Genomic DNA, 57,671 nt, shown 5'->3' on the forward strand with positions numbered 1-57,671 from the left:
TTCGGTTTGACGATCACTTGTTTTAAGGGATCCGTCCGTAATGGACGGGTCCCTTTTTGCATTTGGCGCCGAGATGCGCAACGCTGCCGGGCTGTCCACAGGCTATTGGATTGTCGGTGCATGAAAAATGCCGACATCCCGCCTCGGGGAGGAGGCGGGAACGCACCGAGTAGACGGAGGGGTGCGGAGCGCGGTCGCGTCTCGACTGACGACGTTGCCCATCGACGTGATTATTGTAGCGCATGGGTGGTTCTTGGTTTATCGTGCGAGCGCTTGTGTTGTGCCGTTGCCTGCGGCAACGGTGTGCTACACTCTTGCACTGCTGAGTGGGCCAGACGGTCGCGCGATGTGCTGCTTGCAGCACGCGTGAGGAAAGTCCGGGCTCCAGAGGGCGGGATGCCGGCTAACGGCCGGGCGGAGTGATCCGACGGAAAGCGCCGCAGAAAAGAAGACTCCCACCTGCGTCGCAAGGCGTAAAGGGAAAAGCTGAAACGGTGGTGTAAGAGACCACCAGCGTCGTGGCAACATGGCGGCTTGGCAAGCCCCATCCGGAGCAAGCGCGAATAGGAACGCTATGGGCCGGCCCGGTCCGCGTTCGGGTAGCGTGCGTGGAGCTGCACGGTAACGTGCAGACAAGATAAATGACCGTTCACGACAGAACCCGGCTTACAGGCCCACTCAGCACTTTGTTGACGCTGCGAACCCGTCAGCGCGGCAATCTGCCTTTCAAGCCTTCGGGCATGACCATAAGGTCAATGCCCTCGTCTTTCAAGGCACCTTGCTCGCGCTGACGGGTTCTCGCCTTCGACGGCGTCAGCTGGCCGATTTGGTGCTCATTCGTCGGTCGCCGCCATAAGGCGTGCTCCCTCCTCTTTCGGGCCAAATCGACTCAGCTGACGCCGTCTCGCTGTTTTTGCCTGGTCATCGGCGTTGCCGTTCTATTTACTGGGGTTATTGGTACGGCCTTTGCCGTATTATTGAGGCTGTTTGTTGCCGCGCTTTATTTTGTTGAGGGGCTTTGTTGGACAGCTATTTTACTCTGCAATCGAATATTGAGGCTTCGGGCGAGTTTGTGGACCGCAAGAGCCGGTTTATTGCCCAGCTGGTCCATATTGAGTCCGAGGACGAGGCGAATGCCTTTATCGAGATGGTTCGCAAGCGTCATTACGACGCTCGACACAATGTTCCCGCGTGGATTTTGGTCGATGGGCGTGAGCGCCAGAGCGATGATGGTGAGCCGAGCCGTACGAGCGGCATGCCGACGCTCGAGGTGTTGCGCGGTGCGGAGCTCAAAAATGTTTGCTGCGTAGTGACGCGCTATTTTGGCGGCACGCTGTTGGGGCCGGGCGGCCTGGTTCGCGCCTATACTGCGGCGACGCAAGCGGCGGTGGCCGCGGCTCAGGAGGCCGGGCAGATCGTCGAGATGACGAGTGTCGTGCCTGTTGACGTGCATGTGGCCTATCCGCAGTATGAGCAGGTGCTTCGCTTGGCCCAGGATTCCGGTGCCAAGGTTTCGGATACCGAGTACGCGGATGCCGTGACACTTCATTTGGTGTTTAAGGCGGGGGAGCAGGAGTCGTTTTGCGCTAAGATGCGCGAGCTTATGGCGGGGCGCGAGGAGATTGAGGTCAGCACTCCCGAATTTGCCGAGTTCTAACGGCGACGGCCGGCGTGCTTTTGGACGGATCCCAAGCACACCGACCGTCGTTTTATGTCGCTGCCGTTTACTCGGCGAGCTGCTTTAGTACATCACAGGCGATTTCGACGGCATCGTCGATGCAACCGGGACAGCTGCGGAGCGGACCTTTGTCCGATCCGATGCCCTTGAGCGTGCCGCAGACGGTCGTCGTGTTCTTCTCGCCAAAGCGCTTGGCAATCTCGCGCGACAGCTTGTAGGTCTGGCCCTTGGTCTTGGGGTTCTCCATACCGTCGCTCATCACAAAGCCCATGATCGCCACGGCGCCCGAGATGGCGCCGCAGGTCTCGGTCATGCCGCCCATGCCGGCGCCAAAGCCCTCGGTGAGGGTAAAGGCGATCTGGGGGTCGAGCCCCACAGCGGGCGCGAGCGTGCAAGCGACAGCCTGGGCGCAGTTAAAGCCGCGGGCGTGGTACTCGGCAGCCTGAGCCTGGCAGGCGGCAGTGTTGAGCTGGGCCGTATCGATTTGCTTCATCGTTGTCTCCTTGGTTACGGTGTACCCGCCTATGGTACCCGTGACGGGGTATGTAATCATCGAGAGCTTCATGTATGCCTCGTTTTTATCTATCGAGCAAATGCCCAAGGCTTGAGATAAATACCTCTGATTAATTTGTCCCTTAACCTACCTTGGGGATGGGTTGAGAGGGGTGCAGGGTAGCGGTATCGTGAACCGAATAAAACGTAACCCAGGCAAGGGAGCTAGATATGAGCGAGCAGACCATCGGAACTACATGTGTTCAGGGCGGCTATCACCCGGGAGATGCCGAGCCGCGCCAGGTGCCCATCTACCAGTCCACCACGTGGAAATACGACACGTCCGAGCACATGGGCAAGCTGTTTGACCTGGAGGAGTCGGGCTACTTCTACAGCCGTCTGCAGAATCCCACGTGCGATCTGGTCGCCGCCAAGATCTGCGAGATGGAGGGCGGCACCGCTGCGATGCTCACGAGTTCGGGCATGGCCGCGAACTTCCTCGCGATCTTTAACGTGGCCGGTGCCGGTGATCACGTGGTCGCGAGCTCTGCTATCTACGGCGGTACGTATAACCTGCTCGCCCACACCATGGGCCGCATGGGCGTGACCTGCACGTTCGTCGCCCCCGACTGCACCGATGAGGAGCTGGAGGCAGCCTTTGAGCCCAATACCAAGCTCGTCTTTGGCGAGACGATTGCCAACCCCGCCCTTGCCGTGCTCGATATTGAGCGCTTTGCCAAGGCCGCGCATGACCACGGCGTGCCGCTGATGGTCGACAACACCTTCCCGACGCCCGTGATGTGCCGTCCCTTTGAGTGGGGCGCCGACATCGTCACGCACTCTACCACCAAGTACATGGATGGGCATGCGGCCTACCTGGGCGGCGTGATCGTTGACCACGGCCAGTTTGACTGGATGGCCCATGCAGACAAGTTCCCGGGTCTCACCACGCCCGACGAGAGCTATCACGGCGTGACCTATGCCGAGAAGTTCGGTCGCGAGGGTGCCTTCATTACCAAGGCAACCGCTCAGCTCATGCGCGACCTCGGCCCCATGCAGAACCCGCAGGCGGCGTTTTTCCTGAATAGCTCGCTCGAGAGCCTGCATGTGCGTATGCCGCGTCATTGTGAGAACGGCCTGGCCGTTGCTAAGTTCCTGCAGAGCCATCCCAAGGTGCGCTTTGTGAGCTATCCGGGCCTGGAGGGCGATAAGTACTATGACCTGGCTCAGAAGTACATGCCCAACGGTACCTGCGGCGTCGTGAGCTTTGGCTTTAACGGTGGTCGCGCGGCGGCCGAGACCTTTATGAAGAGCCTTAAACTCGCCCAGATCGCCACGCATGTGGCCGATGCTCGCACCTGCTGCCTGCATCCCGCTAACGCCACGCATCGCCAGATGAACGATGAGGAGCTCATCGCCTGTGGCATCTCCGCCGACATGGTGCGCCTGTCGTGCGGCCTCGAGGACACGGCCGACCTGATTGCCGACCTTGAGCAGGCTCTCGAGCAGTGCTAGGCTAGCGTTCGCATAAGTCGCCGATGCCGACAGAGGGCTTCGGCGACCTTTACGTTCCGATTCCGTAGGCGGGACCCCAATCGCGGCTGTTTGCAGGCGATTGGGGCCCCGTTTTTGTGTTGGGCCACTCGAAAGGATGGATATGGAGAAAACCGCAGAGCAGCTGCGCCGCGAGCACATTGCCCTAGAGGGCGACACCCATGGCAAGAACAAATGGGCGATTCTGTTTACCGTGCTCATCATGACGTTTATGGCGTGTCTGGATTCGACCGTCGTGACCGTGGCACTGCCGGTGATGCAAAAGGAGCTGGGCGTGGGCCTCGACCGCATCCAGCTGGTGAGCTCGGTGTATCTGCTTGCGACATGCGTGGCTATGCTGCCGTTTGGCCGTCTGGGCGACGTGCGCGGCAAGGTGGGCGTATTCCAACTGGGCGTCATCGTCTTTACGGTCGGCTCGCTGCTGTGCGGCCTTTCGGCCTCGCTCGAGGTTCTTATCCTGGCACGTATTGTTCAGGGCGTTGGTTGCGCGGCGGCCATGGCTAACAACATGGGTATCATCACCGAGTCGTTTCCGGCGCGCGAGCGCGGTCGTGCCATGGGTATCCTCGCGACTTTCGTGGCCCTCGGCATGATGTGTGGCCCCGTGCTGGGCGGCATGCTGGTGGCAAGCTTTCCCTGGGAGAGCATCTTCCTCATCAACCTGCCCATTGGCGTCATCTCGTTTATCGTGGGGCTTTACACGCTGCCGCATGTTAAGCCGGAGGCCGGTGAGCGCCCCATGTCGCTGGCGGAGGCCGCGCGTCGCTGCTTTGCGAGTTCGGCTTTTACGATTAACTTGGCATGCATGCTTATTGTGTTTATCGGCATCGGTGCATCTGAGTTTGTGCTGCCGTTCTATTTCCAGGATGCTCATGGCTTTAGCTCCGATATTTCCGGACTGCTCTTTTTGGCGCTGCCGATGGTAAATGCCTTTATCGGGCCGCTTTCGGGTACGGTTTCGGACCGTGTTGGCTGCGAGGGTCCCACGGCGGTCGGCCTGGGTGTGTACGTGTGCGGTCTCTTTGCGGTAAGTACGCTCGACGAGCACTCTTCCATCCCCGTGATCGTGTGCTGCGTCGCGTTTATGTCGTGCGGCACGTCGATTTTCCAGAGCCCCAATAACTCCCTGTACATGGGCTCGGCTCCGCGCGAAGCGCTCGGTTTTGCTGGCAGCTTGGGCAGTTTGGCGCGCTACGCCGGCATGGCACTCGGTATTACGGTGGCGTCGAATATCCTGTATGGGCAGATGAGTGTGGCGATGGGCGAGGCCGTGACCAGTTTCGTTGCAGGCCGTCCGGATGTGTTCTTATTCGGCTTTCGCTCGGTGTTCTACGTGCTCATGGCTGTGGCCGCTGTGGGCTTTGCGCTCGCCATGGTGCGTTTGGTGAAGATGTGCGCCCGCCATTAGCGTGTTGGGAGGCTGTCTGCCACGATTCGCGCCGTCCCAAAAAGACTGGTTTGTGGTGCGATGTGGCTTGTGGGACGGGCGGGGGTCGGTCCGTGGTAGACTATCGAACAACGTTTATTAATCGCGCGGTATCGTTGCCGCGAGAAGGGGTTGCGCCATGCAGGAGCTTGAGGATCGTATTCGCCATGACGGCATCGTAAAGGCCGGTAACGTCCTTAAGGTTGATGCCTTCCTCAACCACCAGTGCGACGTTGAGCTGTTCGACCATATGGGCGCCGAGTGGGCCCGTCTGTTCAAGGATGTCGAGATCAACAAGATCCTGACGATCGAGGCCTCGGGCATTGGCATGGCTTGCATTGCCGCTCAGCACTTTGGCGGCGTGCCGGTGGTCTTTGCCAAGAAGGCACAGTCCATCAACCTCGACGGCGAGCAGTACGCTACGACCATCTACTCCTTTACCAAGCAGAAGGAGTACCCCGTCATCGTGGGCAAGCGCTTCCTTTCCGAGGGCGATAAGGTCCTGATTATCGACGACTTCCTGGCCAACGGCTGTGCGCTCGAGGGTCTTATCAAGATCTGCGAGGCTGCGGGTGCCGAGGTGTCCGGCATTGGCATTGCGGTGGAGAAGGGCTTCCAGGGCGGTGGCGATAAGCTCCGCGAGCGCGGCTTCCGCGTTGAGAGCCTGGCCCGTATCGCCGATATGGACTGCGATAACGGCGAGATCACCTTCGCCTAAGCGCGCGACACAAGCGATTGGTATGCGATGTGACAAAGGGACTGTCCCTTTGTCACATTTTTTGTATGAGGGGAGGTGTTGATATGGACGAGAACAAGATGGGATGGCGCGAGTATACGCGCTATGCCGAGATGTCGGCCGAGGAGCTGGCGCGTGATTGCGAGGTCCAGGTGTTTCGCGCGACGGGTCCGGGCGGCCAGGGCGTGAACACGACGGACTCGGCGGTGCGCATGAAGCATATCCCTTCGGGGATTACCGTGACGGCGCGCGAGAGCCGCAGCCAGTTCCAGAATCGCGCGAGCTGCCTGCGCAAACTACGCGCCGAGCTCGAGCGTCGCGGGCGTCCACCGCGCCGACGCGTAAAGACCAAGGTGCCCCAGCGCTCCCGCCAGCGTAGACTCAACGACAAGCACTTCAACGCCATCAAAAAGGCCAACCGCCGCAAGCCGAGCAGTGACGAGTAGTCGATTGCCCCGCTGGCCTTGCTAGCGGGTAGGGTGCCAAACTTGGAGGGCGCTGCCGAGGACGTCGACCTCGATGCGCGAGGCGTCAACGGGCTCGCCGTCGGCCTGGATGGGGTAGTCGGGCTCCTCAAAAGTTAGCTCGGCATGGCGGCAGCGGCGCATGCGAACCGGTGGCAACTTGGTATGGTGGCCGTCCTTGGCCGAAAGGAACATAGGCAGGGCTACCGCGCGAGGGACGGGGCCGCAGGCGTAGCAGACGTCGAGCATGCCGTCGCAGGGGTCGGCATCGGGGCAGATGCGATAGCCCGAGCCATAGGTAGGACCAAGCTGAATCGCCATGATGATCGCCCTCACGCGCTCGGCGGGCGCGCCGTCAAAGCTGACTGTCATGGGGTAGTTGCGGTAGCGCAGGCCAAACTGCTCAAGTCCCGAAAGGGTGTAGAGCGGCGCGCCCGTCAAGCCGGTCTTTTTGCGCAGCTCAGTGGTGCCCAGGCCGATGGCGGCATCGATGCCGACCGAAAGCGTCTGGTCGTAGTACTCAACGGTAGCCTCGCCGCTGCCGCTCGCAGGGCTCCACGAGCGAATGCGCCCGATGTCCTGACGCTGCAGCTCGCAGGTGAGCAGCGCGCCATAATCCTTGCCGGAGAAATCGTTGATGCCGAGCGTCTGGGCAAAATCATTGCCGGAGCCCACGGGCAGGACGGCAAGAGCGGGGCGGACGTCCTCCTTTTGCGTCATAAGCCCGTTGACGACCTCGTGAATCACGCCGTCGCCGCCGAGTGCGATAACGGTGCGATAGCCCTGAGCCTGTGCGGCCAGCTCCTTGGCGTGTCCCATACGCTCGGTCAACACCAGGTCAAACTGGGATGCGCGTGCAGTCATGTCCAAAAAGCGTTGCAGGCGCTCGGCAACTTCGCGTGCCGCACCCGACTGGGCGGCTGGGTTGGCGATGATGAGCGTGCGACCAAAATCAGTTGCGTGCATGGGGCGACTCCCGGCGTGTGACATGACAGTGCGGTCGCGCTCAGGTCGAATTAGCCCCGATTGTGGCTGCACGGCGATAATTACATCTACTCTATCAGGTCGTTGTGGCGCTCGATAGCATCCGCTACCGTACCTCCCTCATCCACAATAAGCGAGCGGCGCTTGGGTGAGATGATGCGCTGGGCGGGGTACACGCCGCGGTGTCCGCCGGTTAGGTAGCTGATAAAGGCCACGATGACAAAGAACCCGGCGGCCGTGCCGTGGAACAGGTCGATGGCCATCATGCAGGTGGTGATGGGCACGTTGAGGCCGGCGCAGAACACGCCGAGCATGCCGAGAGCCGCCATAAAGCTCGGGTCGAGTCCAGCGAGGCAGCCAATCCATCCGCCGAGCGCCGCACCGATGCCAAACAGGGGCGTGACCTCGCCGCCTTGGAAGCCCGCGCCCAGGGTAAGCGCTGTGACGACCAACTTGATGGCTGCGTCCGCCAGGGTGGTGTTGCCTGCAAATCCGGCGCCGGAAAGCCACGTGGAAAGGCCGGCGTAGTCCCAGGCGTCAAGGAGGGCATAGGCGGCCAAAACCACGAGTGCGCCCACGAGTGCGCGAGTAAGGTAATTGGTGATAAAGCGACCGTAAAGGCTTTTGACGGTTCGAACCGACCAGGCAAAGAGGCGTGCCGTCAGACCGAAGATAATTGCGCTGATAACAACGATGACAACCGTCCGCGGTGTCATGTTGGGAACGCTGGCGATGACATTCGCCTCGTACTCGGTTCCCAAGGCAAGTGACGTAAAGTAGCCGGTAAACGAGGCGACCAGGCAGTAGATGCCCGCGGTGTAGTCGATCTTGCCGATAAAGCACATCTCCATGCCAAAGAAAGCTCCAGCAAGGGGCGAGCCGAATACGGCGCCAAAGGCCGACGAGATGCCGGCGAGCATGAGGTCGTGGTGGTCATGTTTTTTGAGGTGGGCGAGGTTCGAGATGTTGCTGGCGATGGTGCCGCCAATCTGCACCGCGGCCCCCTCGCGACCGGCAGATCCGCCCGTTAGGTGCGTGAGCGTGGAGCAGACGAAGGTGAGAACGGCCATGCGCATATGGATGAGGCGTGTGCCCAGAGCGGAGTCGATGACCAGGTTGTTACCGCGTTTGGCGGCAAGGCCGTGGTTTTTGTACACCCATGCGGTGGCAACGCCCACAACGGGAAGCAAGGCGTAGACCCATGCATGGTGCTCGCGATAGTCGGTCGCGATATTCAGCGAGGTCAAAAACGCCCAGGCGGCAACGCCCATGGCGAGCGAGACGATGACGACGAGTGCGAGCAACTTGGCGCTCGCGAGTAGGTTGCGGGCGTTGCGGCGCGTGTCGGCAGCCAAGAGATGCTCGGAGCGGGTGAGCTGATGCCTGCCGGCCATGATGACGTCGTTAAGGGAGAAAAAGCCGCCGTCGTCGAGCGACTGGGAATGATCCTGCGCCTCGTTAGCGCTTTCGGGTTTGTCGGTAAAAGCCATACGTTCCTCTTCTTGATTGCAACACGAGCATTATAGAACGTGCCAAACGTGACAAACCGGCTGGTTGGTTTTGGTTCTGTTTCGCCGTCCGTTACCGACAGGTGTATTCGTGGGCACGGGCCGTGTCGCCGTCGTGCGGCGGGGGATTATACTGAGATAAACATAAAGAATCGGCGCCCGTGATGTGCGCCGTTGCATGCTAGAGGTGTATATGGCAGAGAAACTCATTCCGTTGGAGGACGCACAGGCGATCGTCTTGTCGCACGTGAATCGCACCGAAGTTGTCGAGATTCCCGTGTGGCAGGCTGCCGGTCTTCCCTTGGCAGAGGACGCGGTGGCCGATATCGACATCTCGCCGTTTGCTAACAGCGCTATGGACGGATATGCCGTGCGCTCGGCGGATTTGGCGCAGGGATCTGGCGAGGCGCCGGTGACGCTCGACGTTATCGGACACGAGGCCGCGGGCCATGTGTTTGAGGGCACAATTGGCGCGGGCGAGACGGTCCGCATCATGACGGGCGCACCGGTACCCGAAGGTGCCGATGCCGTGGTGAAGTATGAGATCGTCGATGTGCTCGTCGGTGACGGCAACGAGGGTTCGCGTGTGAGGTTCTCGGCGCCTGCCAAGGTAGGGGAGAACGTTCGCTCTGCCGCCGAGGAGGCCCATGCCGGCGATGTTGTGATGCACGCCGGCGAGGTCGTGGCTCCGGCGGGCGCCGGCTTGTTGGCGAGCGCCGGGTATGCGAGCGTGAAGGTCCATGCCGCTCCGCGCGTGGGCATTATCTCGCTGGGCACGGAGCTGGTCGCGCCGAGCGAGCTGCCGGCACGCGGGCAGATTCGCGATTCCAATTCCTCGGCGTTAATGGCCGAGGTGCTCGATGCTGGGGCCGACCCAGTGTTCTACGGCATTGCGCCCGACGACGAGCGGGCGATTGCCGAGCTGGTGCACCGCGCCGCGCAAGAGTGCGATTTTGTCATTACGAGCGGTGGCGCCTCGGCTGGCGACTATGACTACGTGACGGCGCTGGTTCGGCGCGAGGGCGAGGTGCTGTTCGATCGCATTTCGTTGCGTCCCGGCAAAGCCATTACGTTTGGCCTGCTCGGCGGCAAGCCCAATCTGGGGCTTTCGGGCAACCCCGCGGCGGCATACGTGGGCTTTGAGATGCTCGCCCGCCCGGCGATTCGCAAGATGCGCGGCTTTGCCGAGGGTGCGCGTCCCGTGCAGCAGGCGGTTCTTACCCACGGCGTGAAGAAGCGACAGGACCGACGCTTCTATGATCGCGCCACGGTTGCGCGCGATACGCAGACGGGTGAGCTTACGGTCACCGAGGCGCACAGCCAGAACTCGGCGCTGCTCGGAACCATGCAGCGTGCGAACTGCCTGTTGCGCATCAACGAGGGTCCGTGCGATCTTGAGCCGGGCGACGTCGTGGATGTCGTCCGTGTCGATCTGCCCGAGGGCGCCGTGCTGTAGGAGGAATGCTATGGAGTTGAAGATTTCGATCGTGACGTGCTCGGATACGCGCGATCTTGCCCAGGACGAAGCAGGCGCTGTGCTCGAGGAGCTCATCGCGGCGCAGGGCTGGATGGTTGCCTCGCATACGGTGGTGCATGACGATGTTGACGAGATCGGTGCTGCCATTGTGGCTGCGGCCGACGATTGCCAGGCCAACGTGGTCATCACCTGCGGCGGCACGGGGCTTTCGATGCGCGACGTGACGCCCGAGGCGACGCGTGCCGTCTGCGACCGCGATGTGCCGGGTATTGCCGAGGCGATCCGTGCATACTCTATGACCAAGACGCGCCGTGCCATGCTTTCGCGCGCCGTGTGCATGCAGCGTGGGGCTGCGCTTGTCATCAACTTTCCGGGATCCACGAAGGCGGCTCGCGAAAGCTGGGAGGCCGTGAGCGACCAGCTGGAGCACGCGGCCCACATGACGGCGGGCGGTGGACACGCTCGCTAAACTGCTTGCCTGTAGCGGAGTGACCTTATGGGTCGCTCCGCTTTTTTAAGCGGCGACAACGCGAGCGTCTTGCGGCTATCGGTATAAGAAATTATCAAACGATAATTTCTTATCACAAGCATTATTCGCGCTAAAGTATAATTCAATTACAGGATAAAGCCCGCGGCGGGGTGCCCGGGCGTAGCGCTCGAAAGGGTTGAACATGTTCGATATGGTTTCTCGCCGCGGATTCGTCTCGCTTTCTGCTGTCGCCGCTGCCGGCCTTGGCCTTGCTGGCTGCTCGGGCAACAAGACGTCTGAGCCGGCCGGCTCCGATGCGGGTTCTGCCAAGACTTCTTTCAAGAAGGCCGTCGGGCTGCAGGTGTTCGCCGCCAACTCGCTCGAGAAGGCTCTGCCCGAGGTTCAGAAGCTCTACACCGAGCAGACGGGTACCACCTTTGCCGACACGCAGTTTAAGGCGTCCGGCGACCTTGTCGAGCAGATGCGCGCCGGCGCCGCGGTTGACGTGCTCATCACGGCCTCCAAGGGCACTATGGACGACGCCGAGGCCGCCGAGCTCGTCGACGCCGACACGCGTGAGGACATGTTCGTCAACGACCTCGTGATTATTCGTGCCGAGGGCTCCGACACCAAGGTCGAGGCCATCGCCGACGTCGCGAACCTGGACGGCAAGATTGCCGTCGGCGACGCTAAGACCGTTCCCGCCGGCAAGTATGCCAACCAAGCGCTGGCTTCTGTTGGGCTCTACACCGGTACCGAGGGCGACGACGGCGAGTATGCACCCGAGCTCGCCGACAAGGTGGCCCTGGCCGACAAGGTCGGCACCGCCGCAGCTTACGTCTCTACGGGCGACTGCGTGGCCGGCTTTGTCTACAGCTCCGACATCTTCCGCTACGACGGCATCGAGGAGGCCTTCGTGTGCCCCGAGGATTCGCACAAGCCCATCGTGTATCCGGGTGCCGTTGCCGAGAGCTCCGAGCACGCCGACGAGGCCAAGGCGTTCATCGACTTCTGTCTGACCAACAAGAAGGCGCAGAAGATTTGGGCTAAGTACGGATTTGAGCTTTCCGCGTAGTGCGGCTTGGAGCGATAATCCCATCGTTTTGTCTTTTGCCCTGTCCTCGTCTTTCCTTGGAGCGTTTCGTGCGTAATAGATTTCGCATTCTTGTCGCCTGTGCTTTGACGCTCGCGCTTTGCTGGGTGCCGGGATGGGCGTTTGCCGGTGGTACTGAGGGCGGGGCCCAGGTTGCCGTGACCGCCAAGGGGCTTTCTTATGGGCTCGATGGTTTTGAACGGTTAGCCAAGGGGACCGCCCGTGTCATGGAGGGCCAGCCCGAGGGCTATCGGTTTCCCGTTGAAGGGGACACGGACCTCATAGTGGCGCCTGCTGCCGATCGCGTTGTGGTGTGGGTATCGCCCAAGGCGGTCGAGAAGTATGGATTGGATCCGCAGGACAACGAGTGCGCATCGGGTCTCAAGGCTCTCGTCTGCGAGCTTGACGGCGCAAACTGCATGGGAGGCGCACGGCTGGAAGACATGGATCTTCCTTGGTATGCCACGACGGAAGCGGCGTTTAATGTCGGTGGGTATACCTATGCCTTTGATGAGCGCGGTGCGAATGGGGACCGCTATGTGGTCATCGCATCAGCCTCGGGTGATGCCAAGGGCGGCGCGCGTTGGCTTGATAGCGCTCAAATCGTGGAAGCATCATCCGTTGTGATGCAAGATGAACAGGAGCCCTTGGCGTCCCTTGTCGCCTTTTTGACCGGCATCGACTATCGCCCGCTTTGGGTGTCTATCAAAACGAGTGGCCTTGCCCTGGTGATTGCCTTTGCGCTGGGCCTGTTTGCCGCATGGAAGACTATGGGCACGACGAGCCGCGTGAAGGGCCTGCTCGACTCGGCCTTTACCATCCCCATGGTGCTGCCTCCCACGGTGTGCGGCTTTCTGCTCCTCATGCTGTTTGGCCGCTCGACCGGGGTTGGCCAGTGGCTTATCGCGCACGGCATCTCGATCGTCTTTACCTGGCCAGCGGCGGTGATATCTGCCGTGGTGGTGTCGTTTCCCCTGGTCTACCGTACGGCGCTCGGCGCCTTTGAGAGCCTGGACACGCAGATGCTCGACGCCGCGCGAACCCTGGGGTGGTCCGAGCGCCGTATCTTTGCCAAGCTTATGATGCCACTCGGCTGGCCCTCGATCGCCGCCGGTACGGTGCTCGCCTTTGCCCGTGCGATGGGTGAGTTCGGTTGCACCCTCTTCTTTGCGGGTAACTATGCCGGTATTACGCAGACCATCCCCATCGCTATCTACTTTGAGTGGATGGGTGGCAACATCTCAGTTGCCCTCTTTTGGGTTGTCGTCGTGATTGCGTTTAGTTTCCTGGTCATCCTGTTTATCAACATGTACACCGCGCATTCGCAAAAGTATCGCGAGCGGGGCCTTTCCCGTGCGGAGCGCAAGCGGGCCAAAGAACTCGCCGATACGGCCGATTCGCTCGACCCGGTGGGCGGCGATGCCCTGCGTATCGATCGCGAGGCGCTGGCCGAGCTCATGCGCGATGATGCCACTCTGCAGGGAGGTCGATAGGCCATGTCGATCGTTCTGGATATCAAAAAGCGCTATCCCGGGTTTACGCTCGATATGCAGCTTGAGGCTGGAGAGGAGCGCGTGGCGCTGCTGGGCGCCTCGGGGTGCGGCAAGAGCTGTACGCTACGCTGCATTGCCGGTGTGGAGACGCCCGACGAGGGCAAGATCGTCGTCAACGGCGTGACCTTTTTTGATTCGGCGGCGGGCATCAACCTATCGCCCCAGGAGCGTAAATGCGCCCTGCTGTTCCAAAACTATCAGCTGTTTCCCAATATGACGGTGGCCGATAACGTGTGCGCCGGCGTACAGGATGCGGGTGACGTCGCTGCACGCAAAAAGCTCGCCGAGCGCTATCTGGGCATTTTTGGTCTGGCCGATTTTGCCGACCGCTATCCCGCACGCCTCTCGGGTGGTCAGCAGCAGCGCGTGGCGCTTGCGCGCATGGTGGCGGCACACCCGGGCATTTTTATGTTCGACGAGCCCATGAGCGCGCTCGATGCCTACCTTAAGAGCGCGCTCGAGCAGAACATGCTCGACCTGTTCGACGTGTGCAACCGCACCGTGCTCTACGTGAGCCACGATATCGACGAAGCGTGTCGCCTGTGCCAGCGCATTTGCGTGATGCATAACGGGCATGTGGAGGAGATCGGCTCCGTCGAAGATGTGGTCCGCCGGCCGCAAACCTTGGCCGCGCTGCGCTTGACGGGCTGCAAGAACACAAGCCGGGCGTGCAAGATCGGCGACGAAGAAGTTGAGGCTCTCGACTGGGGCATGACCTTTAATGTGGGTCGCGAGGTTCCTGATGATGTGGCGTACCTGGGGATTCGCGCAAGTTACTTCCATGTTGACAACCGTGCCGAGCGGGGTCGTAACAGCTACGACTTACACGTGGCCCGGGTGAGCGATTCGCGCTTTGAGCGGCTGGTGCTGTTGGACGTGCCACGTGTCGATGCACCCACGCGTCTGCAGTGGAAGGTCAACAAGGTGAGCGTGGCTTCCGACGAGCTGCCGCAGGCCGACGAGACCCTGCGCATGCACTTCGATGCCAAGAGAATTCATCTGGTTTGTCGATAAATGTGACAAGGGGACAGTCCCTTTGTCCCTTCTGCTGCGTCGCGTAGGGGTTGCGATACGCCGTCCGCTCGCGGCGCCACCATGCGTATACTGGGAGGAAAAGATTGACCTATGAGAGGAGGGATCGATGGCTGACGATTTCATCAAGCTCACGCAGATGACCGCTGCCTCTGGTTGAGCCGCTAAGTTGGCTCCTGGAGCCCTCGCCCAGGTCCTGGGCGACTTACCCAATGTGCATAACGACAACCTGCTCGTGGGGTTCGATACCTCCGACGATGCGAGCGTCTTTCGCGTTGGCGACAACTTGGGCCTCGTGCAGTCCATCGACTTCTTCCCGCCGATGGTCGATGACCCGTTTCTGTTTGGCCAGATCGCCGCGGCCAACTCGCTGTCGGACATCTACGCTATGGGCGGGCGGCCGAGTCATGCCATGAACCTGCTCTGCATACCCAGCTGCCTGGGTGTTGAGGCTGCTGGCCAGATTCTGGCGGGTGGCGCCGACAAGTGCGTCGAGGCTGGCTGCACCATCGCGGGCGGCCACACCATCAACGACGACGAGCCCAAGTACGGCCTGTCCGTGAGCGGCTTTGTCGCGCTCGATCGCATGCTCGCCAACAGCGGCGCGCACGTGGGCGATGTCCTGCTGCTGACCAAGGCGGTCGGCTCGGGCATCATCACCACGGCCATTAAGGGCGAGCTCATTGAGCAGGACGAGGCTAGCCCGATGTTTGACTCGATGCGCACCCTCAACGAGGCACCGATTCGTCTGGCCGAGGGGCTTGAGCTTCACGGTTGCACGGATGTCACAGGCTTTGGCCTGATTGGGCATGCGTGTGAGATGGCCGAGGGCTCGGGTGTGCAGATTGAGCTTGCGTCAGGGGCCGTACCGCTCTTTGACCAGGTGCTCGATATGGCGCGTCTGGGCATTATCCCTGCCGGCGCCTACCGCAACCAGGACTTCTTTGGCCCGCGCGTGGCGGCCGACGATGACCTGGAGCCGGGCATGCTGGATGCGCTGTACGATCCGCAGACCTCGGGCGGCCTGCTCATCGCAGCGCCTGCTGCCGATGTGGATGAGCTCGCCCGCCGCCTGCATGCCGAAGGTCGCGTTGCCGCCACAATCGGCCGCGTGTGCGAGGCGGTGCCGGGTGGTCCTGCCGTTCACGTTGTGCATTAAGGAAAACCGTTTATGCGACCGTCTACTGTTCTGGGCGGTCCCTTTTGAAAGGATTTGCTATGTCTACCAAAATTGAAGTCAATGCCATGGGCGATGCCTGCCCGCTGCCCGTCGTCAAGACGCTCAAAGCTCTGAAGCAGCTTGATGGCGAGGGTGCTGTGGTGACCTCGGTCGACAACGAGACCGCCGTCAAGAACATCTCCAAGATGGCGCAGGAGAAAGGCTGCACGGCCTCGGTCGAGAAGGTTTCTGACGCCGAGTGGCACGTGACCGTGGCGACCTCTGGCGCCGTTGCCGTGGCCGATCCCGAGCAGGATGGCGCTGCCTTCTGTGATGCCAGCGCCGGCAAGGGCAAGCTCGTCATTTCCGTCTACACCGACTGCATGGGCCGTGGCGACGACGTGCTGGGCCACAAGCTCATGAAGGCGTTTATCTTTGCCGTGACGCAGCAGGAGGAGCTGCCCGCGACCATGCTGTTCTACAACGGCGGCGCCAAGCTCACCGTCGAGGGCTCGCCGGTGCTCGACGACCTGAAGGGCCTGGCCGAGCAGGGTGTCGAGATTCTCACCTGCGGTACCTGCCTCGACCACTTTGGCATTAAGGACCAGCTCGCGGTGGGCGAGGTCACGAACATGTACGTGATCGTGGAGAAGATGGAGCAGGCCGTGCGCGTCGTGCGCCCGTAGCGTATTGGTTGGAGTTGCCATGAGGGAGAAGCGCCCGGCGCTTGTCATCACGTTTCCCACCACGGCGTCCGCCATGGGCTGCGAGTCCCTGTGCATTGAGCGCGGCCTTCCCGGGCGAACGATTCCCGTGCCCGGGGAGGTCGCTGCCGGCTGCGGTCTGGCGTGGAAGGCGTTGCCTGCCGATGAGGAACTGCTGCGCGGCGAACTCGCCGAGGCGGGTGTTCCCACCGAGGGCTATACCGTGATTGATATGTGGGAGGTCGTGCGATGATCTACCTGGATAACGCGGCGACGACCATGCATAAGCCGCAGACGGTCATCGATGCCGTGACGCAGGCGATGTGCTCGCTTGGCAATGCCGGGCGCGGCGCCACGTCGGGTGCCCTCGATGCCGCTCGTACGATTCATGGCTGCCGTGCCAAGCTCGCGCGCCTTTTGGGTTGCCCGAGGGCGGACCATGTGTGCTTTACGCCCAACTCCACGGCGGCGCTCAACACCGCCATCAATGGCGTAGTGCGCCCCGGCGACCGCGTGGTCACGACGGTACTCGAGCACAACTCCGTGCTGCGTCCGCTCAACCGCCTGTCGGCTGAGCAGGGCGTGACGGTTGAGCATGCGGGTTGCGACGTGAACGGCGCGCTCGATTACGACGAGCTCGAGCGGCTGGTCACGCCGAGCACACGTGCCGTGGTGGTGACGCACGCCTCCAATGTGACCGGCAACGCGGTCGACATCGCGCGCGTGGCGGCCATGGCCCATGCTGCCGGTGCGCTGGTGATCGTCGATGCCTCGCAATCTGCCGGCACGGCGCATATCGATATGCAGACCATGGGGCTCGACATGGTGTGCTTTACCGGCCACAAGGGGCTCATGGGACCTCAAGGCACCGGCGGCCTGGCCGTGGCGGAGGGCATTGATGTGGCTCCCTGGGCCATGGGCGGCACGGGCGTGCACAGCTTCGATGCGCTGCAGCCGCGGGAGTGGCCCACGCGCCTTGAGGCGGGCACGCTCAACGGTCACGGTATCGCCGGCCTTTCTGCCGGCCTCGACTTTATCGAGGCCCAGGGCGGGGTGGAGGCGATTTCGGCTCACGAGCGCGCGCTCGCCGAACGCTTCCTCGCCGGCGTTCGTGAGATTCCGGAAATCAAGCTCTACGGTGCCTTCGACCAGCCAGCACGCTCGGCGATCGTCTCGCTCAACGTGGGCGATATCGATTCGGCCGAGATCTCGGATGCGCTCATGCAAGGGTGGGGGATTGCGACGCGCCCCGGCGCCCACTGCGCTCCGCTCATGCACCGCGCGTTGGGGACCGAGCGCCAGGGTGTCGTTCGCTTCTCGTTTGGGTATTTCAACACAGACGAGGAAGTTGACGCCGCGATTGAAGCTTTGCGCGATTTAGCTTGCTAAAGCGTATATACTTGCGGGACGGGTCTTTTGCCCGTCCCGTTTTTGTTTTGACTCGAAAGGTGGTCCCATGGCTTCATCCGCTCCGCGCGGTCTGCGCTCCGACCATGTCGTCACCGTCGGCATCGCTCTGTTCTCGATGCTCTTTGGCGCCGGCAACCTCATTATTCCGCCGCTGCTGGCGCTGCAGGCAGGTTCCGCCACGCCGGTCGCCATGTTCGGCTTTCTAATTGCCGCCATCGGCCTGCCCGTCATGGGCTTTATCGCCGTGGCGCTTGCCGGAACGGCGCGCGAGCTTGCTGGCCGCGTGCACCCCAAGTTTGGCGAGTTCTTTGTCGCGGCGGTGTATCTGGCCATTGGCCCGTGCCTGGCCATTCCGCGTACGAGTTCCACGGCCTTCGAGATGCTGGTGCCGCTGTTGCCCGAGGGCGTCTCGCTCGGCACGGCGCGCCTGGTGTTTGCCGTCGGCTTCTTCGTCGTCGCGTTTGCGCTCACGCTGCGCCCGGGCGTCATCACACGCGTGCTCGGCCGCATTACGGGCCCCGCGCTCATTGCCCTTATCGTATTGGTCGTGGGTGCCGCCATGGTCTCGCCGCTGGGCCCCGCCGCCGCGCCGCAGGCTCCCTATGATGCCGGTGCTGCCGTGCAGGGCTTTTTGACCGGCTACCAGACCATGGACCTGCTCGCGTCGCTCGCCTTTGGCATCATCATCGCCGAGACCATCCACGAGCTGGGCGTTACCGATGACAAGCGCGTGGCCTTCGAGATTTCGCGCTCCGGCGTGATCGCCGGCGTGCTCATGGCCATCATCTACTGCGGCTTGGGACTTGCCGGTATGCAGCTCGGCACCGTGATGCCCGACGCTACCAACGGCGCCGCCATCCTCGCCCGTTCGGCCTCCATGCATTTTGGGCTTGCCGGCACGGTCGTGGTCTTCGCCATCTTCTTCCTCGCCTGCATGAACGTGTGCATCGGCCTCATCAGCTGCTGCTCGCGTTACTTCTGCGAGACGTATGTGGTCGAAGGGGGAGCGGAGGCCTCTGAGGAGGCCATGCGCCGTCCCTTTGCGGTTCTCGCCTTTGTGTTCGCAGCGTTTTCGTGCGTGCTCTCCAACGTGGGCCTCGACGTGATTCTTATGTTCTCGGTGCCCATGCTCAACGCCTTGTATCCCGTTGCCATCGTGCTGGTACTGATGGGCCTGGTGCACGGCTTTTGCGACGCGCATCCGCAGGTGTGGGTTTGGGTCGGCGGCGTTGTCGCGGTGCAGAGCGTGATCACCTCGGTTCGCGACGCGTTCTTTGCGGGTGCGTGGCTGCCGTTCGATGCGCTGCCGCTGGCTGATATTGGAGCCTCGTGGGCGCCGGTTGCCGTTGTGGCGCTTGCGATCGGCCTGCTCCATAGCCGGTTTGTCGCACATTCGAGGAGCTAGGGTATCGTCGCTTGCACAGGCGGGGAGTCTCCCCTATAATTTCCTTCGCTTTGGGACACGCAAGGTTTAGACCTTAGCTGCTCAACACCTTCGGGACGTGGCGCAGTTTGGTAGCGCGCCTGCTTTGGGAGCAGGATGTCGCAGGTTCAAATCCTGTCGTCCCGACCATATCTTGCGGGCGTAGTTCAATGGTAGAACCCCAGCCTTCCAAGCTGATGACGCGGGTTCGATTCCCGTCGCCCGCTCCATAAGAATTGTTTTAACAGCTTTGGTTTCCTTTGGGGATCAGAGCTGTTTTCGTTTACGCGCCGGGCGACGGGAATCGAACCCGCCAGGGTGCGGTGCTGAGAAAATGCGTGAGCATTTTCCAGCGCAGCACGCAAGGGCCGAAGGCCCGCAGCGAAGCAAATCCTTGGACTTCCCGTCGCCCGCTCCAAGCTATATAATCGCAGGCCAATATGCTAATTTGGCTCGCGTTTATTTTTATACCGTCCGACCTCGCAGGGCAAATGAACCAGGAGCGTTTGTCCCGAATCGTAAGAAAGAAGTGATTTCCATGGCACAGAGTAAGGCAGAATACCCCACCTCCGATTGCCTGGCGCCCGCCGCGATCGAGGCGAAGACCGAGGCCGCAGGCGTTACCAAGGCCAACCTGCCGGTCTCGAAGGCCTTTTTGCTCGCCATGTTCGCCGGCGCGTTCATCGCCTTCGGCGGCCTGTTCTTCACGGTCTTTCTGAGCGATCCCACGCTTTGCTGGGGCGCCCAGCGCTTCGTGGGCGGTCTTGCTTTTTGCCTGGGACTGGTGCTCGTGCTCATTTGCGGCGCGGAACTGTTTACCGGCAACTCGCTTATGGTCTGCGCGCTTAAGAGCAAAAAGATCACGCTCGTCCAGATGCTCAAGGCTTGGGCTATTGTGTGGATCGGCAACTTTGCCGGCGCCCTGTTCGTTGTCTTTTTGATTTACATGGCAGCCATTTACAAACTCAACGGCGAGGCCGTCGCCAACACCATGGTGAGTGTCGCCGCCGGTAAGGTTACGATCGGCGCCGTCACCATCTTCTTCCGCGGCATTCTGTGCAACATCTTTGTGTGCCTGGCCGTATGGATCGGTACCGCCGGCAAGACCGTGGTCGATAAGGTCGTGGGCATTCTGCTGCCCATTGCCGCCTTTGTGGCCTGCGGTTTTGAGCACTGCGTTGCCAACATGTACTTTTTGCCTATGGGCATTTTGATGCACTCCTGCGGCTATGGAGCCGATGTCGCCGGCGCCGATGCCCTCAATGCTGCCGGGTTGGCGCTCAACCTTACGGTCGCCACGCTGGGCAATATCGTGGGTGGCGCCCTGATCGTGGCGCTGGGCTACTGGTTTATCTACGCCAACAGGGAGGCCTAAGGACCCAAGCCATAACCGACCAAAGAGGGACAGGTTTATTTGGCAGGTTTTGGACGAGGCGCTTCGACGTCTTGTCACGAGCTGCCATAATGGACCTGTCCCTTTTGCGTGCGCGCCGGTATTTTTTTGCCCGATGACGATCGCGGGGGACCAGCTTTTTATTGAACATGTCGAAAGGCTTTTCATGAGCGACTGCGAATCCATGTCTGCCGAGGTGCGCGGCCGCCTGCGTTCCATTCCCGCCGTTCACGAGCTGCTTGCCGAGTGGCCGGTCATGAAGGCTGCTGGCGATGCAGGCGACACGATGGTACGCGAGGCGATTGACGCCGAGCTCGATGCCGAGCGCGCGGCGATTCGCTCCGGCGCCCCTGCAAGGAACGAGCGCGAGCTCGCCTTGGCAATTGAGCAGCGGACCCATCGCCTGTCGCTGCCGACCCTGCGCCCTGCCGTCAACGCGACGGGCGTTGTGATTCACACCAATCTGGGCCGCGCTCCGCTCGCTCCCGCGGCGGTGCAGGCGGTGACCGATGTCGCCCGAGGCTACAGCACGCTTGAGTATGACGTCTCAACCTGCGCTCGCGGGGGCCGCAAAGAGCATGCCGCGCGTCTGCTGCGCACGCTCACGGGGGCGCAGGACGCCTTAGTTGTCAACAACAATGCCGCCGCGGTGCTGTTGGTGCTTGCCGCGCACGCGGCTGGCAAAGAGGTCATCGTGAGCCGCGGCGAGCTTGTCGAGGTGGGCGGCAGCTTCCGCATCCCCGACATCATGGCGGCTTCGGGTGCCAAGCTTGTCGAGGTTGGCTCTACCAACCGCACACATCTGGACGATTATCGAAGCGCCATTACGCCCAACACGGCGATGATCTTGAAAGTTCATCCTTCTAATTACCGTATCGAGGGCTTCCACGAGGAGGTTTCCGCGGCGGAGCTTTCCGCGCTGGCGCATGAGCACGGGCTGTTGCTGTACGAGGATCAGGGCTCGGGCGCTTTGCTTGCAGACGGGGTGCTCGCCGATGCGGGGGAGAAGCCCACGTCCGCCTCGCTTTGCGCCGGCGTTGACGTCGTCTCGTGCTCGGGTGACAAGCTGCTCGGTGCCTCGCAGGCAGGCATTATTCTCGGCAGCGCCCAGGCAATCGCCGCCTGTGCCTCGCATCCTCTTATGCGCGCGCTTCGCCCTGGCAAGCTCACGCTCGCGGCGCTCGAGGCCACTTTGCGACTGTATGTGACCGGTCCCGATGCGGCGCATCGGGAGATCCCGGTACTCAACATGCTTTCCGGCGCGCCGGCTCCGCTCGAGCGCCAGGCCAAGCGCCTGCACGACCGCATGCTGCGCAAGCTTCGCGAGGCTCAGTGCGAGGAGGCCGTGGAGCTGCAGGTTGTCGAGGGCGCCTCTACTCCCGGCGGCGGATCGCTGCCGACTGTCGAGCTCCCTACATTTTGCGTTGCCGTCTGTCCCGTCGATGGGCGTCTATCCGCCGATGGCCTAAAGCGCGCTATGGTACAGGAGCCCGATACGCCGGTTGTGACGCGCGTGCGGCACGACCAGGTGCTTTTTGACGTTCGCACGCTTTTGCGCGACACCGACCTTGACCTGTGTGCGTCTGCGTTGGCGGATGCCGTGCGGGCAGGTTTGCGTCGATGACCGCGCGCGAGCTTGTCGAATGTCCCGTTATCGTCGGAACGGCAGGACACGTCGACCACGGAAAGTCGGCCCTTATCGAGGCGCTGACCGGCAAAAATCCCGACCGTCTGGAGGTCGAACGGCGCCGAGGCATGACCACTGAGCTCGGCTTTGGCGAGCTCGAGCTTCCCAGCGGCAAGCTTGTCGGCTTGGTCGACGTACCCGGGCATGCGCACTATCTGCGCGCCATGGTGCAGGGCGCCACCGGCGTGGACGTTGCGTTGCTGGCGGTTTCGGCCGTTGAGGGCGTGATGCCGCAGACCCGCGAGCACGTTCGGGTTCTGGAGCTGTTGGGTGTGACGCGCATGGTCGTCGCACTCACGATGCGCGATTTGGCCGACCACGAGATTGCCGCGCTGGCGGAGCTCGATGTCGAGGCGTTTCTGGACGGGACCGTGTTTGCGGGTGCCTCTATAGTGCCGGTGTCCTCCAAGACGGGCGAGGGCCTGGACGAGCTGCTTACGACGCTCGATAACACGGTTTGTTCGTGCTGGTCGGAGCATCTGGAGGCGACCGCTGGCTCGGGCGCCGCGCCCCGTCTTCCCATCGACCGTTGCTTTAGCATCCGCGGCACCGGAACCGTCGTGACGGGTACGCTGCACGACGGTCCCGTTTCGGTTGGCGATGAGCTCGTTGCGCTGCCGTCGCAAACGCGCTGTCGCGTGCGCGGGGTGCAGGTTCACGGGGATACCCAGTGCGCGGTTCCCGGCCAGCGCGTCGCCCTGAACCTGGTGGGCGATGGCGTGGCGGGCCTCAAGCGCGGCGAGATGCTCGGCGTCGAGGGTCGCGTGGGCCAGACGCTGCGCTTTTTGATGCAACTGACATATGTGGGGCGCGATGGCGTGCGAGCCGGCGTTCTTGCTTCGGGTACACGCGTGCACGTTATGGCGGGCACGGCTGAGGTGCTCGGCCGCATTATGCTTTTAGACGACGAGCCGCCTATTGCGGTCGGCGAGACGCGTGTGGTGCAGGTGCGCCTGGAACGGCCGCTGCCGTTGCGCGCCGGCGATCATGCCGTCATTCTGTCGTATTCGCCGATTTCGCTGCTTGGCGGCGGACGCGTCCTGCTATCGCGCTGTCGCCGCGCGCGGGTCCTGTCGGCGGGGGAGCGCGCGTTGTATGCGGCGCTTGAGTCCGGAGATGTCGCGGACGGCGTACACGCGTGGCTGGCGCTGCAAACGCTGCCTGTTGCTGCTGCCGGTGTTGCCGCAGCGCTCGATCTTGTTACCGGCGAGGTCGAGATCGTTTTGCGTGGGCTTGTGGACCAGGCTGCCGTGTGCGAGCTTGCTGCGGGCGGTGCGGTGCTCTACGCAGATGCCTCGGCTCTCGATGCTGCAATGGATGTGCTGGCTGCGGCCTTGTCCTCCATGCACGCGGCGGCTCCCAAAGAGATCGGCTTTACGTCCGGTGCGGTCGCGCACGCGGCTTGGCCGGGCGCCGGTAACGATGTCGCGATGGCACTTATTGCCGAGGGCTGTGCACGTGGCGTGTGCGCCGTCGACGGTGCCGAGGTGTTCGACCCGCATTCCGCCGCCGCGGCGATACGCGTGGTGCGCGAGGCTGGCCAGCGTATCGTGGCCCTGCTGGATGAGGCCGGTCTTAATGCGCCGACGCTTCCCGAGGTGAGCGAACAGTTGCAGCTCGATCGCGACACCATGACGCGTGTACTGCGCGAGCTTTCGCTCAACCACTCGATCGTTAAGGTCGAGCGCGACGTTGCCTTGTCCGCCGCTGCCGAGGCCCATGCGCGTGAGGTTGTTGCGACGGCTATCGAGGCTGCTGGCGGCGCCGCCACCACGAGTGTGCTGCGCGAAGCCCTGGGCGTGTCGCGCAAACGAACCATTAGCATCTTGGAGCACCTGGATGCCGTGCGCTTTACAGTACTCGACAAGGAGTCCGGCGGTCTGAGATCGCTGCGTTAGCGGTTTCCGCATCGCTCTTTTCGGTTGTGGTCTGTTGGGTTTGGTAAAATACCGCCACGTTTGGGAGCGGATGGGCTCCGGTGGGCCCCGCGGTCTTCAAAACCGTTGTGAGGCGTGCAAAACGTCTTGGATGTGTTCGATTCACATCCGTTCCCGCCAACGCATCTCGCCAAAACCACCACAAAGGTGCCTGTCCCCTTTGTGGTGGTTTTGAAACGTGCGGGAAACAGCTTCGAAACACGCAACTTGCACGTCAGGCGCTCAAAAACGCATCTACCTGCATCGTAATCAAAATGAAACATCCGCCCGCGGTCTTATTCGTAATTTTGCGGCAACAGTGCGATATTATCCATACTCGATAAAGCTCGCGGCGCATAGGGTGCCGCGACCGACACTTTTCTTTCCCATCATTGGAGGAAGCATGAGCTACACGCAGAAAGTTCTCGACGAGCTCAAGGCCCGCTATCCCGAGCAGCCTGAGTTCATCCAGGCCGCGACCGAGATCCTCGGCACCATCCAGCCGGCGCTCGACGCCCACCCCGAGTACGAGGAGGCCGCCCTGCTTGAGCGCCTCGTCGAGCCCGAGCGCATCGTCATGTTCCGTGTTCCCTGGGTCGACGACCAGGGCAAGGTTCAGGTCAACCGCGGTTACCGCGTCGAGTTCAACTCTGCCATTGGACCCTACAAGGGCGGCCTGCGCTTTAATCCGACGGTCACCCTGGGCATGCTTAAGTTCCTGGGCCTGGAGCAGATCCTCAAGAACAGCCTGACCACCCTTCCCATGGGCGGCGGCAAGGGCGGCTCCGACTTTGACCCCAAGGGCAAGTCCAACAACGAGATCATGCACTTCTGCCAGTCCTTCATGACCGAGCTCTATCGCCACATTGGCCCCAACACCGACGTTCCCGCCGGCGACCTTGGCGTTGGCGGCCGCGAGGTTGCCTACATGTTCGGTCAGTACAAGCGCCTGACCAACGAGTGGACCGGCGTCCTCACTGGCAAGGGCCTCTCCTTTGGCGGCTCGCTCGCCCGTACCGAGGCCACCGGCTACGGCCTGGTCTACTTTGTGGACGAGTACCTCAAGAGCCGCGGCGACTCCTTCGAGGGCAAGAACGTCGTCGTTCACGGTTCCGGCAACGTTGCTATCTATGCCGTCCAGAAGGTCGCGCAGCTCGGCGGCAAGGTGCTGGCCTGCTCCGACACCCACGGCTGGGTCGAGGATCCCGACGGCATCGACTACTCCGTGCTCGAGCACGTCTACAACCAGAAGCGCTCCGGCCACGACAAGGGCGTCACGCTCGCCATGTACGTTGACGAGAAGCCCGGTGCCGTGTGGCACGAGGGCGACGGCCGCGGCGTGTGGCAGCTGCCCTGCGACATCGCCCTGCCCTGCGCCCGCGAGAACACGCTGCTGCTCGAGGACGCCCAGGCGCTCGTCGCCAACGGCTGCAAGGTGGTCGGCGAGGGCGCGAACATGCCCACGACCATCGAGGCCACGACCTACTTCCAAGAGAACGGCGTCGCCTTTATGCCCGGTAAGGCTGCCAACGCCGGCGGCGTGCTCGTGTCCGGCCTGGAGATGAGCCAGAACGCCGAGCACCTGTCCTGGACCTTCGAGGAGGTCGACGGCAAGCTCGAGCAGCTCATGCGCGGCATGTTCCACAACGTGGACGACACCGCCAAGAAGTACGGCCAGGAGGGCAACTTTGTCATGGGCGCCAACATCGCCGGCTTCCTGAAGGTCGCCGACGCCATGCTCGCTCAGGGCGTCTGCTAAGCCCAGCTCGACATAGCACCTGATGAGGCTCCCAGCATTTGTGCTGGGAGCCTTTTTCTATGGTGGTGAGGGCCGTGCGCCCTCGTTTGGTACACTTAGGGGTACTGGACAAGTAAAGAGATGGGGGAGAACGTGCTCAAGTTCGGTACCTACGTCCGTGTTGGAAACGCGGCCGAAGCCTATGAGCTCTTACAGAAGAACCGCAACAACAAGATTGTGGGCGGCGGCATCTGGATGCGCCTGGGTTCGCGTCGCGTGGCGACGGCGATTGACCTTTCGGCCTGCGGACTCGATCAGATCGAGGAGACCGAGACCGAGTTTCGCATCGGTGCCATGTGCACCCTACGCCAGCTCGAGCGCCATGCCGAGCTCAACGCGCTCGTCAACAATGTCTTTGAGTTCGCCGTCCACGACATCGTGGGTGTGCAGCTGCGCAATACCGCCACGGTGGGCGGCAGCATCTACGGCCGCTTTGGCTTCTCGGACGTGCTTTCGGCTTTTTTGGCACTCGATTCATACGTTAAGCTGACAGGTGCCGGCCGCGTGCCGCTCGCCGAGTTTGTGAACATGGGCTACGTGCGCGACGTGATCGAGCATGTTGTGGTCGTTAAACACGACTACCGCGCAAGCTACGAGGCCGTGCGCAAGGCCGCGACCGACTTCCCCTCGCTGAACGTCACCGCCGCCTGGTGGGACGGCTCCTGGCACGTCACCGTGGGTGCCCGCCCGCTGCGCGCGACCCTGCTGCGGGGCGAGGCATGCGGCCTGGTGAACGAGCAGCCTTCCGAGGACGAGCTGTGCGCCCTTGCCGCATCCGTGCGTACCCTGAGCTACGGCACCAACCTGTGGGGCTCGGCCGACTACCGCCGCCGCATCTCGGCCCCGCTGGCGATTCAGGCCGTGCGCCGCGCCGCCGGCATTGAGCTTTCGGCCGCGCTTGCCCGCGAGCTCGAGGGCGTGCAGATTCCCAAGCACGCCACGGACGAGTATTCCTGCCGCCGCGTGCCCGGCGTCGATTCTAGCGAGGTGCGCTAATGGCTGCCAAACTCATCGATCTTTCTTTTACGCTCAACGGTCGCAAGGTCAAGGTTCAGATTGCCCCCGACACCATGCTCTTTGCGCTGCTGCGCGAGCAGGGTTGCGCGTCGGTGCGCTGCGCCTGCGAAACCACCAACTGCGGTCTGTGCACGGTGTGGCTCGACGGCGACCCGGTGCTGAGCTGCTCGGTTCCCGCCGCGCGCGTCGAGGGCCGCTCCATCACCACGCTCGAGGGCCTCAAGGCCGAGTCCGAGGCGCTTGCCCGCGCTATGGCTGCCGAAGGCGCCGAGCAGTGCGGTTTTTGCGCCCCCGGCCTCATAATGAACGTGCTGGCGCTCGCCCGCGCCGCCAAGGAGGACCCGAGCCTCGTCGCCACGCGCGAGGAGCTCTCGCGCCAGCTGGCCGGCAACCTCTGCCGCTGCAGCGGCTACGAGAGCCAGCTGCGCGCCATTGTCCGCTTTCTCAACGAGTCCGGCGTGCAGGTGGGCTTTGAGATGCCCGAGCTGCCCGTCAACGACACCAGCTGCGACGGCGTCGCGTACAAGCAGATTACCCACAAGCAGCCCAAGAAGGACTCGAAGGCGCTGCTCGAGGGCCGTCCGGTCTACACGGGCGATATGGTGCCCGCCGGCGCCCTGATCGTCAAACTCAAGCGCAGCCCCTATGCCCGCGCCAAGATCCGCTCCATCGATACGTCGCGCGCCCTGAAGGTGCCCGGCGTCGTGGGCGTCTACACCTACGAGGACGTGCCCAAGCGCCGCTTTACTATCGCCGGTCAGAGCTATCCGCAGCCGAGTCCCTACGACCGCCTGATCCTCGAGAACCTCGTCCGTTACCAAAACGAGGAGGTGGCGATCGTCGCTGCCGAGACCGAGGAGGCTGCCGACAAGGCACTCAAGCTCATCAAGGTCGACTACGAGGTGCTCGAGCCCCTGCTGGACTTTACCAAGGCACTCGATAACGACATCGTGGTCCACCCCGAGGGCGACGTGACCTTTATGTTCCCGCAGGGCGGCGATGTCCCGCGCAACCTGGTGTGCAGCGGTGCCAGCGATTTTGGCGACCTGGACGAGGCCTTCGCCCAGAGCGACATCGTCTTTGAGCGCACCTACACCAGCCAGGCCACGCAGACCGCGCCCATGGAGACCTTCCGCGCCTTCGCGACAACCGACGCGTTCGGGCGTATCTCGGTGACCACCTCCACGCAGGTGCCCTTCCATGTGCGCCGCATGGTCGCGCAGTCGCTCGACATTCCGCAGTCGCAGGTGCAGGTCATTAAACCGCGCATCGGCGGCGGCTTTGGCTCCAAGCAGACGGGCTGCTGCGAGATCTTCGTTGCGTTTGTGACGCAGCAGACCGGCCGTCCGAGCTACTGCTGCTACACCCGTGAGGAGACCATCACTGCGGGCAACTCGCGCCACCAGATGCAGATGACCGTTAAACTGGGCGCCATGAACGACGGCACCATCACGGCTATCGATCTGCACACGCTGTCCAACGCCGGCGCGTATGGCGAGCACGCCACCACGACGATCGGCCTCTCGGGCCACAAGAGCCTGCCGATTTACAACCATGTGAAGGCGAGCCGATTTAGCTGGGACGCCGTCTACACCAACACCAACCGCGGCGGCGCGTATCGCGGCTACGGTGCCACCCAGGGCCAGTTTGCCGTGGAGAGCGCCGTCAACGAGCTCGCCGACATTCTGCACATGGACCCCGCCGATCTGCGCCTTAAGAACATCGTGCGCGAGGGCGAGATCATGCCGCAGTACTACAACGAGAAGCTCAACGCCTGCGCGCTCGACCGCTGCCTGCTGCGCGCGATGGACATGATCGGTTGGCGCGACAAGCCGCTAGCCGTCGACCTGGGCGACCGTGTGCGTGCTCTGGGCTGTGCGCTCACCATGCAGGGCTCGGGTATCTCCAACGTGGATATCGCCGGCATCGACATGCGCTTGGAAGAGGACGGCTTCATTACCATCGGCACCGGCGCCACCGATAACGGCATGGGCGTCGACACGATCCTGGCGCAGATTGCCGCCGAGGAGCTGGGCGTGGAGAGCTCGCTGATCGTGGTGCGCGGCGTGGACACCGACGTGTCGCCGTTCGACGCCGGCTCGTACGCGAGCTCGGGTACGTACGTGACGGGCCTGGCAGCCAAGAACGCCGCGACCGAGCTGCGCGAGAAGATTTGTGCCAAGGCCGCCCAGATGTGGGACGTGGACGCCGCCGACGTGGTCTTCGATGGCCAGTACGTGCGCCTGTCCGACGAGCGCGCCGCGCGCGAGCAGAACCGCTACCTCACGCTGCGCGACTTTGCCAACCTGTGCGTCAAGAACATCGCGGGCGGCGACGCGCTCACCTCGCATGCTTCTGCCTGCCTGCCCGTTTCGCCTCCGCCGTTTATGGCCGGCATTGCCGAGGTCGAGGTTGACAAGGCCACCGGCAAGGTGACCGTGGTGGATTACGCGGCAGCCGTCGACTGCGGCACCGTGATCAATGAGGCGCTCGCGCGCGTCCAGGCCGAGGGCGGCATTGCCCAGGGCATCGGCCACGCGCTCTACGAGATCGTCGAGCACGATGAACGCGGCCGTCTGCGCACCGGCAACTTTATGAGCTACAAGCTGCCCACGCGCTTGGATATCGGCAGCATTCGCGTGGCCTTTGAGCCGAGCTACGAGCCGACGGGCCCGTTTGGCGCCAAGTCGATCGGCGAGGTCGTCATCAACACGCCGCTCGCCGCCGTGGCCTCGGCCGTGGCGCACGCCACCGGCCATCAGGTTCGCTCACTGCCCATCACGCCCGAGAAGGCCCTGCTGGGGGAGTAGCGGGTCAGCGAACAAGTCGTAGTTGGCGGGACGGGACAACTCGCCCCGCCTTTTGCACTCGTGGTGAGGTCGTGAGCCTGTAAAAGGTGTGCGTGCGCTTGCCGCTCGTATCTGCTATCATTCCTAGTCTGTGCGCTCATGCGGGCGTGGCGGAATTGGTAGACGCGCCAGATTTAGGTTCTGGTGGGATTCCCGTGAAGGTTCGAGTCCTTTCGCCCGCACCAACGCATCTGCGTCGGCTTCGGCCGTCGCGACTCTTTGTTGCATAAAGGTACCAGCACCTCAGATAAGCTGGGCAGTATGAGGAGGAACGTGTTGAACATCACCGCTTCTGACGTCAAGGACGCCAAGCTCACCGCTACGGTCACCATCCCGGCCGCCGACGTCGACGCCGCGATCAAGAAGGCCTACAAGGACACCGCTAAGAAGTACCGCTTCCCGGGCTTCCGTGCCGGTAAGGCTCCCCGTCCGGTCATCGATTCCGCTCTTGGCGCCGAGGCTACCCTCGCTCAGGCCACCAACGACCTGATCGCCGCCAACGAGCCCGCCGTCCTCAACGAGCTGGACATCGTCCCCACCAAGAGCGGTGACTACAAGGATCTCGACCTCGCCAAGGATCACGAGGACTACACCTACACCGTCGAGTTCTCCCTGCGTCCCGCCGCCGAGCTCTCTTCCTTCGACGCCGTCGAGATCGAGATGCCTCCCGCGGAGGTCACCGAGTCCGAGATCAACAACCAGGTCGAGATGCTTCTCAACTACCGCGCCACCTTCGAGGACGTCGAGGGTCGTGCCGTCGAGGCTGACGACTATGTGACCGTCGACCTTAAGGCCGTCGAGAACGCCGATAACTTCGCCGCCGAGGGCCGTATGCTCATCGCCGGTAGCGACAGCAACCCCGCCGAGTTCAACGAGGCTCTGATCGGCGCCAACGTTGACGACGTCAAGTCCGTCACCTGGACCGACGAGGCCGAGGAGGGCGAGGAGGCCGAGACCCACACCGTCGAGGTCACCGTCAAGGGCATCAAGGTCCGCAACACCCCCGAGCTCACCGACGAGCTCGTCAAGTCCGACTTTGGCTTCGACAGCATCGACGCTATGCGCGACGCCATCAAGATCGAGATCGAGCAGGACAAGGCTTCCCGCCTCCCGGCCGAGAAGGAGAACCGTTGCGTCTCCGCTCTCGCCGAGCGCCTGCAGCTCGACGAGATGGACGCCGACTACGAGCAGTCCGTCTTTGAGGAGCTTGGCCAGAACTTCCTGTCCAACCTCGCTGCCCGCGGCATGACGCTGGACACCTGGCTGCCCGCTTCCGGCCTGACCATGGAGCAGTTCATTGGCGACCTGCACAAGCAGGCCAACGACGTTGCCCGTGAGTCCCTGGCTCTGGACGCCCTCGCCCGTGAGCTCAAGATCGAGGTCACCGAGGACGACATCAATGCCGAGTTCGAGAAGGCCGGCGTCAAGGACGTCGAGGCTTCCAAGGCCGAGTTCATCGCCGATGGCCGCATGCCTGCCGTCCGCGAGTCCATCCGTCGCTCCAAGGCCGTCGATCACCTGGTCGAGAACGCCAAGGTGACTGAGGTCGACGAGACCGCCAAGGACGCCGAGTAATTCTCGCCACCTTGCCCGCGAGCGCATGTATGTGCCCGTGATGGGGTAAAGTTATAAGCCGGTTATCCGGTTGCTTCGTACGGTGCCAGCCAATGCATAGCATGCGGGCACCGTACGTTTGTCTAGAACCACTATTGGTCCGTAAGAGAAATGGAGATGCGTATGATCGCTAAGTTCGATTCCGCCCTCGTGCCATACGTTATCGAGCAGACGCCGCGCGGCGAGCGCAGCTACGATATCTATTCGCGCCTGCTCAACGACCGCATCATCTTCTTGGGCGAGGAGATCAACTCCGTCAGCGCCAACCTGGTCGTTGCCCAGCTGCTGCATCTTGAGAGCCAGGATGCCGAGAAGGATATCTCGCTCTACATCAATTCGCCCGGTGGCGAGGTTTACTCCGGCCTGGCGATTCTTGACACCATGAACTTCATCAAGCCGCAGGTCTCCACCATCTGCGTCGGTATGGCCGCGTCCATGGCCGCCGTGCTGCTTTCGGCTGGCGCCAAGGGCAAGCGCTTCTGCCTGCCGCACTCCAAGGTCATGATTCACCAGCCCAGCGGCGGTGCTCAAGGTCAGCAGACCGAGATCGAGATCGTGGCCGAGGAGATCAAGAAGACCCGCCGCGAGCTCAACCAGATCCTGTCCGATGCCTCGGGCCAGCCCATCGAGAAGGTCCAGGCCGATACCGAGCGCGACAACTACCTGACCGCTGCCGAGGCCCTCGACTACGGCCTGATTGACCGTATCGTTACCTCGCGCGACCTCGCCGCGAAGGACGCCTAGGATGGCAGGAAACATGCAGGACAACTTTGACGAGAATGGCAACCCCATCCGCTGCTCCTTCTGCGGAAAAGAGCAGGGGCAGGTCCGTCGCCTCGTAAAGGGTCCGACCAACATCTTTATCTGTGACGAGTGCGTCGCCGCCTGCTCCGAGATCCTTGAGGAGTCGCTGGCTTCGGACTTTATGGACGCTGCCCGCAACGGCAAGCTGCCGGGCTTCCTCAACGATCACGGCCAGGCTGCTGGGCAGCCCGCCGTGGACCCCGAGGCCGAGGGCTTTGAGCTCGAGGACGACCGCCAGGTCATCACGCACGTGCCGACGCCGCACGAGATCTATGACGAGCTTTCGGCCTATGTCATGGGCCAAGAGGACGCCAAGCGCGCCATGTCGGTTGCCGTGTACAACCATTACCGCCGCGTCATCGAGGGCGGTGCTGCGCTTTCGGCCTTTGACGACGGTTTGGACTCGCAGCTTGACGATGACATGGACGAGGTGGAGCTCGCCAAGTCCAACATCCTGCTGCTCGGTCCCACCGGTACCGGCAAGACGCTGCTGGCCCAGACGCTCGCGCGCATCCTCGAGGTGCCGTTTGCCATCGCCGATGCCACCGCGCTCACCGAGGCTGGTTACGTTGGCGAGGACGTGGAGAACATCCTGCTCAAGCTCATCAATGCTGCCGATGGCGACATTGAGCGCGCTCAGGTGGGCATTATCTACGTGGACGAGATTGACAAGATTGCCCGCAAGGCCGAGAACCTCTCCATTACCCGCGATGTCTCGGGCGAGGGTGTGCAGCAGGCGCTGCTTAAGATTCTTGAGGGCACGGTGGCCAGCGTTCCGCCTACCGGTGGCCGCAAGCATCCCCAGCAGGAGCTGCTGCAGATCGACACGACTAACATCCTGTTTATCTGCGGCGGTGCCTTTGTGGGTCTGGACAAGATCATCGCCGACCGCGTGGGCAACAAGGGCGTGGGCTTTAACTCCGAGATCGCCGGCCCCACCTCGGTCGACGAGAACGACCTGCTGCGTCAGGTGCTCCCGCAGGACCTCAACGCCTTTGGCATGATCCCCGAGTTCGTGGGCCGTACGCCCGTTGTCACCCAGACGCAGGCGCTCGACGAGGACGACCTGGTGTCGATTCTGACCGAGCCCAAGAACGCCGTGGTGCGTCAGTACCGCAAGATGTTCCGGCTCGAGGACGTTGAGCTTGAGTTTGAGGCCGCGGCCCTTCACGAGATCGCCCGTATGGCGCTCGCCCGCAAGACCGGCGCCCGCGGCCTGCGTTCCATCTGCGAGGACGTGCTTCAGCAGACGATGTTCGACCTCCCCAGCGAGGAGGGTGTCGCCAAGGTCATCGTGACCGAAGCGGCGGTTAAGGGCGAAGAACAGCCCCAACGCATCTACGGGTAAACCTGCCAAAAACGTGCTTGCAAATAGCCTCCGACCATCCGCGGTCGGAGGCTATTTTATATATACGCAAAACACCCAACTACCTGTGTTATTCTGTGTGTTTGTTTAAGCCTCAGCGAAGTCAATTCAGACTGAAGTAATCGATACCTAAGGCGCGTCCGCCTGCTTGGTTTTCGTAGATTCCGCACGAGCCGAAGAGCACTTAATGTGCTCTTCGTGCGAGCCAGGACCTGACCGAGCGAAAACCAAGCAGGCGGACGCGCCGGCGGGACAGGGAGAGATATATGGAAGAAATGCCCAAGAACTACGATCCGTCGACCAACGAGCCGGCGATCCTGCAGAAGTGGCTCGACGGCGGCTACTACAAGCGCCGCGAGGGCGTGGGCGACTGCACCGTCACCATTCCGCCTCCCAACGTGACCGGCAAGCTCCACATGGGTCACGCCACCGACGACTCCATCCAGGACGCCATCATCCGTATGGCCCGCATGCGCGGCAAGTCCACGCGTTGGGTGCTCGGCACCGACCACGCCGGCATCGCCACGCAGACCAAGGTCGACAAGAAGCTCAAAAGCGAGGGCATCAGCCGCCTGGAGATCGGTCGCGACAAGTTTGTCGACGCTTGCTGGGATTGGACCCACGAGTACGGCGGCATCATCGTCGAGCAGATCAAGCGCATGGGCTGCTCCGTCGACTTTGATAACGAGCGCTTTACCATGGACGAGGACTACGCGCAGGCCGTGCGCAAGGTCTTTTGCGACTGGTACCACGACGGTCTGATCTACCGCGGCAAGCGCATCGTCAACTGGTGCCCCAACTGCACCACCGCCATCTCGGACGACGAGGCCGAGTATAAGGACGAGAAGGGCCACCTGTGGCACCTGCGCTACCCGCTGACTGAGCCGGTCAACGGCCAGGACTACATCGTCGTCGCCACCACGCGCCCCGAGACCATGCTCGGTGATACGGGTGTCGCCGTCTCCCCGAAGGACCCCGAGAAGGCTGCCTTCGTGGGTAAGACCGTCAAGCTCCCCATCGTCGACCGCGAGATCCCCATTTTTGAGGATTGGCACGTCGACGCCAACTTTGGTTCCGGCTTCGTCAAGGTCACCCCGGCCCACGACCCCAACGATTACGCCATGGGTCAGGCCCACGACCTGCCGCAGATCAATATCTTCGACGAGCACGCGGTGGTCGTCGAGGGCTACGGCGAGTTCACCGGCATGAACCGTGACGAGTGCCGCGAGGCCGTCATTAAGTGGTTCGAGGAGCACGATCTGCTCGACCACGTCGAGGAGCTCGACCACTCCGTCATGCACTGCTACCGTTGCGACTCCGCCCTGGAGCCGTGGCTGTCCGAGCAGTGGTTCGTCGCCGTTGACAAACTCAAGGGGCCGGCGCTCGACGCCGTCAACTCTGGCAAGGTCACCTTCCACCCCGCGCGCTGGACGCAGACCTACACCACCTGGATGGAGAACCTCAAGGACTGGTGCATCAGCCGCCAGCTGTGGTGGGGCCACCGCATCCCCGTGTTCTACTGCGAGGACTGCGGCTGGGAGGACGCCCTTACCGAGGACACCGACGTGTGCCCCAAGTGCGGCGGCCATCACGTCCATCAGGACGAGAATGTTCTGGACACCTGGTTCAGCTCGCAGCTGTGGACCTTCGCCACGCAGGGCTGGCCACAAAAGCCGGAGCTGCTCGAGGGACATCACCCCACGACGGCGCTCGTCACCGCGCGCGACATCATCGCGCTGTGGGTCGCCCGCATGGTCATGAGCTCGCTGTACTTCCTGGACGAGGTTCCGTTTAAGGACGTCGTCATCTACCCGACGATCCTTGCCAAGGACGGCAGCCGCATGTCCAAGTCTAAGGGCAACGGCGTTGACCCCATGGACCTCATTGGCATGTACGGCGCCGACGCCATGCGCTTCAACTTGCTCACGCTGTGCACCAACAACCAGGATGTCAAGTTCGACGCGAACATCGACAAGAAGACCAAGAAGCTCATCGACAGCCCGCGCACCGAGCAGGCCAAGTCGTTTGTGACCAAGATCTGGAACGCCAGCCGCTTCCTGCTTATGAACATGGAAGGCTACACGCCCGGCGAACCCGTCGTGGAGACGCCGGCCGACGCCTGGATGTTCAGCCGCCTTGCCAATGCCGTGAAGATGGTCACCGAGGGCATCGAGAACTACACCTTTGGCGACATGGCGCGCGGCGTGCAGCAGTTCTTCTGGAACGAGGTCTGCGACTGGTACGTCGAGGTCACCAAGGCCCGTCTGAAGGGCGAGGGCCGTCTGCAGGCTCAGCGCAACCTGATCTTTGTGCTCGACACCTCGATTCGCCTGATGCACCCGCTTATGCCGTTTGTCACCGAGGAGATCTGGGACAACATGCCGGCCAGCGTGCTTGACTTGGATGCCGAGGGCAACGTTGACCGCGCCGAGGCGCTCATGATCGCCAAGTGGCCCGAGCCCGCCGACTACGCCAAGTACGTCGACGAGCCCGCCGAGCGCGCGTTTGAGCTGTGCCGTGCCGTCGTGTCTGCCGCCCGTGCCACCCGTTCGCGTTATCGCTTAAGCCCCAAGGCCGAGCTCGACGTTGTCGTGCGCGCCGGCGCCGAGGATATCGAGAAGCTCGAGAGCCTGCGCTCCACGATTGAGCCGCTGGCGAACACCGCTTCGCTGGTTATGGGTACCGACGTTGAGAAGCCGGCTGCGAGCATTGCCGTGGTCGACAGCGGCGTCGAGGTCTTTGTGGTTCTCGAGGGCAAGGTTGACCTTTCGGCCGAGAAGGCGCGCCTGGAGAAAGAGATTGCCGCGGCCCAGAAGGAGCTCGCCGGCTGCGAGAAGACGCTCGCCAACGAGGGCTTTGTGGCCAAGGCCGCGCCCGCGGTGGTCCAGAAGAAGAGGGACCGTGCAGCTGAGCTCAAGGAGATCCTGGCGGCGCTGACTGCTCAGGTTGCTGACTTCTCGTAGGCGGTACTGGGGGACGCGGTTTGGGGCATTGCTCGCTACTGCGGACAGTCCTGCTCGCACGAAGGCCACATTAAGTGGCCTTCGGCTCGTGCGGAACTTGTATCGAGCAAAGCCCCAAACCGCTCCCATGGCGGTTACGTGGTTGCTTGCATCTGCCTGTTAGGACCGCTGTGTTGTAGCCTTGATTCTGCTGCAAAGCGGTGTTTGGCTGATATTTTGAATGGGAGGGGCTCGTTGTTGCTTACGGGCCTCTTTTTATGTTGAGGGGACTTTGGTTTATGCCTAAACGTTCGGGGTCGTATTCTGTACCGTTCTCGTTTGATTTGCTTTCGTTTGATGAGGCTGTGGGGCTAGCTGCTGATACAGGGCGGATTTCTGGGGATGCTGGGCCTCTGCTTGAGACGGTTGTCGATATGCTCGATGAGTTGGGGCGTCCGGACGAGTACTTTGATTGCATTCAGGTTGCCGGTACCAATGGCAAGACTTCGACCACGCGATTTTCGGCTGCCATCCTTCGCGGCGAGGGACTCAAGACCGCGCTGTATACGTCGCCGCAGCTGGTGCGCTATCCCGAGCGTATGGAGGTCGATGGACGCGTCGTGAGCGATGAGGCCTTTGCCCGTGGTGTTTCTGCTGCTGTTGAGGCGGGACATCGCGTGAATGCCCGTCGTGTGGCGGCGGGGGAGCGCGCCTATTCCATTACGCCGTTTGACCTGCTGACGGCTGCCGCACTTGTCGTGTTTGCCGAGGCCGCGGTGGATATTGCCGTGCTCGAGGTCGGCATGGGCGGACGCTGGGACGCCACGAGTGCGACCGATCCCGTCGCCGTTGCCATTACGGGCATTGGGCTCGATCACACACGCATTTTGGGCGATACGCTCGAGGCCATTGCGGGGGAGAAGGCTGCGGTTATTAAGCCTGGACGCCTGGTTGTTTTGGGCGAGGGTACGCACGAGGCGAGCGTTCAGCGCGTGATGGATGCACGTTGTCGCGAGTGCGGCATAGTGCCGCTGGTGGTGAACCATGCCACGACCAAGGTGCCGGCACATGTGGGCGACACGGTTGAGTTTAGCTGCACCACGCCGCGTGCGATCTATACGTCTAGCATGGTCAAGCCGGCGTATCAGCCGCAGAATGCCGCGTGCGCGATTATGCTGTGCGAGGGGTATCTGGGTCGCGAGCTCGATCATGACAAGCTCGATGCGTCGCTTATGGGCTGCCCCACGCCGGGTCGCTTTGATGTGTTGGGAACCAATCCGCTCAAGCTGATCGACGCCTGTCATAACCCTCAGAGCTGCGAGAACTTTGTGAGCGCACTGGACGAGATCGATTCGTGCGTAGAGAATCGCTCCACGCTGCTGTGCGCCGCGCTGGCCGATAAGGACGTGGCGGGTATCGTTGACGTTCTGGTTCCGGCGTTCCCCCGCGTGGTCGTAACCCAGACCGATTCCGATCGCGCCTTGCCCGCACAGGAGCTTGCCTCCCTGGTGGACGCCGACAAGCTCGCGGGCGTGTACCCCAGCGTATCCGAGGCCCTCGCGGCTTTCGATGCCGCGGGCGAGCCTTTCGTAGCAGCCGGTACCATCACCCTAGCCGGCGAAGTAGCGGGGCTGCTCCGTTAACCCATCCCCTCATCAGTTGCGGTGAAATAGTTCCTGTTTTTGGGTTCTAGCAGCCCATCCAGGAACTATTCCACCGCAACTTAGTTTGGGGGCTTGGGGACCAGGCTAGTCTAGGCTGACTGGGTCGTGGGGGTAGGCGTTGAGGATCTCGACGCCGGACTCGGTAACCAGGCACAGGTCCTCGATGCGGACGCCGGTGCGGCCGGGGAGGTAGATGCCCGGCTCGATTGAGAACGTCATGCCAGGCTCTACGACCTGCTCGTTGACGAGCGAGACGTCGCCCGGCTCGTGGTCCTGCAGACCAATCGAGTGGCCCAGGCGATGTGTGAAGTATTTGCCATAGCCTGCGTCCTCAATCACGTCGCGCGCGGCACGGTCCAGGTCGCACATGCGCACGCCCGGTGCGATGAGTGCTTCGGCGGCCTCGTTGGCACGGCGTACGATATCGTAGATGTGTGTTGTCTCCTCGTCCGGCTCGCCCCAAAAGAACGTGCGCGTCATGTCCGAGCAGTAGTTGCGGCGACGTCCGCCTATGTCGAACAGCACCACATCGCCGCGCTTGAGTACGGTGTCGTCGGGCTCGTGATGCGGGTCTCCGGCGTTGGCGCCAAAGCTCACGATGGGCGGAAAGCTAAAGCCCTCGCAGTCGTGCTTGCGGTACAGGCCGAGCATCTGGTCGGCAATTTCGCGCTCCGTCACGCCCTCGTGAACGAGCTTGATGGCGTCGGACATCACGGCGTCGTTAGCGGCTGAGGACACGCGCATGAGCTCCTGCTCGGCGGCATCCTTGTGGGTGCGTGCTGCGGTGACGGCAAAGTCGCCCAGGAAGAACTCGCTTGCGGCGTAACGATCCATAAGGGGCAGCAAAAAGCCGGAGCGCATTACGGTATCGATGCCGAGGGGCTTGGATGGATTGACCTCGCGAGCGATGGCGTCGGTCACGACGTCGGTGTCGTTGTGGTAGGCCACGCGGGCATTGTCGTACTCGGGCAGCTGATGCAGGGCGTTGACTAAGATCACCGGCTCGGCATCGCGCGCGAGCAGCACGCCGCAAAAACGCTCGAACATATCGGCATAAAAGCCGGTCAGGTAATAGATCGACCACGGGTCGTTTACGAGCAGCTGCGCGCCGGGGTGCTGAGCCTCGAGCGCATCGAGCACGCGTGCCACACGCTGGTCATCGACATGTGCCATGAAACATCCTTTCACTATGGTGCCACCATGGTATCCCAAGCCCGGCACATAGGGACGTTCCTTTTATGCCGGCACCTTGGGACACTCCTTGGCATGGCTAGCCTGGCAAGCGTGCAGGCAAAAGCAGCTAAAAGAGCCCCGTCCCAAATTAGCTACTCGATGTCCATGCTGGCGATGAGGTCGATGTTGGTGTTGAGGAGGTTCTTCAGAACGATGTCGCCCATGCGGATGGGGGCCTCGACGACCACGCCGCGGATGAGGTCCATAGCTTGGGCGTGAAGCTCCAGCGGGATGGCTTCGCCCGTGCGCACGGGCAGCAGCGCCTCGTCGCCGCCGGATACGGCCACGGTCGTGGTAAGCACGCGCATGGGGCAGGTGAGCTCCTGATGTGCAAACTTATCACCGCGCGGGCAGCTGTTGCCGGTTACGGAGCGCACCTCTACCACGGCGCCGTCTGCGCTGCGCTCGACCTCCACGGTCAGGAGGCACTCGGATGGGCAGGTGGTGCAGTTGAACTGCAGCGTTTCGATCGCGTTCGCGCTCATGACTCTACGCCTCTTCAACGGGATCGACGGACAGGACAATCTCGTTAACACCCAGGTCGAGCGCGCGCTGAATCACCTTTGCCGGTAGCGGGAAGCTTTCCATGACGCTCGGTTTAAACGGGCGAACCTTGCCTGCAAACAGTTCCTCGTTGCCTGCCAGAATGCGCACGCGGGCAGCATCGACCGGCCGACGTACGCGGAAGTTGAGCTTAGTGAGCCCGACGGCCGTGATGCGTCCCGGCAGTGCGTAGCCTGCGATGCCAGCGGGGGAGACCGTGAGCTGGCAGCCCGCGCCCGCCACTCCCGCCGCGGTGCCGACAGCCCCCAACGCCCACGCCGCCGCAGCCGCACCGGCACGTTCGGACTCGGTCGTCACGTTGTCGGCCAGGTCGTGCACGTGCAGCACGTTGCCGCAGGCAAATATGCCCGGCACGCCCGTCTGCAGGCTCTGGTCCACCACGGCGCCGCGCGTACGTGGGTCCAGCTCGACGCCCGCGGCAACCGAAAGCTCGTTCTCGGGAATCAGGCCCACCGAAAGCAGTAGCGTGTCGCATGGAACGATGCGCTCGGTTCCCGGAATGGGTGCAAGATGCTCGTCGACCTGGCTTACCTCGACAGCCTCCACACGATCGTGCCCGATCACACGCGTGACCGTGGTAGACAGATGCAGTGGAATGCCAAAGTCTTCCAGGCAGTTCTTAACATTGCGACGCAGGCCGTTGGCGTACGGCATGAGCTCGTACACACCCTCGACCGAAATCCCCTCGAGCGTGCAGCGGCGCGCCATGATCAGCCCGATGTCGCCCGAGCCCAAAATGACGGCGCGCGAGCCGGGTTTGAGGTTCTCGATATTGATGTATCGCTGCGCTAGGCCGGCCGTAAACACGCCGGCGGGTCGGCTGCCGGGGATCTTGATCTCGCTGCGCGTGCGCTCGCGGCAACCCATGGCAAGGACGACCGCGCGCCCGATGAGCTGCAGCATACCGGTGGGGCTCATGAGCGTGACGGTGTGGACCGCGGCGTCTTCCGCGGACTCGCCCGAATCAACCCCTATCACCATGCTGTCCAAGAACAGCGCAATGTTGGTCGCGCGCACCTGGTCGATAAAGCGCTGCGCGTACTCGGGACCGGTGAGTTCCTGCTTAAAGTGCGACAGTCCAAAGCCCGGATGAATGCACTGTCGCAGGATGCCACCCAGATGCTGCTCGCGCTCCACGATGGCCACGTGCGCGCCGGCCTTATGCGCGGAAAGCGCGGCCGCCATGCCGGCAGGTCCGCCGCCGATAACGACCACGTCGAAGGCCTGCGTTACTACCGACGCTACGGCTCCGGCCTCCGCGCGTTCGTCGCGCATATCAAGCGTCGCCATCCTAGCGCACCCCCTTCAGCGGTCCCTCAACCAACCAGGATCCGGCGTCCTCCAGTAATACCTCGCTGGGGTCGCAGCCCAGCTCGCGCGCTAGGATGGCCACCACGCGGCTCTGGCAGAAGCCACTCTGGCAGCGGCCCATGCCCGCGCGGCAGCGGCGTTTGACGCCCTCGACCGAAACCGCACCCGGACGGCGCCGAATCGCGGCCACGATCTCGGCCTCGGGCACCGTCTCGCAGCGGCAGACTATCTGCCCCCACGCGGGGTCAGACTCAATGAGCTCCTCCTTGCGCGCAAGCGGCGCACGGTCGAAGTCGTCCGGTGCGCGGCGAATCGGATCCCAATCGGCCCGTTCGCGCAAAGCAACGCCCGCCTCGCGCATCACGTGCTCCATACGCTCGGCAATGGCCGGCGCGCTCGCCACGCCTGGCGACTGAATGCCCGCCGCCTGAAACAGCCCCGGCAACACGGCCGACTGCCCAATAAAGAAGTCGTTGGTTCCCTGAATGACCGGACGCCCACCGGCAAATGCGCGCACCACGCGGCGCGTGTCCAGATCGGGAACCAGCTTGCGCGCTCCCGTTAGTAACGCGTTCACATCGCTCGCATAGGTCTGTGTGTCGCCCGGCTCACGCACGGCAGCGGTCGCGGTAATCACGGTGTTGCCATGCACGGTGCCCGTAACGATAACGCCCTTGGACACTGGCGTCGGAACGGGGTAGAGCGGCATGAGCGTGCGCGGCTCCTTGTCCAGTACCACGATGTTGCCCTGGCGCCAGACCATCTGGAACTCCTCGGCGCCCGCCATATGCGAGATGTCCGCGGCACCGTTGCCCGCGGCGTTGATCAGATAGCGGCAGCGCACATCGCCGGCGGGCGTTGCCAGCGTAAAGCGCGCAGCCCCGCCGTTAGCCTCGCCGCCAGCAACCTCAATCGCTTCCACCGGCGCGGAGCGCATAAACGTCACGCCGTTGGCCACGGCGTTCTCCAGCGCGGCGATGGCGACCTCAAACGGATCGACAAAGCCAGTCGAGGGGCACCACAGCGCGCACGTCGCCTTGGCACTCGCGCGTGGTTCCAGCTCGCGGATGCGCTCGGGGCCGATAATCGACAACTCGGGCACGCCGTTGGCGTGGCCATTGCTGCGCAGCCGCTCAAGTTGCGCACGGTCCTCGTCGCTAAACCCCAGCACCATCGAACCGGTGCGGCAAAATAAAAAGCCCAACTCCTGAGCCCAGGTACCATACAGCTCGCAGCCACGGGCATTGACCTGTGCCTTTACGGTGCCCGGTGCCGGATCGTAGCCAGCGTGCACCAGGCCACCGTTGGCCTTCGACGCGCCCAGGGCGACATCGTTGGCCGCCTCGACCACGCAAATGGACAGGTCAAACCGCGCGAGCTGCCGCGCGATGGCGCACCCCGTGATGCCCGCGCCCACAATTGCGATATCAAACGTTTCTGCCACGGTGCCTCCCAGAAGAGTTGACAGGCTGTCAATAAGACTATCCTACGGTTCGCACGCCCCTAGTGCGGCGGCAATGCGGCGAACAGCCCCCTCGCATCCGCAAACGGCAGGCGAGGGGAGACTCAGGATCATAGGTGACCTCGTCTGCCGTCCCGGGTGTCAGAGGTTTGTCTCGTTCTGTAACAGTAAGCAGAAGAACTGGGTTCCAGATGTTACAGATCGAGACGTTTGCCAGATGGACCCTCCGTTTATCTTGATTTGTAACAGTAAGAGGAGAAAATCGGTCCTATGTGTTACAGATTGAGATTTAAAGTCAGGGAGAGATTTTCTGTCTCGATCTGTAACATCTAGGGACCGTTTTGAGGTCTAGATGTTACAGATTTAGATGAACCTATCAGTCGGTTTCGAATGTCTAAATCTGTAACGGTAAGACCTGTTTTTACCGAGTTTTTGTTACAGATTGAGATATTGAGATTGGACGTTTTCCTTTGTCTTGATCTGTAACAGATAGAAGGGTTTATGACCCCTAGTTGTTACAGATTGAGATATTTAACGGAGGTCTCACCGTTCATCTCGATCTGTAACAGTAAGAGGGGTTTTGGGGCCTAAGATGTTACAGATTGAGATTTAAGTCGGGGAGGGGCCCCTGTGTCTCGATCTGTAACACCTAGACCCGAATTTGCCGAGTATCTGTTACAGATTGAGATGTTTGTGTCCGCGCCGGTCCCGCTTGCAGCCGTAGTCCCATATAAACAAACCCCGTGGTAAACTTGACCGGACTGTTAATATCCCGAAAGGTACCCGTAATGTCCAAGTACATCTCCGAGCTCATGTCGCCGCAGCTTATGGGCGTCGTCTATGCCTTCGTTGGCTTTATCATCGCCCTGTATGTGCTGTCGGTCGTCTATGTGTTCATCGACGCTCGCCGCCGCGGCGCCAGCGCCTACGTGGCATGGGGCATCATCGCCCTCATCCCGTTTGTGGGTCTCATCGCCTACCTGGTCCTGCGCCCGCACTCCTACGCGTCCGACCGCGAGGAGCAGGAGCTGGACATGGCCCTGCGCGAGCGCCAGCTTGCCCAGTACGGCACCTGCCCGCAGTGCGGCGCGCCCATCGAGAAGGATTTCGTCGTCTGCCCGGTGTGCGATACGCAGGTTCGCAACGTGTGCCCCAGCTGCCATCGCCCGCTCGATGCGCACTGGAAGGTCTGCCCCTACTGCCGAACTCGCATCCAGTAACGCATCCATCGCCGGGCCGGCCGCAAGCCACGGGCGCCTCACGCGCCACAAGCCACACGCGCAACCCGCCCCACACGATGAAGCATGCGTAGAAAATCGCCCGCCGTGCCATTAAGGTGCGGCGGGCGCTTGTATACCAAGGCAACCTGCCTATAATGATGCAAGTCAAAAACGCCGAGCGCATCGCACGCACTTGCATCAGGCATCCGAGAGGAGAAAACATACCCATGAAGGCACTCTACAATGACGGTTCGGTGGCCGAGCTCCCGCAGGACGAGGTCACGCACGTCATCCGCCACTCTGCCGCGCACATCATGGCGCAGGCCATCAAGCGCCTCTATCCCGAGGCCGACTTTGCCTACGGTCCTGCGACCGACAACGGCTTCTACTACGACGTCGACCTGCCCGAGGGCGTCAAGATCAGCGAGGACGACTTCCCCGCGATCGAGGCCGAGATGAAGAAGATCGTCAAGGAGAACCTCAAGTTTTCCGTGTACGAGAAGCCCCGCGCCGAGGCCATCGCCCTTATGGAGGAGCGCGGCGAGAAGTACAAGGTCGAGCACATTGGCGACCTGGACGACGACGCCCGCATCACCTTCTACCAGCAGGGCGACTACATCGACATGTGCGTCGGCCCCCACATCTGCTATACCAAGGCGCTCAAGGCCTTTAAGCTCACCGGCGTCTCGGGCGCCTACTGGAAGGGCGACAAGGACAACAAGATGCTCACCCGCATCAACGGCGTCGCCTTTGCCACCAAGGAAGAGCTCGACGAGCACATGCACATGCTGGAGGAGGCCAAGAAGCGCGACCACCGCAAGATCGGCCGCGAGATGGACCTCTTTATGATGCGCGACGAGGCCCCTGGCTTCCCGTTCTTCCTGCCCAACGGCATGATCCTTAAGAACACGCTGCTGGACTACTGGCGCGAGATCCACCACAAGGCCGGCTACGTGGAGATCTCCACGCCGCTCATCATGAACAAGCAGCTGTGGAAGACTTCGGGCCATTGGGACCACTACAAGGACAACATGTACTCCACCGTCATCGACGACGAAGAGTACTGCATTAAGCCCATGAACTGCCCGGGCGGCGTGCTGGTGTACGCGAGCAAGCCGCACTCCTACCGCGAGCTGCCTATCCGCGCCGGCGAGATTGGCCTGGTGCACCGCCACGAGCTGCGCGGCGCCCTCCACGGCCTGTTCCGCGTGCGCTGCTTTAACCAGGACGACGCCCACCTGTTTGTGCGCCCCGACCAGCTGACCGACGAGATCGTGGGCGTGGTCAACCTCATCGACTCCGTGTACCAAAAGTTTGGCTTTAAGTATCATGTTGAGCTTTCCACCCGCCCCGAGGACTCCATGGGTTCCGACGAGGACTGGGCACGCGCTGAGGAGGGCCTGCGCACCGCTCTGGAGCAGCTGCACATGGACTACGAGGTCAACGAGGGCGATGGCGCCTTCTACGGCCCCAAGATCGACTTCCACCTGGAGGACTCGCTCGGACGTACCTGGCAGTGCGGCACCGTCCAGCTCGACTTCCAGATGCCGCTCAACTTTGATCTTGAGTACGTGGACGCCGACGGCACCAAGAAGCGCCCCATCATGCTGCACCGCGTATGCTTTGGCTCCATCGAGCGCTTCATTGGTATTCTGATTGAGCACTTTGCGGGCAAGTTCCCCACCTGGCTGGCTCCCGTGCAGGTCAAAGCGCTTCCTGTCTCCGAGAAGAGCCGCGACTACGCCCACGAGGTGTGTGCCAAGCTGGAGGAGGCCGGCATTCGCGTGGTCTGCGACGACCGCGACGAGAAGATCGGCTACAAGATCCGCGAGGCCCGCAGCATCGACCGCGTGCCCTACATGCTCATTCTGGGCGAGAAGGAGGTCGAGGCCGGCAACATCTCCGTCCGCGATCGCTCCAACGAGACCGTTCAGATGAGCGTTGACGAGTTTGTTGCGAAGGTGCTCGAGGAGATCAAGACTCGCGCCTAAGGCAAACTTCACAACAATTAACAAAGGCGACCGTCTACACAGGGCGGTCGCCTTTTTCATGCCGAAATAAGAAAAGCCGCTGGTTGAGCGGCTTTTTTTGTTGCACAAAAAGGTACAGGTTTTTATAGAGGGGTATGGAGATGTACCTACGGTTGATTTCCGATCTCAGCCGAACACATTGAGCAAATAGGCCATTCCCGCAGTTAGCCGAACGCCCCCGCGGCCCCTCCCGGGGTCCGGGGGCGGCATTTTCCCAGTTGAAGGAACGGTGGAGATGTGTTTCGATGGGTCCGGTGGCCATGCTCCGCCCGCCGCCCGGCGCCTCTTCCCAGACTCAGCCGGACGGTCGGTCCGTCTATTCCGTTTTTCCTTCTAGGCTAGGACAGCGGGGCATCGCCCCTTTCCGCGCGCGCCCGCTCGATGAGCCCCGGCGTCAGGTCGAGCTCCTCGATGGGCACGTCCTCCACGCCGTACGCCTCGAGCAGCGCCGCCGCGTCGCCGCCGAGCATCGCCCGGAAGGCGCGGGCGGGCGTCGCGAAGCCGAGCGCGCCGCGGGGCTCGGAGTTCACGTGCGACATGGCCAGCGCCAGGTCGGCCGGGGCGAGCCGGTCGAACCTGAGGCCGCGGCCCTTGGGCAGCAGCTTCCTGATCTCGACGTGGTTGCGCTCGCAGGCGCCCTTCTGGTCGCTGCGCCGGGGGTCGCAGTAGAACAGCCTCGTCTCGCCCCGCCCCTCGCCGAGCAGCGCCGCGATCGCGACCTCGTCGGAGAACTCGGGGCCGTTGTCGGTGAGCACGGCGCGGAACACGCGGCGCGTCCCGTCGGCGCCGAGGACCGCCCGGACGCCCTCCAGGGCGCCCGCGACGCACCCGGCGGTCTTCTCCTCCAGCGGCAGCGCGAGCTGGAGCCTGCTGGGGCGGTGCAGCAGCGTGAGCAGGCAGGCGCTGTCCTCCCGGGCCCCCTCGACGGTGTCCATCTCCCAGGCCGCGGCGCACGCGTCCTCCCCGAGGGCGAGGAACGCGGCATGTGACCTGCGGGCGGAGTGGCGGGTCGCCGCCCGGCGCGCGGCGCGCTTCCTCGGCCTGTAGCCGACCTTGCGCCTGAGCTCCATGTTGGTCATGCCGTCGTAGCCCGCCGAGACCCAGCGGTAGATGGTCGACGGCGACAGGTCCACCGGGCCGCCGTTGCGCGCCGCCATCTGCTCGGGCGACAGCCCCCGGCGCAGGCAGTCCCTTATCGCCTCCAGCCTGGCTGCCGCGGCGGGCTCGTCGGCGTCTATCCCGCGCCTGGACGAGACGAGGACCGAGTCGGCGCACAGCTGCGCGGCCCGGGCCTCGTAGAAGACGTGCGGGCGGCGCTTGCAGCCGATCGTGCGGTACCGCCCGCACCCGTTGCAGCAGCGCGGCCACGCGGCCAGGCGCGGGCAGGCCGCCGACAGGTCGGCGGAGGCGTCCACGCGCTCGCCGCGCCTGGCCTTCGGCGCCGTCACGAACCTGTGCGACGCCACCTCGGCGCTCACCGTCGAGGGCGACCTGCCCAGCTCCCTCGCGATCTCCCTGCACGACGCCCTGCGCTCCAGCATCCTCTGGACCGTGTCCCGCTCGTGCCTCGTGAGCCTTCCGTAGGCCCTCGGGACCGCCCTTGCGGAGCCCCTTTTCATCTTTCCGGACATGCCGTCCTCCGATCTCCCGGGGCCGGCCGATCCGGCCCTCAGGGTATCGGGTTCCCACATTCATCCGTACATGTACGGATGAATGTGGGAGGTGTTCGGATAAAGTCGATAATCAAGGGAGATGTACCTACTAGCAGTACATTTTGCGTAATCTGGGCAAACGCTGATTAATTGCTCGTATAATGTCGTCTGTCGAAAGATACAAAAACCTGTACTTTTGCGACTGCGCCTAGCTGCGAGCGAGAAGCCTGTTCTAAACGCCCCTGCATTTGCGTGCATCGCAAAGCCAAAAAGAGGGGGCGAGAACATGGAACAGACGGCACGGCGCCAAGAGCAGCTGCCGGGCGCATTTAACGGCGCCACCACCAACAGCCAGCACGGCCGCGTCCGCTGGTATCTGGTCCACACCCCCAATGGAAAAGAGCGCGAGATCTGCGAAAAGGTCCGCTGCATTATCCCGCACAACCTTATGCAGGACGCTTTTGTGATGCAAAAGGAGTTCTGGTTTAAGCGGGACGGCGCATGGTCGCTCCAAACCAAACCCATGTACAAGGAATATTTCTTCGTCGCCACGCACGATGCCGCAGCGCTCGATAGGGCTTTGGCTCAGTTGAGCTTTGGCTGCCGCATCGCCGGCAGCAGGGAGCGGGCCTATGCGCCCATGCCGGACGATGCGCAGGACTGGTACCGCAGCGTGCTCGACGACGACGGCGTGGTGCGCAACAGCGTTGCGCGCATTGAAGACGGTGTGCTGCACATAGAGCAGGGCCCACTTGTGGGGCAAGAGGCCCACGTAAAAAAGATCGACCGTCACAAGCGCTGGTGCCTGGTGGACGTGGGCGAAGGCGACTCCGCATTTAGGGAGCTGCTTCCGTTAGACGTGCCGAGCAAAACGTAAGGAAGACGTTACGCCGGCAATTTATTTGGTTTTTGAATTTGTGGATTGGGGGGTTCCTGGGGACAGGAACGAAATTTTTATTGTGACTACTAAAGAAGTAACAGAGGATAATGCGCCCGTGGGCGCGGCGCTCATTGCTCAGGCCATGGACCGGCGCGAGAGCGCGGCGGGCGCCGGTGCCGGATCCGCTGCAAGCACGGGCACGATGAGCCTCCCAGGCTCGCCCGAGTTTGCCGCAGAGTCCCGCGCGCTCGACACGAGGTCGCTTGGCTACCGCTTCGTCAAGCGCACCTTCGACATCGCGTTCAGCGCGTGCGTCTGCGTCGTGGGGCTCATCCCTGGCGCGGTGCTCTGTGCGTTCATTGCGGCCGATACCAAGGGCGCACCCATCTACGCTCACGAGCGCGCGGGGCGCTTCGGTCGCCCCATCCGCGTGCTCAAGTTCCGCTCCATGGTCGCCGACGCCAACGACGTGGAGAAGTACCTCAGCCCCGAGCAGATCGAGGAGTGGCACCGCGAGCGGAAGGTCACAAACGATCCCCGCATCACCAAGCTAGGCCGCGTCCTGCGCAAGACTTCCCTGGACGAGCTGCCCCAGTTCTTCAACGTGCTCGCGGGCCAGCTCTCCGTCATCGGCCCTCGCGCCATCACCTACGAGGAGCTCGGGAACTTTACGCACGAGCAACAGGTGCAGGTGCTTGCCGTCCCGCAGGGCATTACCGGTGCCTGGCAGTCGGGCCCGCGCAACCTCGCGACCTTCGAGAACGGCCTGCGCCAGGAGTTCGAGCTTGCCTACGCGAAGGGTGCCAGCCTCAAGGCAGACTGGAAGGTCTTCTTCAAGACCTTTGGCGTCATGTTCGGCAAGAAGAAGACGGGGAGGTAGCGCATGAGTGCTGACAAACCCCTCGTCTCGATCGTGGTGCCGACCTACAAGCGCTCTGACAGGATTCGCGTGGCCCTGGACTCAATCGCCGCGCAGGACTACGGCGCGGAGAACATCGAACTGATTGTAGTGAGCGACAATCGGCCGGAGTGGCCGGAAAGCGCCGAGACTGACGCGGCGGTCGCCCCCTATGCCGCGAGCCTTCCGCACTTTAGGCTGCTGCACACCTCCGGCCAGACCGGCGGCGGGGCGGCGCGCAACTACGCCTGCCGCCAGGCGACGGGCGAGTACCTCACGTTCCTCGACGATGACGACGAGTTCCTGCCTGACAAGGTGTCCACCCAGGTCGCCTTCATGCAGGAAAACTCCCTCGACATGAGCTGGCAGGATGTCTCGTGGTATGACGAACGTGGCCGGCTTGTGGAGCACCGCAGGCTCGACCATTGCGAGGACTTCTCCACCGAGGGTCTGCTGCGCGCGCACCTCCTAACGCCGATAAGCCCAACGGCCATCTATATGCTCAGGCGCGACCTGTTCGACCGCACTGAGGGTTTCGGCGAGGTGGCGACCGGCCAAGACTGGTGGCTGATGCTGCGCTGCATAGAGGCTGGCGCCCACATGGGCTACATGCCCGAGGTGCACGTGAGGCAGTACCTCCATTCCGGCGAGAGGCTCTCGCTTGGCAAGAACAAGGTAAACGGCGAGGTCGCAAGGCACGAGGTGGTGCGCGGCTACTACCCGCGCCTCAGCAAGAAGGATGTGCGCTACATCGAATTTCGCCACAACGCCGTGCTCGCCTTCGCTATGAAGCGCAGCAACCAGCCAGGCCAGGCTGTGATTTACGCCTTAAAGGCCATTGCCTCATCGCCCGCCGCCTGCGTCTCTGAGGCGCTGAAGTTCTTCGGCAAGGCGAAATCCTAACTATTTCATATGTGTGCCTGCTCTTAACGAAAGGTTGAATGATATGTCCGAAAAAATGAAGATAGCAGTCGCCGGCACCGGCTATGTGGGGCTCTCGTTGGCCGTTCTGCTCTCGCAGCACAACGAGGTGCGCGCGCTCGACATCGTCTCTGAGAAGGTAGAGAAGATTAACGCTTTTCAGTCGCCCATCCAGGACGACGAGATTGAGCTCTTCCTGGCCGAGGCTAAGGCGGGCACGAGGAAGCTCGACCTGCATGCAACCGTGGACGTCGCCGAGGCCTATACAGGCGCGGATTTCGCCATCGTGGCCACGCCAACGAACTACGACTCGGACCGCAACTTTTTCGACACCTCGTCTGTTGAAGCCGCAATTTCGGCAATCCGCTCGGTGAACCCGACGGCCTGGATTGTCATCAAGTCGACCATCCCTGTGGGTTACACTTCGTCGCTTCGCGAGACGCTTGGCGACAGCCGCATCATCTTCAGCCCCGAGTTCCTTCGAGAGAGCAAGGCGCTCTACGATAATTTGCACCCTAGCCGCATCGTTGTGGGCGCGCCCAAGGACGACGAGGAAGCTGTGAAGGCCGCAAAGACGTTTGCTGGGCTGCTCGCCCAAGGCGTCGGCCCCGCCGAGCTTGAGCGCACCAACCCTGATGGCACGACGGGCATCCCGCAGCTCGTTCTTGGTACCACCGAGGCGGAGGCCGTGAAGCTGTTCGCCAACACCTACCTGGCACTTCGCGTGGCGTACTTCAATGAGCTGGACACTTACTGCGAGATGAGGGGACTCAACACCAAGGACGTCATCGATGGCGTGTGCCTAGAGCCCCGCATTGGCTCCCACTACAACAACCCCTCCTTCGGCTACGGCGGCTACTGCCTGCCCAAGGACACCAAGCAGTTGCTGGCCAACTATAAGGACGTGCCTCAGAACCTTATCGAGGCCATCGTCGATGCCAACCGCACTCGCAAGGACTACATTGCAGACGAGGTACTGCAACTGCTGTGGGACAAGGTATACGAAGGCAAGGAGAAGCCCGTGGCGGGCGTGTACCGCCTGACCATGAAGTCGAACTCCGACAATTTCCGCGCCAGTTCCATCCAGGGCGTTATGAAGCGCGTGAAGGCCAAGGGAGTGCCGGTCGTTGTCTACGAGCCAACGCTGGACGCGCCGGAATTCTTCGGTTCCGAGGTGACGCATGACCTTGAGAGGTTCAAGGCCGAGTGCGACGTGATCATTGCCAACCGGTGGAGCGACGATCTGGCCGATGTTGCCGGCAAGGTGTATACCCGCGACCTATTCAAGAGGGATTAGTATTTGTGGCGATTACTGCTGATAAAAAAAAGAGACGGCTGCTCCTTCTGACGAGGAGGTTCCCCTTTAACCGCGGCGAGGTCGCCGCTGAGTCCTATCTCGAGAACGAGATAGGCGTTCTTTCGACCTATTTCGACGAGGTGCTCGCCGTGGGGACCGAGGCGCAGCCGGGTGACGCGCCCACCTGCGCGCTGCCGGGCAATGTGACGCCCCTGGCCTTGGGTTGCGGTAATACCTCCAAGGACAAGGCTTTGCTTGCAGTCAAAGGGATCGCGTTTCCCCTTTTGGGCGGTGCGGACGTTCGTGAGGCCTATGCCACAGAATCCGTTCATGGAATCGGAAAGCGCGTGTTTCGGGGCTACTTTGCCGCGAGGGCGAAGGCAAAGGCGGACGTGCTTGCGGAGGAACTGGTCCGCTTTGGCTTTGAGCCCACGCACATATACAGCTTTTGGCTTTACGACACCGCTTTGGTCGCTGCTTGGCTGACCGGCACGTACCCATGTGCACGCGCCGTTGCGCGTGCACATGGGTACGATCTGTATGCAGATCGTACCGATGTGCATTATTTGCCCTTCCGGGGATACCTCCTATCCAAGCTTTCCGGAGTGCTTCCCTGCTCGAAAGACGGGGAGGAATACATAAACGCGAACTGGCCGGGCCATGAGGGCAAGGTGACGACCTCCTATCTCGGAACGCGGGAGATGCCAGACAAGTCCGGCGAGCCGTTGACCTGCCCGTTGCGGGTCGTCTCGTGCTCGCGTATTGTCGACGTTAAGCGCGTGCCTCTTCTTGCTAAGGCTGTCACCCTTCTTGATGCCGAAGGGCTTCGCGTCGAATGGACCCATTACGGCGACGGCCCACAGCTCGAGGAGGCGAGGGCCGCCTGCTCGTTGCTGACGCACTCCACCGCGAAGTTCGCGGGGGCTTTGCCGAACGACGCGCTTTTGGGGGAGTACGCAGCGAAGCATTTCGACGTCTTCGTGAACGTCTCGTCAAGCGAGGGCCTGCCGCTTTCGATCATGGAGGCCTGCGGATTCGGCATTCCCGTCATCGCCACGGACGTTGGCGGAACCCACGAGATAGTAAGCGATGGCGTCAACGGCTTTCTCCTACCTAGTGACTGTGGACCGGAAGATGTCGCCGCGGCCATAAAGCGATTCGTCTTTTTGGGCAAGGCCGAAGGGTCTTCTATGAGGCGCGCTGCAAGGGCCGTTTGGGAGAGGGACTTCCGTTTGGAGGCCAACGTGGAGGGGCTTGTGCGCTCGCTCGGAGTCGATTACAGAAACGAAGGTGAATGATGGGCCAGATTGCGCAGAAGATGACCATGCTCAAAAGGTGGAGCAAAATGCTCACTGGCAAGACGGCTGTGGCCGTAGAGCAGAGCTTGGGCAGGGCCTATAATGTCGGACAGTTGTCCGGGTACTACAACGATTTGACCGGCAAGGTCACTGGCAGTACTCTGCTCGACGAGGGCGGTGTCCCTGTTAGCGTCATCGCCGGTGGGGCGCGGGTGCATTTCCCCATCGCCATTTTCCAATACGGTTTGGGCTGTTACGACTTGAGCATTCTCAGGTCGGATGAAGTTGAGCGCTTTCTCGACGCACTAAGGGTATGCTCGGATTGGGCGATCGGCGCCCAGCGGGATGACGGCTCTTGGGACGCATTTGGTCCGATAGGCAGCGCTAAGTACTCCGTCTCCTCGATGGCCCAAGGCGAGGGGTGCTCGATGCTGCTGAGGGCCCATGCGGCTTTCGGGGACGAGTGCTATAGAGTTGCGGCGCTGAAAGCTGCCGAGTTCATGCTTATCGACATGGACAATGGCGGCGTGTCGTCGCATGACGGGGGAGAACTGTTCCTGGAGGAGTACCCTCAACGCCCCAGGCGCAGTGTCATGAACGGTTGGGTGTTTAGCCTTTTCGGTCTCTATGACGCATCGTTGGTCGACGCGCGCTTCGCCGGGCCATTCAAGCACTCTGCGGAGACGTTGGCTTGCCATTTGGATGACTACGACGCCGGCTTCTGGTCTTATTACGACATGGAAAAGCATATCGCCTCTCCCGCCTACCATCATCTACATATAGCGCAGCTCCGCGCAATGGCGGATCTTTCAGGCGACGCAAGGTTCGCGGTGAAGGCCGAGGTATACGAGCGCTATCAGGAATCTCCGGCCAACCGCAGGAAGGCGATTGCTAAAAAGGCGCTGCAGAAGCTGATCGAGAAATCCGATGCGGTGATCGTCCAATGAAGAAGGCCCTCTATATCGTGACCTCGATGGACACCGGCGGGGCCGAGACGGTATTCATGAAGTATTACCGGGCTTTGGACAAGTCGCGCTATCAGCTCGACTTCTGTGTGTCGTCCGACGTGCCGGGCTTTTACGACGCCGAAATCGAGTCGATGGGCGGCAGAATTGTGCACACAGTCAAGAAGACCGAGGCCGGGCCGGTCGCATCGTTCAAGCGGCTCATGCAGATAGCCCGGGACGGCGGTTATTGCTGTGCTGTCAGGTCGTCTCAGCACAGCCTTTCCTGTCTTGATTTGCTCGCCATGAGATTCGGAGGCGTGTCCAGAACCATATTCAGGTCAAGCAACACGGGTACAGTTTCGAACAGCAAAAAGGAGACCCTGCTGCACAATCTTTTCAAGCCCCTTGTCAGGGTTGCGGCGACCGACTTCGCCGCCCCGTCTACCGAGGCGGGCGTCTACATGTTCGGCAAGGCGGGGGTATCGGGGCCGCGTTTCCATCTCATGAAGAACGCGCTCAACCTCGAGGACTACGCCTATGACGCTTCGACACGGGACGATGTTAAGCGCGAACTGGGCGTTCCTGCCGAGTCCTATGTCGTCGGGCACGTCGGGAGGTTCAGTGAGCAGAAGAACCACCTCTTCCTTGTCGATGTTTTTGCTGAAATCGCCCGGAGAAGGCCAGACGCCGTCCTCATTCTCGTCGGCAAAGGCGAGACACGCACGGCCGTTGAGAGGCGCGTTGCCGAGCTCGGATTGACCGATAGGGTGGTGTTTGCCGGGGTTAGGAGCGATGTCCGCCGTCTCTATTCGGCTATGGACGTCTTCATCTTCCCCTCTGTCTACGAAGGCCTGCCGAACGTCGTCGTCGAGGCGCAGGCAAACGGACTCCCTTGCGTGATTAGCGACTCCATCACGCGGGAGGTTGGCATTTGCGAGAACGTCGTTTACAAAAGTCTGGGCGACGCTCTGGACGAATGGGCCGACGCCGCGCTCTCCGCGGATCGCATAGGGTCAAGCGCCAGTGCGAGGGATTTGAAAGGCTCGGGCTATGAAATCAATTCGGAGCTTCCCGGTTTCGTGAGGCTGGTATTCGGATGAACTTTATCGAAACATCGCTTTTCTACTTTCTTGTCGTTTTGCTTTCAGCGGCGCTTGCGCGCATGTCGGAAAACGGCAAGAGTAAGGCTGGGCTGGTCGCTGCCGTGGTTCTTCTTACCGCCATCGGGGGCTTGAGGTCGTATGCGGTTGGGCAGGATACCCTGGGTTATAAAGAGGGAATCGAGTACTTCTACGCGTATGGGACCACGATGTGGAACCATACGTTCAGCGTTCCGTACGGTGTCTTCACAAGTGCGGTGCTCCATATCTGTAACAATTACTCGTTCTTGCTCGTCGTCGAGTCGCTGATCACCAACGCCTTTTTTGCTTTCAGGCTTTGGGATTTTAGACGAACGGCATCGCTCTCGTTTGCGATGTTCGTCTATACGGCAACGGTGTTCCCGCTGTCTATGTGTCTGACGTGCCAGATGATTGCAGTCTCGCTGGTTTTCTACGCAACCAGGTTTTTAGAACAGAATAAGCCGTTGCTTTTTTGCGCTTGGTGGGCTGTTGGCGCTCTTTTGCACGCGTCCGCCCTGATAGGGGTCCTATTCCTCATCTACTACCTATTTTCCAACAAAAGCAAGAGCCGATCGCAGTTCGCCGCGAAGATGCTTGCATCGGTTGCCCTGCTGTTCCTGGCAGCTTATGCGGGCTCTAAGCTCGTCGACCGGTATGCGCGTTACTCCGTGAACGAATCGAGCATCGGGTTGATGGTTTTTGCGCAGGCGACCGTCCTCGCGATCGCATATTTCGTCAGCCGCGAAACTGCGAATGTTGCCCCGGTTGAGAGCGACGGAACGTCGCGGCTCAAAGCCAACCGGATGCCGCTCGTGTTTTACGCTTTAGGCATTTTGGCTTCGGCGTCCTCTTATGTGATTGCCAACGCCGGCCGCATAGCCTATTACTTCACCGTATTAGGCCCTGTGATTTTCGGAGGCTTCGTGAAGGACGCTCGGAAAATAAAAGCCCGTTTTTGTCTTGGCTGTTTTCTAGTTGTCTGGTTCCTTTTCTACGCCTTTTATGCCTATCTGCTTCATACCGGGCTTGGTATCGAGTCTTATTCGTTCGTCTGGATGGGGTAAGTAGTGCCCGAAACCGTTTCGGGCATATACGAGCAAAGTCTACGTTGGTGGTTTGCATACGCCCAGGGCTTGTTCCATGTGTAGCGCAGAGAATTAAAAAGTAAAACGCTTTGTTTAAGCTCGGACTTAAGGAAATTGTATATATGGAAAGCAAAATTAAAAAATACCTAAGTGACCCGTGGATGGCCTACTGTGCCTTTACGTCGAAGGGTCTAACGAAATGGGTTTCCGACAGGACGCACCTTCGATTGATGCATCGCGCCAAGTTGGGCATGTGGCCTAGCATAGACTCGCCGGTGACCTTCACTGAGAAGATGCAGTGGCTGAAGCTTAACGATCACAACCCTGCGTACACGACCATGGTCGACAAGTACCGCGCTAAGGACCTCATTGCCTCGCGTGTGGGCTCCGAGCACGTGGTCAAGACGTTGGGCGCCTGGAATTCCGCTGATGACATCGATGTGAGTGGGCTACCGGAGAAGTTCGTACTCAAAACGAACCACGACTGCGGCGGCGTGCTCATCTGCACTGACAAGGGACACTTCGATCTCAACAGTGCCAAGGACTTTTTTCGGGGTCATTTGAAGCAGAATTATTTTTACGGGTGCAGGGAATGGCCTTACAAGAACGTGAAGCCCGTCGTGTTCGCCGAGGAGTTCTTGGAGAGCGAGGGCGATAATGCCCGTGATGAAGACGATAACTGGGAAGGCATCGACGAGTTCGACTTCTTCTGCTTTGACGGGGAACCCCGGCTGATTTCTTATTGCCACGGGGACAAGAACGATTCTGAGAAGAGGTACAACGATTTCTACGACACTGAGTGGAATCTGCTGCCTTTGGCGATGGGATACGCGAGTTCCGAAGAGACGATCCCTGCCCCGGAGCAGCTCAGCGAGATGCTCGAGCTATCAAGGAAACTGAGTGACGGTGTACCTTTCTTGAGGGTCGACCTCTTCATCTGCAAGGGGCGCGTTCTCGTCGGCGAGCTGACTTTCTACCCGTGGGGCGGGTTTACGCCTTTCAGCCCCGCTGAGGCGGAGAGGACGTTGGGGCAAATGGTTTCTTTGCCCCAACGTGAAAACGAGGAATGATGGCAAACGAAAGCTGCATTCAGTGCGTGCGCATGGATAATCAGCCAGTAAGCGCGCTCCGGCGTTTCTTCATGGAGGTTTAGTATGTCCGACACAAAAGACCTCCGGGCGAGGTCGGCAAGCGCGGCAAAGTGGTCTCTGGCAACCGAGATTATCGCCAAAATCATCTCGCCTATCTCGCAGCTCGTCTTAGCGAGGCTGCTGGCGCCAGAGGCGTTTGGCATGGTGGCGACCGTCACCATGGTAGTGAGCTTTGCCGACATGTTCGCGGACGCCGGGTTCCAGAAGTACCTGGTGCAACACAGCTTCCGAGACAAAAAAGACCTGCATGCCAACGCTAACGTGGCCTTTTGGACGAACTTCGGCATATCGGTGGTCCTGTGGTGTCTCATTGCCATATTCAACGATCCGGTGGCCACCTTCGTGGGCAATCCGTCGCTGGGCTTTCCCTTGGCCGTGGCCTGCCTCTC

Annotated in this window: 46 protein-coding genes, 4 tRNA genes and 1 other RNA gene (1 of these 51 only partly in view); 43 read left to right on the top strand and 8 right to left on the bottom strand. The window is 61.8% G+C overall.

Annotated features, from left to right (window positions below):
* The first annotated feature begins 323 nt into the window (after positions 1-323).
* An RNA gene (gene rnpB, locus DW112_RS04800) (RNase P RNA component class A) lies at positions 324-685 on the top strand.
* Between the two features lie 333 nt (positions 686-1,018).
* Positions 1,019-1,657 (top strand): YigZ family protein, encoded by a 639-nt coding sequence (locus DW112_RS04805; protein WP_199410607.1) that lies wholly within the window; start codon positions 1,019-1,021, stop codon positions 1,655-1,657.
* 67 nt (positions 1,658-1,724) lie between these two features.
* On the opposite strand, the gene DW112_RS04810 is transcribed toward DW112_RS04805, so the two are convergent.
* Complete coding sequence (locus DW112_RS04810) at positions 1,725-2,171, bottom strand: C-GCAxxG-C-C family protein (RefSeq protein ID WP_233545863.1); 447 nt, start codon at positions 2,169-2,171, stop codon at positions 1,725-1,727.
* Positions 2,172-2,401: 230 nt separating this feature from the next.
* Between DW112_RS04810 and DW112_RS04815 the strand changes: the two genes are divergently transcribed.
* From DW112_RS04815 to DW112_RS04830, 4 genes are all read left to right on the top strand, one after another.
* Entirely contained in the window at positions 2,402-3,685 is a 1,284-nt protein-coding gene (locus DW112_RS04815; RefSeq protein WP_117776343.1) for an O-acetylhomoserine aminocarboxypropyltransferase/cysteine synthase family protein, read from the top strand.
* Between the two features lie 142 nt (positions 3,686-3,827).
* Positions 3,828-5,132, top strand: a complete 1,305-nt coding sequence (locus DW112_RS04820; protein WP_118328456.1) for an MFS transporter — start codon at positions 3,828-3,830, stop codon at positions 5,130-5,132.
* Positions 5,133-5,289: 157 nt separating this feature from the next.
* On the top strand, positions 5,290-5,868 hold the full coding sequence (locus DW112_RS04825; RefSeq protein WP_117736408.1) for a xanthine phosphoribosyltransferase: 579 nt from the start codon (positions 5,290-5,292) through the stop codon (positions 5,866-5,868).
* Positions 5,869-5,951: 83 nt separating this feature from the next.
* Positions 5,952-6,332, top strand: a complete 381-nt coding sequence (locus DW112_RS04830) for a peptide chain release factor-like protein (RefSeq protein ID WP_369834930.1) — start codon at positions 5,952-5,954, stop codon at positions 6,330-6,332.
* Between the two features lie 21 nt (positions 6,333-6,353).
* Here DW112_RS04830 and DW112_RS04835 read toward each other — a convergent pair whose 3' ends face one another.
* On the bottom strand, positions 6,354-7,316 hold the full coding sequence (locus DW112_RS04835) for a diacylglycerol kinase family protein (protein ID WP_118328457.1): 963 nt from the start codon (positions 7,314-7,316) through the stop codon (positions 6,354-6,356).
* Positions 7,317-7,402: 86 nt separating this feature from the next.
* Positions 7,403-8,824: a chloride channel protein gene (locus tag DW112_RS04840; RefSeq protein WP_199410995.1), complete on the bottom strand. Its 1,422-nt coding sequence runs from the start codon at positions 8,822-8,824 to the stop codon at positions 7,403-7,405.
* Between the two features lie 211 nt (positions 8,825-9,035).
* Here DW112_RS04840 and glp point away from each other — a divergent pair, with 211 nt between their 5' ends.
* From glp to DW112_RS04960, 25 genes are all read left to right on the top strand, one after another.
* Positions 9,036-10,298, top strand: a complete 1,263-nt coding sequence (gene glp / locus DW112_RS04845) for a gephyrin-like molybdotransferase Glp (protein ID WP_118328548.1) — start codon at positions 9,036-9,038, stop codon at positions 10,296-10,298.
* A gap of 10 nt (positions 10,299-10,308) precedes the next feature.
* Positions 10,309-10,788: a molybdenum cofactor biosynthesis protein B gene (locus DW112_RS04850; protein ID WP_117736410.1), complete on the top strand. Its 480-nt coding sequence runs from the start codon at positions 10,309-10,311 to the stop codon at positions 10,786-10,788.
* Between the two features lie 202 nt (positions 10,789-10,990).
* The gene (gene modA, locus DW112_RS04855) at positions 10,991-11,863 is read left to right on the top strand and encodes a molybdate ABC transporter substrate-binding protein (protein WP_117736411.1); all 873 of its coding nucleotides are present in this window, start codon (positions 10,991-10,993) and stop codon (positions 11,861-11,863) included.
* A 68-nt stretch (positions 11,864-11,931) separates the two neighbouring features.
* A complete protein-coding gene (gene modB, locus DW112_RS04860; protein WP_233540376.1) occupies positions 11,932-13,374 on the top strand; it encodes a molybdate ABC transporter permease subunit in 1,443 nt (480 codons plus the stop codon).
* Between the two features lie 3 nt (positions 13,375-13,377).
* On the top strand, positions 13,378-14,448 hold the full coding sequence (locus DW112_RS04865) for a sulfate/molybdate ABC transporter ATP-binding protein (protein WP_117757034.1): 1,071 nt from the start codon (positions 13,378-13,380) through the stop codon (positions 14,446-14,448).
* A 127-nt stretch (positions 14,449-14,575) separates the two neighbouring features.
* Positions 14,576-15,625: a selenide, water dikinase SelD gene (selD, locus tag DW112_RS04870; protein WP_118328458.1), complete on the top strand. Its 1,050-nt coding sequence runs from the start codon at positions 14,576-14,578 to the stop codon at positions 15,623-15,625.
* Positions 15,626-15,684: 59 nt separating this feature from the next.
* Positions 15,685-16,311: a sulfurtransferase-like selenium metabolism protein YedF gene (gene yedF / locus DW112_RS04875; RefSeq protein WP_118206188.1), complete on the top strand. Its 627-nt coding sequence runs from the start codon at positions 15,685-15,687 to the stop codon at positions 16,309-16,311.
* 19 nt (positions 16,312-16,330) lie between these two features.
* Entirely contained in the window at positions 16,331-16,582 is a 252-nt protein-coding gene (locus tag DW112_RS04880) for a DUF3343 domain-containing protein (RefSeq protein WP_118206187.1), read from the top strand.
* Positions 16,579-17,718, top strand: a complete 1,140-nt coding sequence (locus tag DW112_RS04885) for an aminotransferase class V-fold PLP-dependent enzyme (protein ID WP_118206186.1) — start codon at positions 16,579-16,581, stop codon at positions 17,716-17,718. Before DW112_RS04880 ends, DW112_RS04885 begins: the two co-directional genes overlap by 4 nt.
* Positions 17,719-17,785: 67 nt before the next feature.
* Positions 17,786-19,144 (top strand): branched-chain amino acid transport system II carrier protein, encoded by a 1,359-nt coding sequence (brnQ, locus tag DW112_RS04890; protein ID WP_118328459.1) that lies wholly within the window; start codon positions 17,786-17,788, stop codon positions 19,142-19,144.
* A gap of 91 nt (positions 19,145-19,235) precedes the next feature.
* Positions 19,236-19,312 (top strand) — tRNA-Pro (locus tag DW112_RS04895).
* A gap of 6 nt (positions 19,313-19,318) precedes the next feature.
* A tRNA-Gly gene (locus DW112_RS04900) sits at positions 19,319-19,392 on the top strand.
* Positions 19,393-19,700: 308 nt separating this feature from the next.
* On the top strand, positions 19,701-20,537 hold the full coding sequence (locus tag DW112_RS04905) for a formate/nitrite transporter family protein (RefSeq protein ID WP_117779326.1): 837 nt from the start codon (positions 19,701-19,703) through the stop codon (positions 20,535-20,537).
* 184 nt (positions 20,538-20,721) lie between these two features.
* Positions 20,722-22,179, top strand: coding sequence for an L-seryl-tRNA(Sec) selenium transferase (selA, locus tag DW112_RS04910; protein ID WP_158571657.1), 1,458 nt, complete (start codon positions 20,722-20,724; stop codon positions 22,177-22,179).
* Complete coding sequence (selB, locus tag DW112_RS04915) at positions 22,176-24,140, top strand: selenocysteine-specific translation elongation factor (RefSeq protein ID WP_117629434.1); 1,965 nt, start codon at positions 22,176-22,178, stop codon at positions 24,138-24,140. Before selA ends, selB begins: the two co-directional genes overlap by 4 nt.
* 62 nt (positions 24,141-24,202) lie before the next feature.
* A tRNA-Sec gene (locus DW112_RS09950) sits at positions 24,203-24,299 on the top strand.
* Positions 24,300-24,561: 262 nt separating this feature from the next.
* Positions 24,562-25,917 (top strand): NADP-specific glutamate dehydrogenase, encoded by a 1,356-nt coding sequence (gene gdhA / locus DW112_RS04920; RefSeq protein ID WP_118328461.1) that lies wholly within the window; start codon positions 24,562-24,564, stop codon positions 25,915-25,917.
* 120 nt (positions 25,918-26,037) lie between these two features.
* The gene (locus DW112_RS04925; protein ID WP_117769974.1) at positions 26,038-26,952 is read left to right on the top strand and encodes a xanthine dehydrogenase family protein subunit M; all 915 of its coding nucleotides are present in this window, start codon (positions 26,038-26,040) and stop codon (positions 26,950-26,952) included.
* Positions 26,952-29,783, top strand: coding sequence for a molybdopterin cofactor-binding domain-containing protein (locus tag DW112_RS04930; protein WP_118328462.1), 2,832 nt, complete (start codon positions 26,952-26,954; stop codon positions 29,781-29,783). Before DW112_RS04925 ends, DW112_RS04930 begins: the two co-directional genes overlap by 1 nt.
* A gap of 140 nt (positions 29,784-29,923) precedes the next feature.
* Positions 29,924-30,007 (top strand) — tRNA-Leu (locus DW112_RS04935).
* Between the two features lie 88 nt (positions 30,008-30,095).
* Positions 30,096-31,397, top strand: coding sequence for a trigger factor (tig, locus tag DW112_RS04940; protein ID WP_233545864.1), 1,302 nt, complete (start codon positions 30,096-30,098; stop codon positions 31,395-31,397).
* Between the two features lie 162 nt (positions 31,398-31,559).
* Positions 31,560-32,180: an ATP-dependent Clp protease proteolytic subunit gene (locus DW112_RS04945; RefSeq protein ID WP_022095182.1), complete on the top strand. Its 621-nt coding sequence runs from the start codon at positions 31,560-31,562 to the stop codon at positions 32,178-32,180.
* A 1-nt stretch (position 32,181) separates the two neighbouring features.
* A complete protein-coding gene (gene clpX / locus DW112_RS04950; RefSeq protein ID WP_118328464.1) occupies positions 32,182-33,588 on the top strand; it encodes an ATP-dependent Clp protease ATP-binding subunit ClpX in 1,407 nt (468 codons plus the stop codon).
* A 284-nt stretch (positions 33,589-33,872) separates the two neighbouring features.
* Positions 33,873-36,569, top strand: a complete 2,697-nt coding sequence (locus DW112_RS04955) for a valine--tRNA ligase (protein WP_118328465.1) — start codon at positions 33,873-33,875, stop codon at positions 36,567-36,569.
* A 278-nt stretch (positions 36,570-36,847) separates the two neighbouring features.
* On the top strand, positions 36,848-38,191 hold the full coding sequence (locus DW112_RS04960) for a folylpolyglutamate synthase/dihydrofolate synthase family protein (protein ID WP_117635755.1): 1,344 nt from the start codon (positions 36,848-36,850) through the stop codon (positions 38,189-38,191).
* A 105-nt stretch (positions 38,192-38,296) separates the two neighbouring features.
* Here DW112_RS04960 and DW112_RS04965 read toward each other — a convergent pair whose 3' ends face one another.
* From DW112_RS04965 to DW112_RS04980, 4 genes are all read right to left on the bottom strand, one after another.
* Positions 38,297-39,385, bottom strand: coding sequence for a Xaa-Pro peptidase family protein (locus DW112_RS04965; RefSeq protein WP_118328466.1), 1,089 nt, complete (start codon positions 39,383-39,385; stop codon positions 38,297-38,299).
* 152 nt (positions 39,386-39,537) lie between these two features.
* Complete coding sequence (locus DW112_RS04970; RefSeq protein WP_117635757.1) at positions 39,538-39,930, bottom strand: DUF1667 domain-containing protein; 393 nt, start codon at positions 39,928-39,930, stop codon at positions 39,538-39,540.
* Between the two features lie 4 nt (positions 39,931-39,934).
* Positions 39,935-41,284, bottom strand: coding sequence for an NAD(P)/FAD-dependent oxidoreductase (locus DW112_RS04975; protein WP_369834737.1), 1,350 nt, complete (start codon positions 41,282-41,284; stop codon positions 39,935-39,937).
* Positions 41,285-41,300: 16 nt separating this feature from the next.
* Positions 41,301-42,764: an NAD(P)/FAD-dependent oxidoreductase gene (locus DW112_RS04980; RefSeq protein ID WP_118328468.1), complete on the bottom strand. Its 1,464-nt coding sequence runs from the start codon at positions 42,762-42,764 to the stop codon at positions 41,301-41,303.
* Positions 42,765-43,570: 806 nt separating this feature from the next.
* Between DW112_RS04980 and DW112_RS04985 the strand changes: the two genes are divergently transcribed.
* Together DW112_RS04985 and thrS are read left to right on the top strand one after the other, a co-directional pair.
* Complete coding sequence (locus DW112_RS04985) at positions 43,571-44,002, top strand: zinc ribbon domain-containing protein (RefSeq protein WP_055251579.1); 432 nt, start codon at positions 43,571-43,573, stop codon at positions 44,000-44,002.
* 227 nt (positions 44,003-44,229) lie between these two features.
* Positions 44,230-45,993 carry a threonine--tRNA ligase gene (gene thrS / locus DW112_RS04990; protein ID WP_117757052.1) on the top strand — a complete coding sequence of 588 codons (1,764 nt, stop codon included), beginning with the start codon at positions 44,230-44,232 and terminating at the stop codon, positions 45,991-45,993.
* A 377-nt stretch (positions 45,994-46,370) separates the two neighbouring features.
* Here the strand turns inward: thrS and DW112_RS04995 are convergent, their stop codons facing one another.
* Positions 46,371-47,723, bottom strand: coding sequence for an IS30 family transposase (locus DW112_RS04995; RefSeq protein WP_369834932.1), 1,353 nt, complete (start codon positions 47,721-47,723; stop codon positions 46,371-46,373).
* 247 nt (positions 47,724-47,970) lie between these two features.
* Here DW112_RS04995 and DW112_RS05000 point away from each other — a divergent pair, with 247 nt between their 5' ends.
* From DW112_RS05000 to DW112_RS05045, 10 genes are all read left to right on the top strand, one after another.
* The gene (locus DW112_RS05000; protein ID WP_118328470.1) at positions 47,971-48,561 is read left to right on the top strand and encodes a hypothetical protein; all 591 of its coding nucleotides are present in this window, start codon (positions 47,971-47,973) and stop codon (positions 48,559-48,561) included.
* A gap of 82 nt (positions 48,562-48,643) precedes the next feature.
* On the top strand, positions 48,644-49,444 hold the full coding sequence (locus DW112_RS05005; protein ID WP_199407920.1) for a sugar transferase: 801 nt from the start codon (positions 48,644-48,646) through the stop codon (positions 49,442-49,444).
* Positions 49,445-49,447: 3 nt separating this feature from the next.
* Positions 49,448-50,365, top strand: coding sequence for a glycosyltransferase family 2 protein (locus DW112_RS05010; protein WP_117564578.1), 918 nt, complete (start codon positions 49,448-49,450; stop codon positions 50,363-50,365).
* A gap of 43 nt (positions 50,366-50,408) precedes the next feature.
* A complete protein-coding gene (locus DW112_RS05015; RefSeq protein ID WP_267489784.1) occupies positions 50,409-51,680 on the top strand; it encodes a nucleotide sugar dehydrogenase in 1,272 nt (423 codons plus the stop codon).
* Between the two features lie 5 nt (positions 51,681-51,685).
* Positions 51,686-52,978, top strand: coding sequence for a glycosyltransferase (locus DW112_RS05020; protein ID WP_117638202.1), 1,293 nt, complete (start codon positions 51,686-51,688; stop codon positions 52,976-52,978).
* Positions 52,978-53,925, top strand: a complete 948-nt coding sequence (locus DW112_RS05025; RefSeq protein WP_158549053.1) for a D-glucuronyl C5-epimerase family protein — start codon at positions 52,978-52,980, stop codon at positions 53,923-53,925. Before DW112_RS05020 ends, DW112_RS05025 begins: the two co-directional genes overlap by 1 nt.
* A complete protein-coding gene (locus DW112_RS05030; RefSeq protein WP_117564575.1) occupies positions 53,922-55,025 on the top strand; it encodes a glycosyltransferase family 1 protein in 1,104 nt (367 codons plus the stop codon). Before DW112_RS05025 ends, DW112_RS05030 begins: the two co-directional genes overlap by 4 nt.
* On the top strand, positions 55,022-56,110 hold the full coding sequence (locus tag DW112_RS05035) for an EpsG family protein (protein ID WP_117564574.1): 1,089 nt from the start codon (positions 55,022-55,024) through the stop codon (positions 56,108-56,110). Before DW112_RS05030 ends, DW112_RS05035 begins: the two co-directional genes overlap by 4 nt.
* A 110-nt stretch (positions 56,111-56,220) precedes the next feature.
* Positions 56,221-57,201 (top strand): ATP-grasp fold amidoligase family protein, encoded by a 981-nt coding sequence (locus tag DW112_RS05040; protein ID WP_117855789.1) that lies wholly within the window; start codon positions 56,221-56,223, stop codon positions 57,199-57,201.
* 84 nt (positions 57,202-57,285) lie between these two features.
* On the top strand, positions 57,286-57,671 hold the 5' portion of the coding sequence (locus tag DW112_RS05045; RefSeq protein ID WP_117564572.1) for a lipopolysaccharide biosynthesis protein. Its footprint extends 1,081 nt past the window's final position; the window shows 386 of its 1,467 coding nt (coding positions 1-386); it begins with the start codon at positions 57,286-57,288; its stop codon lies beyond the right edge, outside the window.

This window comes from Collinsella sp. AM09-41 (genome assembly GCF_003473245.1).
GTDB lineage: Bacteria > Actinomycetota > Coriobacteriia > Coriobacteriales > Coriobacteriaceae > Collinsella.

What these genes read in the sequence shown, in the direction of transcription:
- DW112_RS04810 (WP_233545863.1), bottom strand. Translation starts at nt 2,171, where the DNA reads ATGAAGCAAATCGATACGGCCCAGCTCAACACTGCCGCCTGCCAGGCT.
- DW112_RS04815 (WP_117776343.1), top strand. Translation starts at nt 2,402, where the DNA reads ATGAGCGAGCAGACCATCGGAACTACATGTGTTCAGGGCGGCTATCAC.
- DW112_RS04820 (WP_118328456.1), top strand. Translation starts at nt 3,828, where the DNA reads ATGGAGAAAACCGCAGAGCAGCTGCGCCGCGAGCACATTGCCCTAGAG.
- DW112_RS04825 (WP_117736408.1), top strand. Translation starts at nt 5,290, where the DNA reads ATGCAGGAGCTTGAGGATCGTATTCGCCATGACGGCATCGTAAAGGCC.
- DW112_RS04830 (WP_369834930.1), top strand. Translation starts at nt 5,952, where the DNA reads ATGGACGAGAACAAGATGGGATGGCGCGAGTATACGCGCTATGCCGAG.
- DW112_RS04835 (WP_118328457.1), bottom strand. Translation starts at nt 7,316, where the DNA reads ATGCACGCAACTGATTTTGGTCGCACGCTCATCATCGCCAACCCAGCC.
- DW112_RS04840 (WP_199410995.1), bottom strand. Translation starts at nt 8,824, where the DNA reads ATGGCTTTTACCGACAAACCCGAAAGCGCTAACGAGGCGCAGGATCAT.
- glp (WP_118328548.1), top strand. Translation starts at nt 9,036, where the DNA reads ATGGCAGAGAAACTCATTCCGTTGGAGGACGCACAGGCGATCGTCTTG.
- DW112_RS04850 (WP_117736410.1), top strand. Translation starts at nt 10,309, where the DNA reads ATGGAGTTGAAGATTTCGATCGTGACGTGCTCGGATACGCGCGATCTT.
- modA (WP_117736411.1), top strand. Translation starts at nt 10,991, where the DNA reads ATGTTCGATATGGTTTCTCGCCGCGGATTCGTCTCGCTTTCTGCTGTC.
- DW112_RS04865 (WP_117757034.1), top strand. Translation starts at nt 13,378, where the DNA reads ATGTCGATCGTTCTGGATATCAAAAAGCGCTATCCCGGGTTTACGCTC.
- yedF (WP_118206188.1), top strand. Translation starts at nt 15,685, where the DNA reads ATGTCTACCAAAATTGAAGTCAATGCCATGGGCGATGCCTGCCCGCTG.
- DW112_RS04880 (WP_118206187.1), top strand. Translation starts at nt 16,331, where the DNA reads ATGAGGGAGAAGCGCCCGGCGCTTGTCATCACGTTTCCCACCACGGCG.
- DW112_RS04885 (WP_118206186.1), top strand. Translation starts at nt 16,579, where the DNA reads ATGATCTACCTGGATAACGCGGCGACGACCATGCATAAGCCGCAGACG.
- brnQ (WP_118328459.1), top strand. Translation starts at nt 17,786, where the DNA reads ATGGCTTCATCCGCTCCGCGCGGTCTGCGCTCCGACCATGTCGTCACC.
- DW112_RS04905 (WP_117779326.1), top strand. Translation starts at nt 19,701, where the DNA reads ATGGCACAGAGTAAGGCAGAATACCCCACCTCCGATTGCCTGGCGCCC.
- selA (WP_158571657.1), top strand. Translation starts at nt 20,722, where the DNA reads ATGAGCGACTGCGAATCCATGTCTGCCGAGGTGCGCGGCCGCCTGCGT.
- selB (WP_117629434.1), top strand. Translation starts at nt 22,176, where the DNA reads ATGACCGCGCGCGAGCTTGTCGAATGTCCCGTTATCGTCGGAACGGCA.
- gdhA (WP_118328461.1), top strand. Translation starts at nt 24,562, where the DNA reads ATGAGCTACACGCAGAAAGTTCTCGACGAGCTCAAGGCCCGCTATCCC.
- DW112_RS04925 (WP_117769974.1), top strand. Translation starts at nt 26,038, where the DNA reads ATGGGGGAGAACGTGCTCAAGTTCGGTACCTACGTCCGTGTTGGAAAC.
- DW112_RS04930 (WP_118328462.1), top strand. Translation starts at nt 26,952, where the DNA reads ATGGCTGCCAAACTCATCGATCTTTCTTTTACGCTCAACGGTCGCAAG.
- DW112_RS04945 (WP_022095182.1), top strand. Translation starts at nt 31,560, where the DNA reads ATGATCGCTAAGTTCGATTCCGCCCTCGTGCCATACGTTATCGAGCAG.
- clpX (WP_118328464.1), top strand. Translation starts at nt 32,182, where the DNA reads ATGGCAGGAAACATGCAGGACAACTTTGACGAGAATGGCAACCCCATC.
- DW112_RS04955 (WP_118328465.1), top strand. Translation starts at nt 33,873, where the DNA reads ATGGAAGAAATGCCCAAGAACTACGATCCGTCGACCAACGAGCCGGCG.
- DW112_RS04960 (WP_117635755.1), top strand. Translation starts at nt 36,848, where the DNA reads ATGCCTAAACGTTCGGGGTCGTATTCTGTACCGTTCTCGTTTGATTTG.
- DW112_RS04965 (WP_118328466.1), bottom strand. Translation starts at nt 39,385, where the DNA reads ATGGCACATGTCGATGACCAGCGTGTGGCACGCGTGCTCGATGCGCTC.
- DW112_RS04970 (WP_117635757.1), bottom strand. Translation starts at nt 39,930, where the DNA reads ATGAGCGCGAACGCGATCGAAACGCTGCAGTTCAACTGCACCACCTGC.
- DW112_RS04975 (WP_369834737.1), bottom strand. Translation starts at nt 41,284, where the DNA reads ATGCGCGACGAACGCGCGGAGGCCGGAGCCGTAGCGTCGGTAGTAACG.
- DW112_RS04985 (WP_055251579.1), top strand. Translation starts at nt 43,571, where the DNA reads ATGTCCAAGTACATCTCCGAGCTCATGTCGCCGCAGCTTATGGGCGTC.
- thrS (WP_117757052.1), top strand. Translation starts at nt 44,230, where the DNA reads ATGAAGGCACTCTACAATGACGGTTCGGTGGCCGAGCTCCCGCAGGAC.
- DW112_RS04995 (WP_369834932.1), bottom strand. Translation starts at nt 47,723, where the DNA reads ATGTGGGAACCCGATACCCTGAGGGCCGGATCGGCCGGCCCCGGGAGA.
- DW112_RS05000 (WP_118328470.1), top strand. Translation starts at nt 47,971, where the DNA reads ATGGAACAGACGGCACGGCGCCAAGAGCAGCTGCCGGGCGCATTTAAC.
- DW112_RS05010 (WP_117564578.1), top strand. Translation starts at nt 49,448, where the DNA reads ATGAGTGCTGACAAACCCCTCGTCTCGATCGTGGTGCCGACCTACAAG.
- DW112_RS05015 (WP_267489784.1), top strand. Translation starts at nt 50,409, where the DNA reads ATGTCCGAAAAAATGAAGATAGCAGTCGCCGGCACCGGCTATGTGGGG.
- DW112_RS05025 (WP_158549053.1), top strand. Translation starts at nt 52,978, where the DNA reads ATGGGCCAGATTGCGCAGAAGATGACCATGCTCAAAAGGTGGAGCAAA.
- DW112_RS05030 (WP_117564575.1), top strand. Translation starts at nt 53,922, where the DNA reads ATGAAGAAGGCCCTCTATATCGTGACCTCGATGGACACCGGCGGGGCC.
- DW112_RS05035 (WP_117564574.1), top strand. Translation starts at nt 55,022, where the DNA reads ATGAACTTTATCGAAACATCGCTTTTCTACTTTCTTGTCGTTTTGCTT.